The sequence below is a fragment of the Stakelama portus genome, from assembly GCF_003171655.1.
Lineage (GTDB): Bacteria > Pseudomonadota > Alphaproteobacteria > Sphingomonadales > Sphingomonadaceae > Sphingomonas > Sphingomonas portus.
Genome location: NZ_QFZL01000001.1, coordinates 230,687 through 288,357 on the forward strand (window position 1 = coordinate 230,687; position 57,671 = coordinate 288,357).

49 protein-coding genes and 3 tRNA genes (2 of these 52 running past the window's edge) are annotated in these 57,671 nt (G+C 63.8%); 26 read left to right on the forward strand and 26 right to left on the reverse strand.

Annotated features, from left to right (window positions below; genetic code table 11):
* On the reverse strand, positions 1–65 hold the start of the coding sequence (locus tag DKB74_RS00990) for an adenylyl cyclase (protein ID WP_239987319.1). The gene continues 1,738 nt to the left of window position 1, outside the view; 65 of the gene's 1,803 nt are visible here — the first part of the coding sequence; it begins with the start codon at positions 63–65; its stop codon lies beyond the left edge, outside the window.
* Between the two features lie 180 nt (positions 66–245).
* Between DKB74_RS00990 and DKB74_RS00995 the strand changes: the two genes are divergently transcribed.
* The 7 genes from DKB74_RS00995 (at position 246) to nadC (ending at position 7,399) form a co-directional block, all read left to right on the forward strand.
* Complete coding sequence (locus DKB74_RS00995; RefSeq protein ID WP_109806257.1) at positions 246–614, forward strand: BlaI/MecI/CopY family transcriptional regulator; 369 nt, start codon at positions 246–248, stop codon at positions 612–614.
* Positions 611–2,266 (forward strand): M56 family metallopeptidase, encoded by a 1,656-nt coding sequence (locus DKB74_RS01000; RefSeq protein WP_109806258.1) that lies wholly within the window; start codon positions 611–613, stop codon positions 2,264–2,266. Before DKB74_RS00995 ends, DKB74_RS01000 begins: the two co-directional genes overlap by 4 nt.
* Before the next feature lie 161 nt (positions 2,267–2,427).
* Positions 2,428–3,285 carry an MBL fold metallo-hydrolase gene (locus DKB74_RS01005; protein ID WP_109806259.1) on the forward strand — a complete coding sequence of 286 codons (858 nt, stop codon included), beginning with the start codon at positions 2,428–2,430 and terminating at the stop codon, positions 3,283–3,285.
* Positions 3,282–3,971: a DUF4230 domain-containing protein gene (locus DKB74_RS01010; RefSeq protein WP_109806260.1), complete on the forward strand. Its 690-nt coding sequence runs from the start codon at positions 3,282–3,284 to the stop codon at positions 3,969–3,971. Before DKB74_RS01005 ends, DKB74_RS01010 begins: the two co-directional genes overlap by 4 nt.
* An 84-nt stretch (positions 3,972–4,055) precedes the next feature.
* Complete coding sequence (gene nadA, locus DKB74_RS01015; RefSeq protein WP_109806261.1) at positions 4,056–5,087, forward strand: quinolinate synthase NadA; 1,032 nt, start codon at positions 4,056–4,058, stop codon at positions 5,085–5,087.
* A gap of 58 nt (positions 5,088–5,145) precedes the next feature.
* Entirely contained in the window at positions 5,146–6,450 is a 1,305-nt protein-coding gene (locus DKB74_RS01020) for a DUF2254 domain-containing protein (protein ID WP_109806262.1), read from the forward strand.
* A gap of 70 nt (positions 6,451–6,520) precedes the next feature.
* On the forward strand, positions 6,521–7,399 hold the full coding sequence (nadC, locus tag DKB74_RS01025; protein WP_239987320.1) for a carboxylating nicotinate-nucleotide diphosphorylase: 879 nt from the start codon (positions 6,521–6,523) through the stop codon (positions 7,397–7,399).
* Positions 7,400–7,414: 15 nt separating this feature from the next.
* Here nadC and DKB74_RS01030 read toward each other — a convergent pair whose 3' ends face one another.
* Genes DKB74_RS01030 through DKB74_RS01040 form a run of 3 tightly spaced genes read right to left on the reverse strand, consistent with a single transcriptional unit; the run spans position 7,415 to position 10,828 of the window.
* The gene (locus DKB74_RS01030) at positions 7,415–7,846 is read right to left on the reverse strand and encodes a DUF4112 domain-containing protein (RefSeq protein WP_239987321.1); all 432 of its coding nucleotides are present in this window, start codon (positions 7,844–7,846) and stop codon (positions 7,415–7,417) included.
* A gap of 7 nt (positions 7,847–7,853) precedes the next feature.
* Positions 7,854–9,323, reverse strand: a complete 1,470-nt coding sequence (locus tag DKB74_RS01035; protein ID WP_109806264.1) for an ABC transporter substrate-binding protein — start codon at positions 9,321–9,323, stop codon at positions 7,854–7,856.
* Complete coding sequence (locus DKB74_RS01040; RefSeq protein WP_109806265.1) at positions 9,320–10,828, reverse strand: peptide ABC transporter substrate-binding protein; 1,509 nt, start codon at positions 10,826–10,828, stop codon at positions 9,320–9,322. The genes DKB74_RS01035 and DKB74_RS01040 overlap by 4 nt, the downstream gene beginning before the upstream one ends.
* Positions 10,829–10,925: 97 nt before the next feature.
* Here DKB74_RS01040 and DKB74_RS01045 point away from each other — a divergent pair, with 97 nt between their 5' ends.
* Both DKB74_RS01045 and DKB74_RS01050 read left to right on the forward strand, forming a co-directional pair.
* Entirely contained in the window at positions 10,926–11,402 is a 477-nt protein-coding gene (locus tag DKB74_RS01045) for an NUDIX domain-containing protein (protein WP_109806266.1), read from the forward strand.
* A gap of 84 nt (positions 11,403–11,486) precedes the next feature.
* Positions 11,487–11,870: a hypothetical protein gene (locus tag DKB74_RS01050; protein ID WP_109806267.1), complete on the forward strand. Its 384-nt coding sequence runs from the start codon at positions 11,487–11,489 to the stop codon at positions 11,868–11,870.
* Positions 11,871–11,877: 7 nt separating this feature from the next.
* On the opposite strand, the gene DKB74_RS01055 is transcribed toward DKB74_RS01050, so the two are convergent.
* The 6 genes from DKB74_RS01055 to aroA form a co-directional block, all read right to left on the reverse strand.
* Positions 11,878–11,964 (reverse strand) — tRNA-Leu (locus tag DKB74_RS01055).
* A 102-nt stretch (positions 11,965–12,066) separates the two neighbouring features.
* Positions 12,067–12,345: an integration host factor subunit beta gene (locus DKB74_RS01060; RefSeq protein ID WP_109806268.1), complete on the reverse strand. Its 279-nt coding sequence runs from the start codon at positions 12,343–12,345 to the stop codon at positions 12,067–12,069.
* 169 nt (positions 12,346–12,514) lie between these two features.
* Complete coding sequence (rpsA, locus tag DKB74_RS01065) at positions 12,515–14,236, reverse strand: 30S ribosomal protein S1 (RefSeq protein ID WP_109806269.1); 1,722 nt, start codon at positions 14,234–14,236, stop codon at positions 12,515–12,517.
* 294 nt (positions 14,237–14,530) lie between these two features.
* Complete coding sequence (locus DKB74_RS01070) at positions 14,531–15,559, reverse strand: NAD(P)-dependent alcohol dehydrogenase (protein ID WP_109806270.1); 1,029 nt, start codon at positions 15,557–15,559, stop codon at positions 14,531–14,533.
* A gap of 114 nt (positions 15,560–15,673) precedes the next feature.
* Positions 15,674–16,321 carry a (d)CMP kinase gene (gene cmk, locus DKB74_RS01075; protein ID WP_109806271.1) on the reverse strand — a complete coding sequence of 216 codons (648 nt, stop codon included), beginning with the start codon at positions 16,319–16,321 and terminating at the stop codon, positions 15,674–15,676.
* A 15-nt stretch (positions 16,322–16,336) separates the two neighbouring features.
* On the reverse strand, positions 16,337–17,674 hold the full coding sequence (gene aroA / locus DKB74_RS01080; protein WP_109806272.1) for a 3-phosphoshikimate 1-carboxyvinyltransferase: 1,338 nt from the start codon (positions 17,672–17,674) through the stop codon (positions 16,337–16,339).
* Between the two features lie 128 nt (positions 17,675–17,802).
* On the opposite strand from aroA, the gene DKB74_RS01085 reads away from it, so the two are divergent.
* Together DKB74_RS01085 and DKB74_RS01090 are read left to right on the forward strand one after the other, a co-directional pair.
* Positions 17,803–18,120 carry a TIGR02300 family protein gene (locus tag DKB74_RS01085; protein WP_109806273.1) on the forward strand — a complete coding sequence of 106 codons (318 nt, stop codon included), beginning with the start codon at positions 17,803–17,805 and terminating at the stop codon, positions 18,118–18,120.
* Positions 18,121–18,232: 112 nt separating this feature from the next.
* Positions 18,233–18,308 (forward strand) — tRNA-Ala (locus tag DKB74_RS01090).
* Positions 18,309–18,622: 314 nt separating this feature from the next.
* Here DKB74_RS01090 and DKB74_RS01095 read toward each other — a convergent pair.
* The 10 genes from DKB74_RS01095 to DKB74_RS01140 form a co-directional block, all read right to left on the reverse strand.
* Positions 18,623–18,826 carry a hypothetical protein gene (locus DKB74_RS01095; RefSeq protein WP_109806274.1) on the reverse strand — a complete coding sequence of 68 codons (204 nt, stop codon included), beginning with the start codon at positions 18,824–18,826 and terminating at the stop codon, positions 18,623–18,625.
* Positions 18,823–19,989 carry a PepSY-associated TM helix domain-containing protein gene (locus DKB74_RS01100; RefSeq protein WP_109806275.1) on the reverse strand — a complete coding sequence of 389 codons (1,167 nt, stop codon included), beginning with the start codon at positions 19,987–19,989 and terminating at the stop codon, positions 18,823–18,825. Before DKB74_RS01100 ends, DKB74_RS01095 begins: the two co-directional genes overlap by 4 nt.
* Positions 19,986–21,428 (reverse strand): amidase, encoded by a 1,443-nt coding sequence (locus DKB74_RS01105; protein WP_109806276.1) that lies wholly within the window; start codon positions 21,426–21,428, stop codon positions 19,986–19,988. The genes DKB74_RS01100 and DKB74_RS01105 overlap by 4 nt, the downstream gene beginning before the upstream one ends.
* Positions 21,425–22,024, reverse strand: a complete 600-nt coding sequence (locus DKB74_RS01110) for an FMN-binding negative transcriptional regulator (protein ID WP_109806277.1) — start codon at positions 22,022–22,024, stop codon at positions 21,425–21,427. Before DKB74_RS01110 ends, DKB74_RS01105 begins: the two co-directional genes overlap by 4 nt.
* Positions 22,021–25,266: an amidohydrolase family protein gene (locus tag DKB74_RS01115; protein WP_239987322.1), complete on the reverse strand. Its 3,246-nt coding sequence runs from the start codon at positions 25,264–25,266 to the stop codon at positions 22,021–22,023. The genes DKB74_RS01110 and DKB74_RS01115 overlap by 4 nt, the downstream gene beginning before the upstream one ends.
* Before the next feature lie 82 nt (positions 25,267–25,348).
* Entirely contained in the window at positions 25,349–27,577 is a 2,229-nt protein-coding gene (locus DKB74_RS01120) for a TonB-dependent receptor (RefSeq protein ID WP_109806278.1), read from the reverse strand.
* Positions 27,578–27,871: 294 nt separating this feature from the next.
* Entirely contained in the window at positions 27,872–29,341 is a 1,470-nt protein-coding gene (gene pdxR / locus DKB74_RS01125; RefSeq protein ID WP_109807038.1) for a MocR-like pyridoxine biosynthesis transcription factor PdxR, read from the reverse strand.
* 143 nt (positions 29,342–29,484) lie between these two features.
* Complete coding sequence (locus tag DKB74_RS01130; protein ID WP_109806279.1) at positions 29,485–30,780, reverse strand: MFS transporter; 1,296 nt, start codon at positions 30,778–30,780, stop codon at positions 29,485–29,487.
* 85 nt (positions 30,781–30,865) lie between these two features.
* Entirely contained in the window at positions 30,866–31,681 is an 816-nt protein-coding gene (locus DKB74_RS01135; protein WP_109806280.1) for a 2-keto-4-pentenoate hydratase, read from the reverse strand.
* 104 nt (positions 31,682–31,785) lie between these two features.
* On the reverse strand, positions 31,786–33,288 hold the full coding sequence (locus DKB74_RS01140; protein WP_109806281.1) for a UxaA family hydrolase: 1,503 nt from the start codon (positions 33,286–33,288) through the stop codon (positions 31,786–31,788).
* A gap of 60 nt (positions 33,289–33,348) precedes the next feature.
* Between DKB74_RS01140 and DKB74_RS01145 the strand changes: the two genes are divergently transcribed.
* From DKB74_RS01145 to DKB74_RS01165, 5 genes are all read left to right on the forward strand, one after another.
* The gene (locus tag DKB74_RS01145) at positions 33,349–34,392 is read left to right on the forward strand and encodes a LacI family DNA-binding transcriptional regulator (protein ID WP_109806282.1); all 1,044 of its coding nucleotides are present in this window, start codon (positions 33,349–33,351) and stop codon (positions 34,390–34,392) included.
* 109 nt (positions 34,393–34,501) lie between these two features.
* Positions 34,502–35,158 (forward strand): RpiB/LacA/LacB family sugar-phosphate isomerase, encoded by a 657-nt coding sequence (locus DKB74_RS01150; RefSeq protein ID WP_109806283.1) that lies wholly within the window; start codon positions 34,502–34,504, stop codon positions 35,156–35,158.
* Positions 35,159–35,241: 83 nt separating this feature from the next.
* Positions 35,242–36,009: a 2-dehydro-3-deoxy-D-gluconate 5-dehydrogenase KduD gene (gene kduD, locus DKB74_RS01155; protein ID WP_109806284.1), complete on the forward strand. Its 768-nt coding sequence runs from the start codon at positions 35,242–35,244 to the stop codon at positions 36,007–36,009.
* Entirely contained in the window at positions 36,006–37,037 is a 1,032-nt protein-coding gene (locus DKB74_RS01160; protein WP_109806285.1) for a sugar kinase, read from the forward strand. Before kduD ends, DKB74_RS01160 begins: the two co-directional genes overlap by 4 nt.
* Positions 37,024–38,583, forward strand: coding sequence for a carboxylesterase/lipase family protein (locus tag DKB74_RS01165; protein ID WP_109806286.1), 1,560 nt, complete (start codon positions 37,024–37,026; stop codon positions 38,581–38,583). Before DKB74_RS01160 ends, DKB74_RS01165 begins: the two co-directional genes overlap by 14 nt.
* 202 nt (positions 38,584–38,785) lie before the next feature.
* Here DKB74_RS01165 and DKB74_RS01170 read toward each other — a convergent pair whose 3' ends face one another.
* Positions 38,786–40,135: a pectate lyase family protein gene (locus DKB74_RS01170; RefSeq protein ID WP_109806287.1), complete on the reverse strand. Its 1,350-nt coding sequence runs from the start codon at positions 40,133–40,135 to the stop codon at positions 38,786–38,788.
* A gap of 195 nt (positions 40,136–40,330) precedes the next feature.
* Here DKB74_RS01170 and DKB74_RS01175 point away from each other — a divergent pair, with 195 nt between their 5' ends.
* From DKB74_RS01175 to DKB74_RS01195, 5 genes are all read left to right on the forward strand, one after another.
* The gene (locus DKB74_RS01175) at positions 40,331–43,141 is read left to right on the forward strand and encodes a TonB-dependent receptor (RefSeq protein ID WP_109806288.1); all 2,811 of its coding nucleotides are present in this window, start codon (positions 40,331–40,333) and stop codon (positions 43,139–43,141) included.
* A gap of 34 nt (positions 43,142–43,175) precedes the next feature.
* Positions 43,176–44,177, forward strand: a complete 1,002-nt coding sequence (locus tag DKB74_RS01180; RefSeq protein ID WP_239987323.1) for an alpha/beta hydrolase — start codon at positions 43,176–43,178, stop codon at positions 44,175–44,177.
* Positions 44,178–44,413: 236 nt separating this feature from the next.
* On the forward strand, positions 44,414–45,829 hold the full coding sequence (gene uxaC, locus DKB74_RS01185; protein WP_109806290.1) for a glucuronate isomerase: 1,416 nt from the start codon (positions 44,414–44,416) through the stop codon (positions 45,827–45,829).
* Positions 45,826–47,295, forward strand: a complete 1,470-nt coding sequence (locus tag DKB74_RS01190) for a mannitol dehydrogenase family protein (RefSeq protein ID WP_109806291.1) — start codon at positions 45,826–45,828, stop codon at positions 47,293–47,295. The genes uxaC and DKB74_RS01190 overlap by 4 nt, the downstream gene beginning before the upstream one ends.
* 56 nt (positions 47,296–47,351) lie before the next feature.
* Positions 47,352–47,438, forward strand: a tRNA-Leu gene (locus DKB74_RS01195).
* Between the two features lie 35 nt (positions 47,439–47,473).
* On the opposite strand, the gene dmpG is transcribed toward DKB74_RS01195, so the two are convergent.
* The 5 genes from dmpG to DKB74_RS01220 are packed head-to-tail and all read right to left on the reverse strand — an operon-like array spanning position 47,474 to position 52,307.
* Positions 47,474–48,511 (reverse strand): 4-hydroxy-2-oxovalerate aldolase, encoded by a 1,038-nt coding sequence (gene dmpG, locus DKB74_RS01200; protein ID WP_109806292.1) that lies wholly within the window; start codon positions 48,509–48,511, stop codon positions 47,474–47,476.
* Positions 48,512–48,522: 11 nt separating this feature from the next.
* Entirely contained in the window at positions 48,523–49,461 is a 939-nt protein-coding gene (locus DKB74_RS01205) for an acetaldehyde dehydrogenase (acetylating) (protein WP_109807039.1), read from the reverse strand.
* A gap of 11 nt (positions 49,462–49,472) precedes the next feature.
* Complete coding sequence (locus DKB74_RS01210; RefSeq protein WP_109806293.1) at positions 49,473–50,264, reverse strand: fumarylacetoacetate hydrolase family protein; 792 nt, start codon at positions 50,262–50,264, stop codon at positions 49,473–49,475.
* On the reverse strand, positions 50,251–51,081 hold the full coding sequence (locus DKB74_RS01215; protein ID WP_109806294.1) for an alpha/beta fold hydrolase: 831 nt from the start codon (positions 51,079–51,081) through the stop codon (positions 50,251–50,253). Before DKB74_RS01215 ends, DKB74_RS01210 begins: the two co-directional genes overlap by 14 nt.
* A gap of 14 nt (positions 51,082–51,095) precedes the next feature.
* Positions 51,096–52,307, reverse strand: a complete 1,212-nt coding sequence (locus DKB74_RS01220; protein WP_109806295.1) for an acyl-CoA dehydrogenase family protein — start codon at positions 52,305–52,307, stop codon at positions 51,096–51,098.
* 285 nt (positions 52,308–52,592) lie between these two features.
* Here DKB74_RS01220 and DKB74_RS01225 point away from each other — a divergent pair, with 285 nt between their 5' ends.
* The 5 genes from DKB74_RS01225 to DKB74_RS01245 form a co-directional block, all read left to right on the forward strand.
* Positions 52,593–53,516, forward strand: coding sequence for a VOC family protein (locus DKB74_RS01225; protein ID WP_109806296.1), 924 nt, complete (start codon positions 52,593–52,595; stop codon positions 53,514–53,516).
* Positions 53,517–53,685: 169 nt separating this feature from the next.
* Complete coding sequence (locus DKB74_RS01230) at positions 53,686–54,156, forward strand: Lrp/AsnC family transcriptional regulator (protein WP_109806297.1); 471 nt, start codon at positions 53,686–53,688, stop codon at positions 54,154–54,156.
* Between the two features lie 5 nt (positions 54,157–54,161).
* Positions 54,162–54,623 (forward strand): Lrp/AsnC family transcriptional regulator, encoded by a 462-nt coding sequence (locus DKB74_RS01235; protein ID WP_109806298.1) that lies wholly within the window; start codon positions 54,162–54,164, stop codon positions 54,621–54,623.
* 370 nt (positions 54,624–54,993) lie between these two features.
* Positions 54,994–57,273, forward strand: coding sequence for a TonB-dependent receptor (locus DKB74_RS01240; RefSeq protein WP_161956764.1), 2,280 nt, complete (start codon positions 54,994–54,996; stop codon positions 57,271–57,273).
* Between the two features lie 75 nt (positions 57,274–57,348).
* On the forward strand, positions 57,349–57,671 hold the start of the coding sequence (locus DKB74_RS01245; protein WP_205007829.1) for a DUF3604 domain-containing protein. The gene runs 1,597 nt beyond the window's last position; 323 of the gene's 1,920 nt are visible here — the first part of the coding sequence; it begins with the start codon at positions 57,349–57,351; the stop codon falls past the right edge of the window.

Consider the following 57,671-nt stretch of genomic DNA (forward strand, 5'->3'; position numbering starts at 1 on the left):
GCGCCGGCCATTGCGCCGATCATCCTGCGGCGGTCCAGATGGCCGCCAACTGCGTTTTCCGACATCCCCAGCTCCATTTTTGTGAACGTTCTCACAAGAATCACGGAGCGTTTCAAGCGTGACCTTTGCATGCGATCTTGCGAAGCGTCTTGCGGGGTTTCGGACGGGCATTGTTCATGTGGCGTTCAGGGCTATTGACTACAGACGTAATCGTCGTTTACAAACGTAATCGAAAGAGGACAGGCATGACCGAGCGTATCAGCGATGCCGAGCACACCGTGATGGAAGTGCTCTGGGAAGAATCACCGCTAACGGCACAGGAAGTCGCCGAACGCGTGCCGGCCGAACGTGCCTGGAGCGCGAACACGGTCAAGACGCTGCTCGGCCGCCTGCTCGCCAAGAGTGTCATTGCCCATGAAGAAGACGGGCGGCGCTATCGCTATCGCCCGCTGGTGGCGCGCAACGATTATGTCACCGGCGAATCGCGCCGGATGATCGATCGCCTGTTCGGCGGAAAACTAACCCCTCTGGTCGCACATCTTGCCGAACGCGAACAACTCACCGATCAGGACATTGCCGAGATCGAAGCGCTGCTGAAGGATCTCAAGCAATGATCGGCTGGGCGCTCGAAACGCTGATCGCCTCCACGTTGCTGATGCTGCTGGTCCTGGCGATCCGTGCGCCGGTCCGACGCGCGTTCGGACCCGGTGTCGCCTATGCGCTGTGGCTGTTGCCGGCCGTGCGCATGCTGATGCCGCCCTTGCCCGGCAACTGGCAATTGAGTGCGTTGCTCCAACCCTTCGTAAAGGGGGCCGAAAGCTCGCCGGGGTTCACGGTCGGACTGCTCAATGCCGACACCGCGCCGGTGGAGGCCGTGCAGAACGCGACCATGGCGGTGCATGTCGCCGACGCCCAGATGCTGGTGGTGCCGCCGACGGTCGTATCGAGCGGACCCTCGCTGCTCGTCCTGCTGGGGGCGTTCTGGCTGGTCGGCACCTTGTGCTTCCTTGGCTATCACCTCATCGCCCATTCGCTGTTCTGCCGCCGCCTGCTGGCGCGTGCAAAGGCGAACCGCGCGGTTGCCCATGGCAAGGTGCGCGTCATCGAAACCGATGCGACGCATGGGCCGCTCGCCTTTGGCATCTGGCGCAAATATGTCGCCTTTCCGCGCGATTTTTCCGAACGCTATGACGATGTCGAGCAGGATCTCGCGCTTGCCCACGAACTGGGCCACCATGTCCGCGGCGATCTGATCGCCAATTGGGTGGCGCTGATCGTTCTTGCAATTCACTGGTTCAATCCGGTCGCGTGGCGGGCGTTCCGTGCCTTTCGCGCCGATCAGGAAATGGCCTGCGACGCCCTCGTGCTCTCAGGCCGCGCCCAGGCACTGCGCCATGCTTATGGCCGTGCGATCGTCAAGTCCGCGCATGGGGGTGCGGTCTCGGCGGCTTGTCACTTGCACACCATCAACGAAATCAAAGGGAGGCTCCGTATGCTCTCGAAGAATGATCGCAAATCCCCCACCCGCATCGCGTCCGGTATCGCCGGAGTCAGCGCGATCGCGCTCGCCGCGCTCGGCCTGACCGCATCGGGCACGCAGGCAGCCGAAACCATCAAGGCGCAGGTCGAACGCACTGTCGGCGTCAAGCTCGATATGCAGGATGTTCCGCCGGCGGCGCCAAGCGCTCCGGAAGCGCCCGTCGCGCCGACGGCACCTGCGGCACCTGCGGCACCCGAAGCACCCGTTGCTCCGGAAGCGCCGGAAGCACCGACGATCACCCGGACAATCGAAGGCACGTACATGATCCGCAGCGACACTGGCGGCAGTACGCGCGTCGCAATGCGCAGCCAGCATCAGAATGGCCCCTTTGTCGTCGATGTGCAGAGCGCGGACCCCGACAAGGTCGAGGTGCGGGAGCGCAGCTGCGGTACCACTGGTCCTGACTCCGATAAGGTCACGGTGCACCAGACGCGCGGCGATCGTCAGATCATCATCATCTGCACCGATCGCATCGAAGCGATCACCGCCAATGCCGAGCGTCAGGCAGCACAGGCGCGGGCTCAGGCCGCGACCGCCCGGGTTGAGGCGCGCGAATATCGCCGGATCGCGATTGTCAGTGCCCGTGAAGGGCTGGATGCGGCCCGCGCCAGCATCGCCGCCCTGGACAATATTCCCGAAGAGGATCGTGCCGAGGCGCTGCGCGACATCGAAAGTGCTCGCGCTGAACTCGAAGCCGAAGCCGCTTCTGCGGCGAACGACGACTGAGCACAGGGGGAGGGCGGCATTCACCATGCCCCTTGGTGAATGCTGACCTCAAAATCGGGGCCGGTCGCTTTCCTTCGTGCGGCCGGCCCCGCAACCTGTGCGGGACACCGGCGCGGCATCGCCCACTTGTGTTGCAGGGGCGAAACCGCCATCTCGTAGGTATGACGGAAACTCCCACCGGCGTCGCCGAACGGCTCGACACGCTCGTGGTGCGCGTGCTGGCGCCCAATCCGTCGCCCTATACCTATAGCGGAACCCAGACCTATCTGATCGGCACCAGCGATCTGGCAGTGATCGATCCGGGTCCGGCGGACCCCGCGCATCTCGCCGCCCTGACCGAAGCGATTGCCGGGCGCCCGGTGCGCGCGATCCTGTGCACCCATACCCATCGCGATCACAGCCCGGCGGCCGCGCCGCTGAAGGCCGCCACCGGCGCGCCGGTCATCGGTTGCGCGCCGCTGACGATGGACGATGCCGGTCCGCGTGCCGACGCGGCATTCGATGCCGAATATCGGCCCGACCGGGTGTTGACGCATGGCGAAACCATTGCGGGCGAAGGCTGGACGATCGAAGCAGTGGCAACGCCGGGCCATACGTCGAACCATCTCTGTTTTGCGCTGCGCGAAAATGGCGCGCTGTTCACCGGCGATCATGTGATGGGATGGTCGACCAGCGTCGTCGCGCCGCCCGACGGCGACATGACGGCATATCTGGCGAGCCTGGAATTGCTGATGCATCGCGAGGACAAGGTCTATTATCCCGCCCATGGACCGCAGATCGATCGGCCGCAACGGCTGGTGCGCGGCATGATCGGCCATCGCCGCCAGCGCGAGGGCCAGATATTGCGGCTGTTGCGCGAAGGAGTGCATCGCATCCCCGATCTGCGCGCGCGCATGTATGTCGGGCTCGATCCCCGGCTGGAGGGCGCGGCGGAACGATCGGTGCTTGCGCATCTGATCGACCTGATGGGCCGTGGTATCGTCGCCGGTGAAGGCGAGGATTGGAGAATGGCGGCATGAAGCGGGGCTGTTTTTCGGTATTCGGGTTTCTTGCCGCGCTGGCGATCATCGTCGGCGCCATCTTCGTGGTGGGTCGCGACTATATCGAAAAGAAGATCGCCGGCCCCGATCCGGTGACCGTCGCGGCGACGAGCCTGCAGGGCATGCGCGAACAGGCCCGGCTTTCCACCTTCGCTGCGCGTTATGTGACGGTCGTCACTGCGACTCAGCAGCGCATGTGGCTGTCGGCGCACAAGACGCTGATCATGCCCGGAGACGTCCGCTATGAAGTCGACCTGTCCAAGCTTCAGCAAAAGGACATGCGCTGGGACGCGAACACCAACACGCTCAGCATCGTCCTGCCGCCGATCGAAGTCGTCGGCCCCACCGTCGATATGAACGCGATCCGCGAATATAGCGGCGGCGGCATTTTGATGTCGCTGACCGATGCCGAGGATCAGCTCGACGAAGCCAATCGCAAGGCGGCGCAGGAGGACCTGCTGAAACAGGCGCGTGCCGATGTGCCGATGCGGCTTGCCCGCGAAGCGACCCGCCGCGCCGTCGAGCGCAGCTTTGCCATGCCGCTGCGCGCAGCGGGGCTGCAGGCGAATGTCCAGGTGCTGTTTCCCGACGAAGTGAAGCGCGGGAACAACGAAGTATGGGATGTTTCGCCGTCGATCGAGGAAGTGCTCGCCAATCGTCAGTGATTGGCCCCGACAGGCGGGGCCGCTTTCCTCGGTTGATCGTTTCACGGATTGGCCCCATCTGGGCGCCAACGGAGGACCTCTCGAATGAATGCACCAACGGGTAATGGCGAAGATTTGCGCGGGCTGGATCTGCGGGCCGAGATTGAGCGACTGCGCAAGGAGCGCAATGCCGTCATTCTGGCGCATTATTACCAGAAGCCGGAGATTCAGGACATTGCCGATTTCGTCGGCGACAGCCTCGACCTCAGCCGCAAGGCGGCGGCGACCGATGCCGATGTGATTGCGTTCTGTGGCGTGCGCTTCATGGCGGAGACCGCCAAGGTGCTGAGCCCGGAAAAGATCGTCGTGCTGCCCGACATGGATGCCGGCTGTTCGCTGGAGGACAGCTGTCCGCCCGAACAATTCGCCGAATTCCGCCGCCAGCATCCCGATCATATCGCGCTGACCTACATCAACTGTTCGGTCGAAGTGAAAGCGCTGTCCGACGTGATCGTCACCAGTTCGTCGGCGGAAAAGATCCTGACGCAGATCCCGGAAAGCCAGAAGATCATCTTTGGCCCCGACAAGCATCTGGGCGGCTATCTGGCGCGCAAGACCGGACGCGACATGCTGTTGTGGCCGGGCGTGTGCATCGTCCATGAGGCGTTCAGCGAGACCGAGCTGCTCAAGCTCAAGGCACAGCATCCCGACGCGCCCGTCGCCGCGCATCCCGAATGCCCCGCCTATATCATCGATCATGCCGATTATGTCGGATCGACCAGCGGCATCCTGCAATATGCCAAGGATATGACCGGTGACACGCTGATCGTCGCCACCGAACCGCATATCATTCACCAGATGGAAAAGGCGGTTCCGGAGAAGAATTTCATCGGTGCGCCGGGCGCGGACGGCAACTGCAACTGCAACATCTGTCCGTATATGGCGCTCAACACGATGGAGAAGCTCTATCTCGCGCTGCGCGATCTGGAACCCCGGATCGAGATCGAGGAGGAGTTGCGGCTCAAGGCCAAGAAGAGCCTCGACAAGATGCTCGAAATGGCGAGCGCGACGGTCGGGCAGGGCGATCTGGGCCCGGTGCCGGAAAACGATATGGGCCCGGTGATGAAGGGCGACTGATCGGGACGATGCGTCGCGGGCGGGGCAACCGTTTCGCCCGCGGCACGTTCTAGGGCGCATGAATGCCTGGTTGCGCCAAATCACCTCCCGCCTCAACGCGAGCTACTGGTTCCTTCCCACGCTGCTGACGATCGCCGCGATACTATTGTCGCTGGTCACTTATTGGCTTGATCGCACGCTGGGTCAGCACTGGATCGCGGACATGGGCTGGCTTCACGCGTCGAAGCCCGACGGCGCCCGCGCGCTGTTGTCGACCATCGCCGGATCGATGATCTCGGTCGCCGGCACGGTGTTCGCGATCACGATCGCGGCAGTCGTCTATGCCTCGGGCAATTACGGGCCGCGCCTGCTCACCAACTTCATGACCGACCGCGGCAATCAGCTTTCGCTCGGCGTGTTCATCGCGACCTTCGTCTATTGCCTGCTGATATTGCGTACGATCCGCCAGCCCGATGAAACCGGGCCGTTCGGCATGGGTGGCGGCGGCGGATTCGTTCCCGAACTGTCGTTGCTCGTCGCCTTCATGCTCGCGCTGCTTTCGGTCGCGGTGCTCGTTTATTTTCTGCACCATGTGCCCGACAGTATCCGAATCAATCGCGTCGTCGCATCGATCGGCCGACGCGTATTGCACGATATCGAGCATCGCTTTCCCGACCCCGATCAGGGCAAGGAGCCGATACATCGTTCGCGCGCGGGCACGCCGGTTCGCGCGCATCGCGTGGGCTATGTCGAAGTCGTCGATTTCGCGACGCTTGGCCGCGTCTGCGAGGAACAGGGCCTGAAAATCCAGCTTGCGGTACGGCCGGGCGATTTCGTGCATCCCGATGTCCCGCTGCTGCATGTCGAGGGGACGTGCGGCGAGGATGTCCCCGATCGTCTTCGCAACGCCTTTGCGGTCGGGACCAGCCGTACTGCCGATCAGGATCTGGAATATTCGATCGACGAACTGGTCGAAATTGCGTTGCGCGCGCTTTCTCCGGGCATCAACGATCCCTTCACCGCGATCACCTGTATGCACTGGTTGTCGGCGGGAACCGCCAGGATTGCGATGCGCGATCTGCGCCGCGATGCGGATGGGGATTGCAGTAGCGATCATGGTGTCGACGCATTGCCCGACGATTTCGCGCATTTCCTGCGCCGGGGCTTCGGAGCGGTCCGCACCTCGGCGGCGGGCAATCTGCTGGCGGCGCTCAATTTCGTTCAGGGGCTGGAAAGCGCCGCGACGGGGCGACCATCGGACGCGCGCACCGAAATGCTGCGGCACGAAGCGCGTCAGCTGCTGGCGCAGGCGGAGACATTGCTTGCCGGTCCGGCGCTCGATGAACTGCGCGAACGCGTGACGCTGTTCGTCGGCGACGATTGACGTCTGTCGCTTGCCGCAGCGATCTGCCAAGGAAGGCGCGGCGAGAGTTCAGCTATTGAGAGGCGACAGCGTGACCCAGCAGGTACAGGCAGGAATCGATCCGGGCGCATTCGCCTTGCCGGGTTTCGATCTCGACCGCTTCGTGCGCGAAACGCTGGCGGAGGATCTGGGCGTGGCGGGCGATATCACTTCGGCCGCGGTCATTCCGGCCGAAGCGCGCTTCACCGGCGTGATGGACAGCCGCGACGCGATCATCGTCGCGGGGCTGCCGATCGCCGAAGCCTTTTTCCGCGCGCTCGATCCCGATGTCGAAATCGAATGCCTGGTAACGGATGGGGACAGGGTCGCCGCCGGGACCGATCTGATGCGGCTGTCGGGAAAGGCACGCGCGTTGCTGACGGCGGAACGGTCTGCGCTCAACACCGTGCAGCATCTGTCGGGCATTGCCACGATGACGCGGGGCTATGTCGAGCGCATCGCCGGGACGGGCGCGACTCTGCTCGACACGCGCAAGACGATTCCGGGCCTGCGCGTTCTGGAGAAATACGCAACGCGCATGGGCGGCGCCCGCAATCACCGCATGGGCCTGTGGGATGCGGCGATGATCAAGGACAATCACGTCGCCGTTGCCGGGTCGATCGGCGAGGCGGTGCGTCGCGCGGTTTCGGCGCATATCGAGAACATCATCGTCGAAGTCGACCGGATCGATCAGATCGAACCCGCGCTGGCGGCGGGGGCCACGCACCTGCTGCTCGACAATATGTCGGTCGCGCTGCTGCGGGAGGCGGTGGCGCTGGTGAACGGGCGCGTGCCGACAGAGGCATCGGGCGGCGTGCGGCTCGACACAATTCGTGCCATCGCCGAAACCGGCGTGACCTTTGTCAGCGTCGGACGGCTGACTCAGTCGGCGCCCGCCGCCGATATCGGGCTCGACTTTCAGGCGGAATAGCGTTCCGCCGCAACCTTAATGGTTGATCGTGGCGGTGCCGGGATGATGCTTGTCCAGATGGCGCAGGATCATCTTCAGGTTGCGCGTGTTCGACCGGAACATGAAATCGGCCGCGTCGCCGATGAACGGCACCAGCCCGATCAGCCAGTCGAATGCGACATTGCCGACCATCCGCGCCATCTTGGTCTTTGACATGCCGATATTGCGCGCTTCCCACACCATATAAAGGCCCATTGCCGAGGTGATGAAATCGCCCGCGATCGGGATCAGGCCCAGGATCGCATCCAGCCCGAATCGCTGATTGGTGCCGGGAATTTTGAAGCTGCCCTCGAGCAGTTGTTCCATCGCAACGACACGCTTGCGCACATCAGCGGCATGCGTGCCCAGCGGCAGATTCTTGCCTGCTTCGCGAAATGTGCTCGATGCCATACGTCCCAGCCGTGCCATGAGCGCCTCATTTGTTGTCGTTGCGTACCTGATCCAACACATGCCATGCGCGCGGGTTCCCCTGCCACGCATTCAGCCGCGTCGCGACGATAGACCATCTGAGTGGTTTCGCCAGTGGAATGAACGAAACGTCGCGCGTCAACAGCGCGTCGGCCTCGGCGATGCGATGCGACCGTTCGGTAAGGTCCGTCGTATCGCGCGCGGCGTCGAGTGCGGCCTGCGCTTCTTCCGAACAGGGCTGACAGGCCTCTGCCAGATACCAGCGCGCGCTGTCATAGGGTGCGACATCGTCGATCAGCCGTAAATCGGCGTCTTCCCAGGGCGGCACGCGAACCGGGTCGATACCGATATCGATCAGCGCGACGCCGATATGCCCCCATATCAGCGTGGCACCGGGGCCATAGGGCATCGCCACGCGCAGGCGCACCGGCGCGCCGTCATGCGCGCCACGCCATTGGCGCACGCGCGATCGGGCAAGCGCGCGGCGTTGCTCAAGCGAAGTTTCGCGCCATTCCGGAACCGTCGGATCGGCCGCCGAATCGAACCGGGCGGGAAGCAGGGTTTCCTGCGTCGACCAGCCGGCCATTACTGCGTCGGTCAGCGCGGAGCGATCGATCGCCATTGCCAATGCTGCGCGATTTTCCGCCGATTCCAGAAAGCCGGCTCGATCGACGATGGCCAGCCCGAACAGGCCCTCCGCCGGGTCCGTGCGGATATTGGCGGGGGCAACGCCGGCGATGCCGACGAGCGGCCAATCGACGAAGCTGCCGCCCAGCACCAGATCCGACCGGCCTGAAACGAAACGTGCCAGCGCCAGCGACGCGCGTTCGCCGCGCAGCCGCACCTGTTTGGCGGGTTCGGGCTCGCTCGCTTCTTCCGCTTCGGTGTCGGAAGAATCGAACGCGGGCGAGAGCAGCAGCACATCGTCGGTTTCGCCCGCCACGCGGAACGGCCCGCTGCCGTCCAGCTGGCGCGGGCGGAATATCGTCAGCTCGGGCTGCGCGAACAGGTTGAGCATGTCGGGGCGCGGCTGGCGCAGCCGCACTTCGATCACTTCCGGAGTCATCGCGACGATTTCGTCGATCACGGCGAGGAACGGAGCCAGCGCGTTGCGGCTGCGCGGTGCGATGGCGCGGCGCAACGATGTCACCACCTGCGCCGCGGTTACCGGCGTGCCGTCGGGCCAGGTGGCGTCACGCAGCCGGAAGATATAGCTGCGCCCGTCGTCGATGACGATCCATCTCTGGGCAAGGCCGGGGACGATCTGGCCATTGGCATCGAACCGCACCAGCCCCTGCGCGGTCGCGTACATGCGCACCGCCTGTGGCGTATCGATCGGCCCGCGGCTCGGATCGGCCGCTTCGGCAGGGCCGCCGATCGCACTTACTTCGACCGGTATATCGTCCGGTCGCGGCTTGCCGCACCCCGCCGCAGCGAGCGCGAGCGCAAACACCAGCAGCAGAGGCGAGCGGTTCATTGCAGTTCCCGGTGCAGGAGACGGCTGGGGTGTATGTTCATGCCATTGTCCTGCCAACCCCCGATTTCGGGCGCGACCAGCGAGCGGCTGACATAGAAATGGAGGAGCAGGATGGGCGCGGCGCGTTGCAACCGCAACTCGGCGGCCTGTAACGCGTCGGGATCGCCTGTCATCCCTGCGTCGAGCAACTGGTCATATTCGGGGTCGGCATAGCCCGAATAGTTGATCGCCCCGGCATCGCTGCGATGGACCGCAAGGAAATTCTCCGCAGCGGGCAGATCGGCGATCCAGCCCGAACGCGCCAGTTCGAAATCGCCGCTGCGCAGGGCAGCGAAATGGAGCTGTGCCTCGCTGTTGAGCAGCTGTGCCTCGACGCCATAAGGGCGCCACATCGCCGCCAGCGCCACGGCGATCCGGCGATGGTCGCCGCCCGAATTGAAGCGGATGGTGAAGCGCAGCGGCCGGCCGGGCCCGAAGCCGGCCTGGGCGAGCAGCCAGCGGATATGCTCCGGGTCGCTGCCCAGCGGATCGGCATTGGCGCCGCCCAGCGCAGGCGGGACCAGTCCCGTTGCCGGCAATTCCCCGGTGCCGAGCAGCGTATCGGCGATCCAGCGACGGTCGACCGCCATCGACAGCGCCTGACGGACGCGCGCGTCGCTGCACGGCGGGCGGCGTGTGTTGAACGCGAAATAATAGGTTCCGGCATAGGGATGGACATGCACCGCGCCGGGCAAATGTGCGCGCGCCCAGTCGAGCCGCGTCGGCGGCACATCGGAAACCGTGTCGGCCATGTCACCGCGAAACCGGCGCAATGCCGCCAGCTTGTCCTCCGCCGGGCGCCAGTCGATCCGCGAAGTGGCGGGCGCGCCGCCCTGCCATGCCGGATTGGCTTCCAGCGCGATCCGGTCGCCCAGCCGCCAGTCGGTGAGGCGATAGGGACCGGACGTGACCAGCGGCCGCTCCGACGTCCAGCCGTCGCCAGCGGAATCGATCCGGTGCAGCGGCAGCGCCGCCATCGCCGGATGGGCGAGCAGATAGGGGAGATAGGCGATCGGACGCTTCAGCCGGACCGTGACTGCGTCCGGCCCGTCGGGTTCGATTCCGGCAATGGCTTCGAACAGCGAGGCCGTGGGCGAAGCGGTTTCGGGCGCGCAAAGCCTTTGCCAGCCGCGTACGAAATGCTCGGCCCTGATCGGTGCGCCGTCCGAAAAGCGCAGCGCCGGTCGCAGCTGGAATCGCCACGCCAGCGCGGCGCGATGCGTAATTTCCGCCAGTCCCGGCTCGGCTTCTCCGGCTCCGGTATAGCGCATCAGCCCTTCGAACTGGTCGGCGGCGACGCGCAGCGATGTGAGATCCGAGATCTTCTGCGGATCAAGGCCTTTCACTTCATCGTCGGAAAGGCGCACAATGACGCCATCGCGCGGTTGCCGGGAAGGCCCGCGGGAACAGGCGCTCAGCGCCAGCAGCGACAGCGTGCCCAGATGAATGTCGCGGCGGGAAAACATGCGGGTACCAGACTGCGCCTTTGCGGCAAGGCGGGCAAGCCTTGGCGCGGCTGCTGCACCTGCCATAGGGTGGACGAAATTCAGAGGCGAGTCGGCAATGCTGGTGGAGCGACGGGGATTGTCGGCATTGCTGTTTCGCGCGGCGGCCACCGGCGCGCATCATCTGTTGCGGCTGCGCTGGTGGGTGACGCGGCCCAGGACCCAGGGCGTCAGTGCGCTGCCCGTCACGCCCGAGGGCAAGGTGATCCTCGTCCGCCACAGCTATGTTTCGGGCTGGTATATTCCCGGCGGCGGCCGCAGGGCCGATGAGGATCCGCGCGAGGCGGCACTTCGCGAATTGCGCGAGGAGATCGGCATGACGTCGCATGGCCGCGTCCACGCGATCGGCGAATTCGAACATCGGCCCCACCACAAGCGCGACACAATGGCCTTTTTCGTTGTCGAGGATGTCGTCTGTTCGGCGAGACTGTCGATCGAGATCGAAGCGATCGGTGCCTTTTCGCCTGATGCACTGCCCGATGGCGTCAGTCCACGAAGCGTCGCACGCATCAAGCTTTGGCGGGAAGGCGCTTGATCGCTCCGGCTGGATGGAGGGCTGCTGTTTCGGAACGCGCGTCTGGTATAGTGCGGTGCAGCAAAAGCGGCTAAGGCGTGGCCGATGCAGACCATGGCCAACACCTATAACGGGTGGATCGACTGGATCCTCAATACCAGCCAGCTGTCGGACAAGTTCTGGCACGTCCAGGCAGGGCTCGCGATCCTGGTGATCGCGCGGCTGTTGCTCCGCGTTCCGTTGCGCAGCTTTCTGCCCCTGTTCGTGGTGATCGCTGCCGAAGCGGGGAATGAAGTGCTGGATCGCATCTATCTGGGCGCATGGAACTGGGACGATACTGCCAGCGACGTGTTCTATACGCTGCTCTGGCCGACGATCCTTACTTGCGGCGCCTTTGCTACGGCACGGTATCCGGAACTGAGCGAGCCGCCGAAATGGCTTCGTCGATGGGTCATCCGCGACGAAAAGCGGACTGACGAGCAGGAATAAGGCCTGCTGGTGCGGACGGCGGGACTCGAACCCGCACGCCCTTACGGGCAAAAGATTTTAAGTCTCCAGCGTCTACCGGTTCCGCCACGTCCGCACCCGGGGACGAGAAGCCGATGGCGATCCGCGCGTCAAGCGCCGCAGCATATCAATTTGCTGAGAGGGTATCCGGAAAAGACCGAGTTTGCCGTTGGAACGGTTAAACGTTCAGGCGCTCGCGCATTTCCTTGCCGGGTTTGAAATAGGGGACGCGCTTGGCATCCACTTCGACCGATTCGCCCGTGCGCGGATTGCGTCCGACGCGTGCGTCGCGGGCGCGGGTAGAAAAGGCCCCGAAGCCGCGCAGTTCGACACGGCCACCTTCGCTCAGCCGCTGAACGATCTCGTCGAAAAATACCGCGACGATCCTCTCGACCTCCCTTGCGGAAAGATCGGGGTTATCATGTGCCAGCTTCTGAACAAGTTCGGAACGGATCATCCAAGCCCTCCAAGCGGGCGGCCTTCCGTTTTTTCGGTAAGACTACGCCGCGACCACGGCCGCATGGTAGCGCCGATGGGCTATCTGCATCAACCCGAAGATGAACGAAATTTGCAGATTCCCAAAGATATGCGTGCCGGGACGGACGGTCCGCCCCGGCACACCATATTTACTCCTGGTCGCCGCCGGTGCTGCGCGCCTTGAGCGCTTCACCGAGGATGTCGCCGAGCGACGCACCCGAATCGGACGAACCATATTGTGCGACAGCCTGCTTCTCTTCGGCGATCTGCATCGCCTTGACCGAGAAGGTCGGCTTCTTCGACCGGTCGGTGCCGGTGACCATTGCGTCGAACTTCTGGCCGACCTGGAAACGTTCCGGACGCTGTTCGTCGCGGTCGCGGCCCAGATCGGTGCGCTTGATGAAGCCGGTCTGGCCATCTTCGCCCGCCTGAACCTCAAGGCCCGCGTCGCGGACTTCGAGAACGGTGACGGTGACGATCGCGCCCTTGTTCAGGCGGTCGCCCGAAGCGGCAACCGCGCCGGCGGCCGGGGCCCCACGCTCGAGCTGCTTCATGCCCAGGCTGATGCGCTCCTTGTCCGGCTCGACGGCCAGAACGACGGCCTGAACCGTCTCACCCTTGCGGTGCAGGTTGAGCGCGTCTTCACCCGAAATGCCCCAGGCGATGTCCGACATATGGACCATGCCGTCGACATCGTTGTCCAGGCCGACGAACAGGCCGAATTCAGTGGCGTTCTTGACTTCGCCCTCGACAGTCGAACCGACCGGATGCGCTTCGGCGAAGGCTTCCCACGGATTCTGCTGCGCCTGCTTCAGGCCCAGCGAGATACGGCGCTTGTCTTCGTCGACCTCGAGCACCATCACTTCGACTTCCTGCGAAGTCGACACGATCTTGCCCGGATGGACGTTCTTCTTGGTCCAGCTCATTTCGCTGACATGGACCAGGCCTTCGATACCCGGCTCCAGTTCGACGAACGCACCATATTCGGTGATGTTCGTGACGCGGCCGGTGATCTTCGCGCCGACCGGATATTTGGCCGATGCGCCTTCCCACGGATCGCTTTCGAGCTGCTTCATGCCCAGGCTGATGCGCTGCGTGTCGCGGTTGATGCGGATGATCTGCACCTTCACCGTGTCGCCGATGTTGAGCATTTCGCTCGGATGATTGACGCGCTTGTAGCTGAGGTCGGTGACGTGCAGCAGGCCGTCGATGCCGCCCAGGTCAACGAACGCACCATAATCGGTGATGTTCTTGACGACGCCGTCGATCACCTGGCCTTCGGTCAGGCTCTGGATCAGGCCCGAACGCTGTTCGGCGCGAGTTTCCTCAAGCACCGCGCGACGCGACACGACGATGTTGCCGCGCTTGCGGTCCATCTTGAGGATCTGGAAGGGCTGGGGGATGTCCATCAGCGGCGTGACGTCACGCACCGGACGGATATCGACCTGGCTGCCCGGCAGGAACGCCACGGCGCCGTTCAGGTCGACGGTGAAGCCACCCTTCACGCGGCCGAAGATCACGCCTTCGACGCGGCTGTTTTCGGCGAATTCGGATTCGAGCTTATCCCAGGCGGCTTCGCGGCGGGCGCGGTCGCGGCTCAGCATCGCTTCGCCGTTCGCATTCTCGACGCGGTCGATATAGACTTCGACTTCGTCGCCGACCTTCAGCTCGGCCTTCTGGCCCGGAGCGGCGAATTCGCGCAGCGGCACGCGGCCTTCGCTCTTCAGACCCACGTCGATGACGGCGAGGTCGTTTTCGATGCCGGTGACGGTGCCGATGACGACGCGGCCTTCAAAGCTGTCTGCGCCGCCGAGCGTCTGCTCGAGCATTGCCGCGAAATCGTCGCGGCTCGGATTTGCCGTAGTGGCCATGTAAAAGTGGTTCCTGAACTAACGTTTTTCCGGCCAGCCGGTTGTTTCCGGCGGTCTTGTGGCCGAACTGCCGTGCCGGGCGAATCCCGGACGCGGCATCCGGGCGGGCATCGCCCCCGCAAAGGGTTGTTACAGTCGACAAAATGGCAATCGCCAAAATGCGAAATGGCGCGTGAGGAATCTTCCTCCGCGCCGACCCTCCGCGAGTCTCAACTCGCCGGACGGGCGCGCGTTAGCCGAAAACCCCCGCGAAGGCAAGCTGTCGCGGGGGAAGAGGGGGGGCGCGATCGGGGTTCAGGGTACCAGGACGGCGCGTCCGTTCACCTTGCCTTCGCGCAACCGGTCATAGACTTTCGCTGCATCTTCCAGAGGGTGCTTCTCCACCTCTGCACGGATACGGCCATTTTCGGCCAGCGCGATGACTTCCATCAGTTCGGCACGCGTGCCCCAATAGGGAATGGTCACTTGCGTGCCATAGGGCGGGCTGTCAGCCGAATATTTCACTACGCCGCCGGCAAGGCCGACCACCGTCAGCCGACTGTCGCGACCGACAACACTCGCCGCAAGGTCGATCGTCGTCTGCGCGCCGACGAAATCGAGCGCGACGGCGACACCGCGTCCGCCGACCAGATCGCGGATTTCCTCTGCGGCTGTCGTGTGGCCGCTATTGATCGTGATGTCGGCGCCCAGTTTCCTGGCATGATCGAGCTTGCCCGCATCGATATCGGCGGCGATGATCCGTGCGCCGGTGATCGCGCGCAATATCTGTACCGCCATATGGCCCAGTCCACCCACGCCGATCACCAGTACAGTGGCGTCGGGCGTCAGCTGCGGAATCGCCGCCTTGATCGCGTGATAGGGAGTCAGTGCGGCATCGCTGAGCGGCGCGACATCGGCCGGATCGAGCCCCTTCAACGGGACCAATAGCCGGGAATCGGGAACGATCATGTAATCGGCCATGCCGCCATCGCTGCCCAGTCCGCCGCCATAGCTCGGAATGCTGGCATGGCGTTCGCAGTAGTTTTCGGCCGAGATCTGGCAATGATGGCATTGGCCACAGCCCCATGGGCCATAAACGGCAACGGCATCGCCTTCCTGCCAGCCGTCGACGCCCTGACCCAGTGCGGCGACCCAGCCGGCATTTTCATGGCCGAGCGTGAACGGGCCCTTGAACGGCACTTCGCCATCCAGGACGTGCAGATCGGAATGGCAAACACCCGCGCCGCCGATCTTGAGCAATATTTCGCCAGGGCCGGGTTCGGGCTTGGCGATATCGACAATTTCCGGAGGTTTGCCTCCCTCGATAAAGCGGACGGCTTTCATGGTTGCGCTCCTTTTGCGACCTTTTTGGATTCATAATCCAAACGTGTCGGACCCCAGGTACGTTGCATTTTGCCACGAAAAAAACCGCCGGCAGGATGCGGCGGGAAGCGCGCGCTATTCGCTTTCAGAAGCGGCCTTCGCCCTGGACCGCGCTGCTTCCACGATCGCCACCGCCTTCTGCACTGCTGCTTCGATCGACAGGAAACTGGTGTCGAGCAACACCGCGTCCGCCGCCTGACGCATCGGCGCCTCGGCGCGTTTGGCGTCGCGTTCGTCGCGTGCGCGAATGTCGGAAAGCACCTTGTCCAGGCTTTCGAAGATACCGCTCTTGCGCTGTTCGAGCTGGCGGCGCTGGGCGCGGATCATCGGCGTCGCCTTGACGAAGATCTTCACATCCGCCTCCGGCGCGATGACCGTGCCGATGTCGCGCCCGTCGAGCACGGCGCCGCCCGGCTGACCGGCAAATCTCTTCTGCCGCAGCAACAGCGCCTTGCGTACCAGCGGATGCGCCGAAACGACCGATGCGACCTTGCCGACTTCCTCGCTTTTCAGCCGGGGATCCTCGAGCTGAAAATCGTCGAAGCTGCATCCGGCCAGCGCATCGGCTTCATTCGCCGGATCGCGTTCTTCGCGCAGCACTTCGGCGGCGACGGCGCGATAGAGGAGCCCGGTATCGAGATGCGGCAGCCCATAATGCCGCGCGAGTGCGCGGGCGATCGTGCCCTTGCCCGAGGCGGCGGGTCCGTCGACTGCAATAATCATTACCTAGACTTCAGCTTAGCGACGCACCGCGTCAAGGGTTTGGTAGAAATCGGGGTAGCTCGTTCCCACCGGCGCGACGTCGTCGATCGTCAATGGCCGGGTGCAGGCAAGCGCGGCGACCGTCATGCTCATTGCGATGCGATGGTCGAGTTTCGAGGCGATCTGCGCGTCGCCGGGCAGGGGATCGCCATCGGTGCCGTCGATGATCAGGCCGTCGGGAACTTCCTCCACATGCGCGCCCGCCGCGGTCAGCGCCGCCGCCATCGTCGCGATCCGGTCTGATTCCTTGACGCGCAGCTCCTCGGCACCGCGTGCGATCGTGCGGCCCCGCGCCAACGCGGCGGCGACGAACAGGATGGGATATTCATCGATCATGCTCGGCGCGATCTCTGGCGGGACTTCGATTCCGGTCAGCGGCGCGTGGCGGACGATCAGGTCGGCGACCGGCTCGCCGCCCACGGTGCGCGGCTGTGCTTCGGTAATGTCGGCGCCCATCATCCGCAGCGCCTGGATCAGGCCCGCGCGCGTCGGATTGAGGCCGACATTGGCAATCGTCAGTTCCGAACCCGGTACGATCGACGCGGCGACCATCCAGAAAGCGGCGCTGGAAGGATCGCCGGGCACTTCGATCTGCTGCGGGCGCAACTCGGCCTCTCCGGCGATCGCGATGATTCGTCCCTCGGGCGTTTGCTCGACCGACACGTCCGCACCGAATCCGCGCAGCATCCGTTCGCTGTGATCGCGCGTCGGCACCGGTTCGATCACGCGCGTGATACCGGGCGTGTTGAGCCCCGCCAGCAGGACCGCCGATTTCACCTGTGCCGATGCGACGGGCAGGCGATATTCGATCGGCACCGCCGGGCAAATGCCGCGCATGGTGAGCGGCAGGCATTTGCTTCCCTTGGCGCCGGGCGAAGCCGTGAATTCCGCCCCCATTTGCGACAACGGATCGATCACGCGCCCCATCGGCCGACTCGACAGCGACGCATCGCCGGTGAATGTCGCAGTGATCGGATGGCTGGCGATCAGGCCCATCAACAGCCGGGTGGACGTGCCCGAATTGCCCATTTCCAGTGCCGTGCGCGGCTGGAGCAGCCCGCCCACGCCGACGCCATGAACGCGCCACACGCCATCGCCGCCGCGTTCGATATCCGCACCCATTGCGCGCATCGCGGCGGCGGTGGCGAGCACGTCCTCACCCTCCAGCAACCCCGTGATACGGCTTTCGCCGACGGCCAGACCGGCGAACATCAGCGCGCGGTGGCTGATCGATTTGTCGCCGGGCACGCGGACGGTGCCGCGCAACGGTCCGGCGGCGGAAAGCGAAAGCGGGCGGGGGGCTGATGATGTCATAAGGCGCGCGGGCTTTTGACAGCGCGCTTGCGCTATGGCAAGGCGCGCCCCACTTTGCGGGGTACGGGCTTTGTCAGTGGCGGGCTCGATCCCCAAAATCCCAGTTTCGAAAGGCAAGAGGCGCTCACATGGTGAAGCCGGAATGGGGCACGAAGCGTACGTGCCCGAAATGCGCGACGCGATTTTACGATCTTGAGAAAGACGAACCGGTAACCTGCATCGAATGCGGGTATGCCTGGGAACCCGAGCCTGTGCTCAAGTCGAAGCAGCCGCTTCCGTTCGAATCGAACAAGAAGGAAGCGGAAAAGAAGGAAAGCAGCGATTCGGATCTCGGTGACGAGGATCTGGACATCGGTGAAGACGATGATTCGCCCGATGACGAAGTCGATCTGGGCGGCGACGACGATCTGGGCGTCAAGGCTTCCGAAGAAGACGACGAAAACTAAGCACCCGCTCTCGCGCGCTCCGGCCCTGTTTCCGGAGCGGCGCGGCAGCATCAAATCGGGTGCTTGCAATCTCCGCGGCGGCTGACTAAAGGCCGTCGCCTTCCCGGGGTGTGGGGCCGTAGCTCAGCTGGGAGAGCGTCGCAATGGCATTGCGAAGGTCAGGGGTTCGATCCCCCTCGGCTCCACCATTTCCCCTATGCCGTCCTTCGGACGCGATAGAATCGCGAATGGCAGGGGCTTAGGGCGGTTTTAAAGCCCTGATCCAGCGAGCCGGCTTTGACGGCTACCCGGTCTCTTCGATCTTCATGAGGCACGCAGAGTGCGCCGCCGGTGCTGGAAATGCGCGCACAGGGCCCTGTCCAATCCGATCGGCTCCGCCAGATCGCCGGGCACCAGCGCACCACGTTCATCAAGCACGCCCGCCGCTTCTGCTACGAGCGGCGCCAGGCCATGGTGGACGGAGCTAGTGGCTGGAGCGAGGCGGCGGACAGGCTCGGCACGTCTATCGGCGCTGCTTTTCGCGGGTGCGCGCCGAACTGCGGGTTTGAGAGGCCTTCGTCCAGGCGTGCGCGACGGCAAGCAACGGCAGGCTGAGTGCGAAGATGCCCAGAACGTCGCGCCAGCCTTCTCCGGTCAGCGCGACGATCAGACCGAACAGCGATGTCACGGCAAGGATCGCGGGTATGGCGAAGACGCTGCGCATCATGGTGCCGGCTCGGCTGGGACAACAGCCGTCCTCGTATCGCCCGCTGCGGCTGGCGGGCTGCGTCGCTTGCCGTGCCCGAGCCAGAGATACACGCCGGATCCGAGCACTATGATCAGGAAGATATCGAGCGTCGCCCAGAGCAGTTTGAGCGGCAGTCCGCCATAGTCGCCGAAATGCAGCGGGCGACTGAGCTGCAATGCCTTCATCGATACCGGCATCGGGCGGACATCGACCAGCGCGCCGGTCTCCGCGTCGATCAACGCGGGGGTCAGCAATTCCTTGGTCAGCGCCGACTTGCCCTGAAAGAACACGGCATAATGGCGGTCGGTGCTGAAACTGCCGCCCGGAAAGCCGATAAATTGCGGGTTGCTGCCGGGCAGCGCCTTGCGCGCAGACGCCATTGCGCGATCGAGCGAGCCATAGCGTTCGGGCGGGAGCGCGCCTTCGCCACGATGCGCGCCGGTCATGTCGGCAAGCGCGGTGGTGCGCCAATTGTCGGCGATGGGTGTCGCGAAGGCGTTCAGAATGCCGGTGATGCCGACCACGCACATCCATGCCAGCGCGACGATACCGAGCAGATTGTGCCAGTCGAGCCAGATCAGGCGACGGCTGCGCCCCAGCCGCAGCGTTCCGAAATCGAGCTTTCGCATGAACGGCGCGTAGAGAATGGTGCCGGATATCAATGACAGCACGAAGAGCAGGCCCATGGTGCCGAGGAACAACATGCCCGGCAGGCCAAGAAACATGTCGGTATGGAGCTGAAGCAGGAAGTCAGTGATCCCCTTGCGGTCCGGATCGCCGATCGTCGCGCCGGTCGCGCGATCGAACAGCAACAGCGTCATGTCCCGCTCTGCAGCGTCGGGCGTTGGTCCCGTGGTGACGGTCAGCAAGGGGCTGTCATTGGCGAACCCCATGAACAGCGGCACTTCGCCCGGCCTTAGCGCGAGCGCTTTTTCGACCATGGTATCGAGCGGCAAAAGGGCCGGGTCGTCGCTCGACGAGGCCGGGCCCGAAAGCGGTATGTGATCGCCGGTCGCCAGGTCGATTTCGTCATGAAAGATCAGCGGCAGGCCCGTCAGGCAAAGCATCAGCAGGAACAGCGTGCAGATCAGGCTCGTCCATTTGTGGACAAGAAACCAGACGCGGATCGTTTCCCGCTTCACTGCGATCCGGCCTGTTGCGGATGTGCGGCGGGCGGCCAGCGATTCGCCCAGGGGAATGCGGCCTCCAGCTCCTTGCCCAGCGCGAGCAGCATCTCGTCGCTGCCGGGACCGCCGGAGAAGAGCGCGCCCACAGGCAATTGCCCCGGTGCGGTGGCGATCGGCAATGTGATGCTGGGCGTGCCGGCCATATTATGAAGCGGCGTGTAGCTCATATAATCGAACAGCGCGTGCCATAGGTCGTCGAACGCGCGATCCGGTGCGAGCACCCCCAGCTTTGGCGGGACGGTGCGATTGACCGGCGAGAGCACGACATCGAATTCGGCGTGAAATTCGGTCAGCTCCTGCCGGACGCTGCCGATCACACCCAGCGCTGCGGCAAGCTCGTCCGGCGAGATCGTCGCGCGGCGCTCGCCAAGTCCGATGGTCCATGGTTCGAGCAGATCGGAAAGCGGCGTGTCGGGATTGGCCGCTGCATAATGATCGCAAAGATCACCGCCCAGATAGGGCCAGAGCAGGCCCAATGCGTCGAACGCCGCGCCGCGATCATAGCGAACCGGGCGCATTTCGACTTCATGGCCCAGTTGCGCGCACTTGGCTGCAACCGAACGGATCACGTCGGCGACCGCAGCTTCGGCCTCTCCGCCATGCATCGCATCAAGGTCGACCGCGATGCGCAGCCGCCGGTCGGGCGCGGGAAGCGCGCGTGCGTCCGCGGGGCGCAGGAAACGCGCGGCCCAGGCCGTGTCGCGCATCGACCGCGCGAACAGCCCGTCCGAACAAAGCGTGTCGTCGATCCAGTGCTGCGCCCGGGCGCGAACATTGAAGCCACGGCTCGCCTTGAACCCGATGATTCCGCAATTGGAGGCGGGCATGCGGATCGATCCCGCCGCATCGCTGGCATGCGCGAAGGGGACCATGCCCATCGCCACGGCAACCGCTGCGCCGCTGCTCGACCCGCCTGCCGAACGGTCGGCATCCCATGGGTTGCGGGTGGGGCCGTACAGCAGCGCTTCACCGGTCGCGAGCAGGCCGAATTCGGGCATGGTCGACATACCCACCGGCACCAGTCCCGCTGCATCGAAACGGTCGGCAATCGGCCAGCCGCGCGTCGCGACGACGTCGCGCTTGGCACGCGAACCCGAAACGGTGGGAAAGCCGGGATATTCGAGCGAAGCCTTGAGCAGATAGGGGACGCGCGCGCGCGGTGCGTCGGCGGGAATGCCGGTCAATGCGGCGCGGGCATGGGCGAAGGCGCGGTGGCTGACGGCGTTGACGGGGCCGTCCAGCGCCGCGATCCGCGCGATCGCCGCCTCGACCGGCGCTTGCGGCGCGATTTCGCCCGACCGCACCAGTTCTGCCTGACCGCAGCCGTCATGCTGTGCGATTTCCCACGCCTGATCCGCAGCCATGTTCGTTGCCATCGATACCGTGTCGGTCATTTCGTCTTTCGCATCCAGTCGGTCAGCGTCGCATCGGGGTGATTGGCCAGAATGTCATCGAACACCGATTGGCGCTCGTCCTGGCCCAGTTTGAATCGCGCTTTGGGCTCGCCCACCGTCGCGCGGAACGCGACGATGTGACGGATAAGCTGGTCATAGCGCTCGCCGAGTTGTTCGACCCGCCATGGGGTATCGGCGCCTGCCTCCATCGCCGCAGTCAGCTGCCGTACCGATGCCTCGGTTTCATCGGGAACGAAGGTTACATCGCCTTCGAATTTGACGACGGCATAGTTCCAGGTCGGCCCCCATTGGGGCTGCGACACCAATCGTGACGAGACATAGGCTTGCGGCCCCTGAAACAGGAATGTCGCGCGCGGGCGGCGTTCGAGGGCCCGGACCTGCGGATTGCGCAGCGCGAAATGCCCGAACAGAGAGACGATGCGACCGTCGGCATCGGTTTCCGCGAGCAGGGGCAGGGGAGTCGATTCATGGCCTGCGTCGCCGTCAGACACGATCCATGCCAGCGGATAGGCGGCGATCAGATCGACGATGTCGCTCTGGCGACGCGGCGCGAAGCGGTCCGGCTGTGCTGTCATTGTGCGCCTTCCGACGCGCTGAGCGCCGGAACGACCGGCATGTCCTGCGTGAACCACAAGGGCGGTAGCGGGCGTTGGCGCGGATAGATTTCGTTCAGCGTATCGGCATCGTAGACGCGGCCGTTCTTCATCACCTGAACGAGCGAATCGAGATTCGAAATATCGGTCAGCGGATCAGCGTCGAGGATCAGGATGTCGGCGAGCTTGCCCGGTTCGATGCTGCCGATGTCGCTGGCGCGGCCAATGATCCGCGCGCCGTCGATCGTCGCGGCCTGAAGCACTTCGCGCGGTGCGGCTCCGCCCGATGCGAGCGCCAGCATCTCCCAATGATAGCCAAGGCCCGGCAATTCGCCATGCGCGCCGATGCCGACCAGCCCGCCCGCGCGTTGAATCTCCAGCGCCGCCCGCGCAAAGCGCGGATAGGCACGGTCGAAATCGGGCGTGGCGCGATGGCCGCGCGCCTTTGCCTCCAGCACCGATTGCGGGATGAAGCGACGCAGCTTTGCGTCGCCGAGCATGTCGTGGCGACCCATCTGCTCATGCTCCATTTCGGGGCCGCCATAGAGCACGATCAGCGTCGGATTATAGGCGGTGCCGCTGCGCGCGAACAGCTGGATCACATCGTCATGGATCGGCGCGACGGGAAGGGCATGTTCGTTGCCGGCAAAGCCGTCGATCGCATGGGTGAGGTTGAGCGTCAGGTCGCTGGCGCCTTCGGTGGTCGGCATCATGCCCAGTTCCGCCGATGCGGCGACCATCATCTGTCGCTGCGCACGACCGCCGACCAGATAGGATTTGATGTTGCGGGTGCGATAATAATCGCGGTTGCGCGTCATCACGTCGCGGGCATGCGCCACGCTGGTAATGTCGCTGTTGATGAAGATGCCCGGCCCGGTCGAAAAGGCGCGGGGCCCGACCATCAGCCCGGCATCGATCATGTCCTGATAGGCGAAGATATCGGTGGTGAAGGTCTGGGGGTCGAGCCCGGATGTCACGCCATAGGCGAGCGTGGCGAGGAAATCCCAGTCGTTACGCTCCAATATGCCGCGCCGGATATCGAACCAGTGGTCGTGCACGTCGATGAAGCCGGGCAGCAGATATTTGCCGCGCACATCGCGTATCGCAGCGCCTTCGGGAATGGCGACGCGTCCGCGCCGCCCGACCGCGACGATACGGTTGCCGGTAATCACGACATCAGCGTCGGCGATCACCTGATCCCCGTGCATCGTGATTGCGGTGCCGCCGCGCAGCACAACGCTGCCTTCGGGAATGTCGCGCGGCAGTTCGACTTGTGCGGCGAAGCGCTCGGCATCGCCTTCGGCACGGCGCGTGCCGCTGCGGTCGACACGATCGAGCGCGATCCGGCGAAAGGTCGCGCCCAGCGACCATGTGATGGTCGCGCCATTGTCGGCCCAGCCAAAATCGTCCGCGCCGATATCGGTCAGCAGCACGAAATCGGTTCCCGGTTCGTCGAGATCGATCGGCTTTGCCGCTTGCGAAGCGGGCGGCACCGGTACGAGGTAAAGCTGCGACGCATCGCTTGCCAGCGCCCAGCGCCCGTCGGGGCTGATCCGGATGCCGTCGACGGGCGTATGCACGCCGATATAGCGATTGGGCGACACCGCGACGATGTTGATCAGCGGTTCGGGTGCTGCGTCACCGGTTATAGCGACCGATTTGATGCCGTCCGCGGCGCGAAAGCGTATGTGCGCGCCATCGGGATCGAATTGCGGATCGCGGATGCCCGACTGCGAGAAAATGTGCCGGGCCTCCCCGGTATCGACCGAAATCAGCAGCAGATCGGTGGGAAGCGTTCCCCAGATTTCGTTCTGTGCGTTCAGGCGGTCGGTCTGGCTGGCGCGCATGACGGCGATATGGCTTCCGTCAGGGGAATAGACGGGGTTGGAATAATAGGCCGGGAGCTGCGTCACTTGACGGGGCGTGCCGCCCGAGACGGGAATTTCCCACAGCTGCCCGCCATCGATCGCGGTCCAGCTGACATAGGCGATCGACGTGCCGTCTGGGGACCAGCTCGGTTGATAGACCGGAAGGTCGCCGGTCTCGATTCGCTCGGGCGTCGCGCCGGGCGTCAGCGCCATGCGATATAGGCTGCCGAGCGCGGAAAACACGATGCTGCTGCCGTCGGGCGACTGGCGCGGGGTCTGAATCACCCGCACGCGCACCGGCCCGGTTTCGACACGCTGATCGACACGGGTCTGGGGACCAAGCCCGAGTTCGACATCGACCGAAAAGGGAATGTCGGTGACGGTCTCGTCGGTCAGTTCGAGCCGCTTGAGATGCCCGCCCACCGGCACCAGCAGCGCCCGATCATCGGGTAGAAAACTGAATCGCGGCGTCAGATCGGCATAATAGCCGCCATGCTGACCGTCGGGATCGATCGGGAAGGCGATCCATTTGTCCTCGCCGGTTTCCAGATTGCGCAGCCTCAGACCGGTTTCGGCACCACGGCGGCTGGCATAGGCGAGCAGGCGCCCGTCATGGCTGAGCGCGGGGTGCATCGCGCCGCCCGGCGCCGTGACGACCGGCTCTTCGACGCCGGTGTCGAGGTTGCGGCGAACGATCTGCCAATGCGGCAGCGGCTTGTCGCTCCAGGTCGTTCCGGCCTTGCTGGAATAATAGACATAATGTCCGTCCGGCGACGCGACGGCACCCAGCGCATTATGGCGATCGTCCCAGCTTTCGCCGTTCGGTTGGGCCTGGGTAACGCGCTCGGGTTCGCCGGTGCCCGACGCATCATAGCGATACAGCTCGAACGCCAGCACAGGATGAACCATGCGCGAGGCAAAGACATGGCGGCCATCGGTCGACCATGATGGCGAACTGAATATCGTCGCGCCATCGTCGTGCGACAGCTGTCTGAGGTCGCTGCCATCGGCATTGGCGACCCAGAGATTGTTGCTGCCCGAACGATCGCTGATGAAGGCGAAGCGTGTCCCGTCGGGCGAAAACACCGGCTGAAATTCGAACGCCATGCCGGTGAGCACCGGCCGCGCCGACCCGCCTCCGGGGGCAAGTGCGTAGATATCGCCGAGCAGGTCGAAGAGAATGACCTCGCCGTTCGGCGCCATGTCGGGCGCCATCCATGTCGCTTCGTCGGTCGTGAAGCGAATCGTCCGCGTCGGTTCGAGCGGCAGGCCGTCCGAACCGCCGAGATCCTGCGCAGCTGCGCCGGCACTGTGAAAGACCAGCGCGAGCAGGAGAGGGAACAGGGGCTTCGACACGGCAGCGGCCTCCGTCAACTAGCGGGCGTCCGCCGGCCCCGTTTACGCGGGAGCCGGCGGTTCGGTCAGGCAATCGCGCCGCTCAGAGCGACCAGTCGAAGCGCAGACCCACCGTGCGCGGACGCACGATCGAACCCGATGGCGTGAACGAGTCCGCGAACGGCGCGTTCAGGATGCCATATTCGTCGAACAGATTGTTCGCGAATGCCATGATGCTCAGCTTGTCGAACACGGCAAAGGTCGCGCGTACGTCGACGATGTTAAAATCGCCGCGGCCATAGGCCATGTTGAACGCAGTCGGTGCTTCGGAAAGATAACGGTGCGAAAATTCGAGCGACGGCGCGGTTTCGCTGTCGCCCAGATTGAAATGCACCGTGTTCGAAATCGACCATTCCGACGATCCCGGCAGGCGCGTGCCCGAAGGATAGCCGCCACCCGCGGCGAAGGTATCCGGCAGGAAGTCGGTCAGCTTCGCATCGGTGTAGGAGATGCTGGTCGACAGCGACACGTAGTGGATCGGCTGGAACGTCGCGGCGAATTCGACGCCCGCCACATTCGCGCTGCCGGCATTGGTGACATAGGAATAATAGGTCGGCGCCGGGCCGAACAGACGTGCCTGAATGCCCGTCCAGTCGAGCGAATAGACCGTCGCGTCGACGAACAGCTTGTTGTCGAACAGCGACATTTTCACGCCGGCTTCGTAATTGTCGACGGTGTCGCTGTCATAGGAAGCCGGGATCGTTGCCAGCAGCCCCGCATTGGGATTGATGCCGCCGATACGATAGCCGCGCGAATAGGTCATATAGGCCATGAAATTGTCGTTCGGGCGCATCGACAATGTCACCTTGGGCGTGAAGCCGTCTTCGCTTTCGCTTACGGTCGCACCGGTATCGGTGGTGTTGCCGCTGACGGCGCCTGCCTGATTGACGATCGTGGTTTCATAGCTGTTCGCATAATAGCGGCCGCCGACGGTGAGCGTCAGCCCGTCCATCAGTTCGACACCGATTTCGCCGAACACGCCGAAATCCTTGGTCTCCGAATCCGAGATATAGCCATAGATGCGGTCGCCCGGTGCCAGGACGGAACCCGCGACGCCGCCATAGCTGCCCGGATTTGCGTCGATATAGGCTTCGGCGCCGTTCTGGAAAATCTGGTCGTAGCTATATTTGGTCGAATACATATAGCTGGTGCCGATCAGCCAGCTGACCGGGCCATCGCCGTTCGATGCCAGCCGCGCTTCGCCATATTTGATATTGGCTTCGGCCTGACCCAGCGAATAGGCCGCATCGTCCCCGGTCGTCACGCCGGTGACATAGGCATAGGGATAGGAAAATACAGTTGTATTGTCTTTGTCGACGATCGATCCGAATGCGGTCAGCGAAGCAAAGCCCAGATCCTGTTCGAACTTCAGTGAATTGAGCCAGAAGCCGGTGGATTGCGGCTCGGTGCGCGGCAGGTTGCGGACATAGGGATTGGTGACGTCGAGATAGGTCTGATCGTCGAGCATCGTGTCCTGATAGGCGGACAGATAGGTGACGGTCGTGGACGCAGACGGCGTGAAGACCACCGAGCCGCGCAGCGCGCGCGTGCGCAGATCGTTCGATCCTTCGACGCCCGACTGGAAATTGTCGAGATAGCCTGCATCATAGCGCTGGCTGGCGACTCCGCGGATCGCCAGCGTGTCGGCGATGATCGGCACGTTGAGCATCACCTTGCCGGCATAGTTGAGGTCGCCATGCGTATTGCGGGTCTCGCCGATCAGGCCCGACGCTGCGGCATCGAATCTGGTCGGATCGGCGGTGTTGACGACATAATTGACCGCACCGCCGAGCGAGGAGGAGCCGAAAAGCGTGCCCTGCGGACCGCGCAATACTTCGACGCGGGCAAGGTCGAACGTGTCGACGTCGGGAATGCCGATCGGAAAGCCCGGTTCGGACATCGGCGTTTCGTTGAGATAATAGCCGGTCGTGGTCTGACCCTGTTCGTGATAGGTCGTCGCGGAGACGCCGCGGATTACGACTTCGGAAATGCCCGGCTGATAATCATTGAAGACGACGCCGGGCAGGCGGACGATATAGTCGGACAGGCTCTGGGCGTTCATCGCCTGCAGATCCTCGCCGGTCACGACGCTGACCGCGAGCGGAACATCGCTCAGCGTTTCATTGCGCTTGGTGGCGGTAACGACGATTTCGCTGGCCTGCTGCGCGCTGGTTTCGCTCGTCGCGTCCTGCGCATGGGCCATGGTGGCCGGAAGGAGAAGGGCGGCGGCGAGGGCGCTGCCCTGCATCAGGGTGGTGCGGATACTGGTCATGTGCTTCCCTTTATGCTCTCGCGCGGTGCCTTTCGAACCGCCGCGCTATTGCTTTTTAGCCCCTCCCCGGAGCCGCATCGGGCCGTTTTCGGCCTCTGATCCTTCAATCTGGTCCTGCGACCTGCCGCTTCGCCGTCGATTTGGCGGTGGCACGGAGGGCCGCCCTGGCCGACGCGCGAGTCGCTTCGGTCATTGCCGGAGCTTCCCGCAGGCTTTGGCTTCCCAAAACATCCAATAACGACCCTTCGGACGGGTCCAGTGACGGTTTTGTGACGTGATCGTGGCGCGGTGGCGTCAGCGGCCGATGGCGTTGCGCATCCGGCGAAGGCTTTCCACCGCTTCGCCTTCGGTCAGGCTCGCAAAGCCGATGCGCAGCCCGCGGGGCGCCGCCGGATCGGCCATGAAGGAACGCGACGAGGCAAATCGCAGGCCATGCGCTTCGCCATTCTGCTCAAGCCGGTCGAGATCGCTGGCGTCGCGGAAACGCAACCAGAAGGCGAGCCCGCCGTCGGGGATCGCATAGTCGACAATGTCACCCATCGTCGTCGCCAATGCCTGTGCGAAAGCGTCGCGCCGGGCGCCATAGACGCGCGTCACCTTGCGCGTGTGCCGGCGCACATCGCCCGACAGGATCAGGTCCGCCGCCGCATCCTCGGTCAGCGTATTGCCCATGCCGTCGGTCAACGACACCTGATAGGCGATCGAATCGATCACTTCGGGCGGCGCGACGACATAGCCGACGCGCAGTGCCGGCAGCAGCAGCTTCGACAGCGATCCGACATAGATGACCTGACCGGGAGCATAGCTTGCCATCGGCAGCAACGGTCGCGCGCCGAACTGGAATTCATGGTCATAATCGTCCTCGACCACGGCGAATCCGAACTGGCGCGCGAGATCGAGGGTGCGCAGCCGGCTTTCGGGCGGGAGCGACACGGTCGTCGGAAACTGATGGTGCGGCGTGAGGAATATGGCGCGCACCTTGTGCCGGCGGCAGGCGCGCTCGATCGCGTCGATATCCGCGCCGGATCGATCGAGCCCGATGGTGACGATATGGGCGCCGCACGCCCGGAATGCCGCAACTGCGGGTTCATAGGTCAGCGCTTCGACCAGCACGGTGTCGCCCGGGCGGACCAGTACCCGCGCGGCGAGCGAAATTCCCATCTGGCTGCCGCGTGTCACGCAGATATTGTCGGCGGTGACCATCAGGCCGCGCTGGCTTTTCAGCATCGCCGCGATGCTTTCGCGCAGCAGCGGCGACCCGCGCGGATCGCGATATTGCAGGCGATTTTCCTCAGAAGCGTTGCGGATCGCCAGGCGATAGGCGCGGATCAGCAGATCGGGGGGAAATTGCCGTCCATCGGGGGACCCTTCGTCCAGCTTGATCCAGTCCCCGGTCGGAATCGCGATCGGCGGACCCGATGGCGGGAGGAAGGGATATTCGGCGCGCGCCGTCGTGTCGCCCGCGCGCGGCATGGTGGCGCCTGCCTGCGCAGCGGGACCGGGCAGGGACGGGGACACCGCGGTTCCGCGCGTGCCGTGCGAGACAAGCCAGCCCTGGGCGACCAGCTCTTCATAGGCGAGCACCACGGTCTTGCGATTGACGCCGAGCGATTGCGCGGCATCGCGTGTGCTGGGCAAATAGCTGCCCGGCGTCAGCCGCCCGCGCTCGACCTCATGAATGATCGCGCGTGCGATCTGCATATAGATCGGCATTTCGCGCGAGGGATCGATGCGATCGGCGGGGATGAAGGAAAGCGGGCGCATCGGCGGGTCGGCGGCGGTCCATGGCGTTGCGCGACGGGCATGCCGTCGCGCGCGCATCATAGCCGCAGAGAACCGGTTCCCGCCAGCGGGCCGAAGGGGGCCTGAGCGTTCCGGACCCGCCAGAACGCCCAGGCAGGGAGAGCTCAGGCGGGGATTTCGACTGGCTTGAGCTTCGGCGTAAGCAGGTGGACGACCAGCAGCGCGAGGACATAGGCGCTGGCACAGATCGCGAAGAGCAGTTCGTAACTGCCCGTGGTATCGAGCAGATATCCGGTGAACAGCGCCATTCCCATGCCGCCCAGCGCGCCGACGGTGCCGCCGATGCCGATCACCGAACCCACCGCGCCGCGCGGGAACAGATCCGACGGCAATGTGTAGAGATTGGCCGAAAATGCCTGATGCGCGGCCGTGGCAAGACCGATGACGAGCACGGCGACCCAGACGCTGTCGATGCTTTGTGCGAACCAGATCGGCAGGACGCAGGCGGCCCAGAATGCCATCGTCGCCTTGCGCGCGAAGTTGGGCGACCGGCCCGACTTGATCATCCGCGACGACATCCATCCGCCGGCGACGCTGCCGAAATCCGAAATCAGATAGATTGCGGCGAGCGGCAGGCCGAACGTCTTGAGGTCCATGTCATAGCGTTCGAACAGATAGCCCGGCAGCCAGAAGAGGAAGAACCACCAGATCGGGTCGATCAGGAACTTGCCGAGCGCATAGGCCCAGGTTTCGCGCATGCCGAGCAGGCGCGTCCAGGCGATCTTGGTCTGCGGATCGGCGGGATCCTGTTCGATCCAGGCGAGTTCCGCCTTGCCGACGCGGCGGTGTTCGCGCGGGTGACGATAGATCAGCCACCATGCGATCAGCCATATGATGCCGAAAATGCCGGTGAGGAAAAAAGCGGCGCGCCAGCCCAGCCAGAGGACCAGGAACGGAACCAGCAACGGCGTGATGATCGCGCCGACATTGGCGCCCGCGTTGAAGATGCCGATGCCGAGCGCGCGTTCGCGCTGGGGCATCCAGTCGGTGACCGCGCGGATTCCGGCGGGGAAATTGCCCGATTCACCGATGCCCAGGCCAAAGCGGGCGGCGGCGAAGCTGGTGACGCCGCTGGCAAGACCATGCGCCATGTGGCTGATCGTCCAGATGACGATGGCGATCGTATAGCCCAGACGCGCGCCGAGCCGGTCGACGATCCCGCCGAAGCTGACATAGCCGATGGCATAGGCGAGCTGGAACCAGAAGACGATGTGCGCAAAGTCGCTTTCGGTCCAGGCGAATTCGGCCTGCAGCGTCGGCTTGAGCACGCCGATCATCTGGCGATCGACATAGTTGATCGCGGTCGCGGCAAAGAGCAGGCCGATGATGACCCAGCGATAGCGCCCTACGCGTGCAGTCGCGCCTCCGATCGGATCCGTGGCACTCGCGGCTTCGGCCATAAACTCGCCCTCCTGTTTCCAATGCGTCCGTCGTTACGGATCGCGGGTATCTGTTGCGGTCCCGGCGCGCGGCCGGGACAAAGCTCTAGTCGTCCGAACCGGCGACCGCGATGGTGCAGGTCAGCTCGCCGCAACCGGCGAAGCGCGCGACAACCCGCTGACCCGGCGTCGCAGGATGGACACCGGTTACCGCGCCGCTTGAAACCCACCAGCCCGATTGCGGCGAAATGCCCCGTTCGATGAGGTTGCGCAGGAGGAAGCGTACCGCGCCCAGCGGCCCGTCGAGCATCGTCGCGGTATTGGCGCTGCCGACGACCTGGCCGTCGATTTCGGTTTCGACCTGGATCGAATTCAGGTCGCGCGTCCGCCAATCGGCGATGCCTGCGCCCAGAACGAGGCCGGCATTATTGCCATGATCGGAAACGGTCACGCACGGTCCGTCGTCATTGATCCCCGGATAGGGTGAACTGGCGATTTCAATGCCGATCCGCACATCGTCGATCCAGTCGAGCGTTTCCGCATCATTGCCCGGAAGCGGCGCGGTTGCGGGGATTTTCAGCCGCAGCATGAACTCCGCTTCCGCTGCCGCGAACCCGTCGGCGAATACCGGCATTGCAGGCGTGTGGCCCGCGTCCATGCGCTGCAGATCGACCACGCTGTCGGCATAGATCGGTCCGGCAAGGCGATCCGAACCGAGCCGGCCATCATCGGGCGCGTTGATCCGCCCGACCTTCCAGCCGGCGATCGTCCGCCCGGCGAGCGCGATGGCGCGATCCTGAATCGCATAGGCTGCGGACAGGGTCAGCGGCCGGGTCCCCGGATAGTCGGGAAGCGCGCTTGCGGTTCGGCGCGCATCAACAAATGCCTGCGCCACATCATTATCGACCTTGTTCAGATCCATCCCATCCCACCCAACTCTTATGGAATCGCTGTTATTGGAAACCGGTGTCATTGGCAAGTGTGCGCACGAATCGGCATGTCTTTTTCCAGCGTTCGAGAGTCGGTTCAAAGAGTCGCGCCGCGTTTCCAGATGGCGATGGCGCGCTGGCCACTGCGTTCTGCGGCAGTCGCCTGACCACTGGCGATTCGCAGCAATTCCGTGTGAAAATCGGCGTCGACCGCGTCTGCTGGCTCGCGCAATACCCGGCTCGCGTCGAAATCGATCCAGTGATTTTTGCGTGTCGCGAGATCGGTATTGGACGCGACCTTTATGGTCGGAACCGGGAAGCCGAGCGGCGTGCCGCGACCCGTGGTGAACAGGATCATCGTCGCGCCCGCCGCCGCCAGCGCCGTGGAAGAGACTGCGTCATTGCCCGGCGCTTCGAGCAGGGTGAGGCCGGGCTGGGACGCCTGCATGCCATAGTCGATGACATCGACCAGCGGCGCATGCCCGGCCTTTTGCACGGCGCCGAGCGATTTTTCCTCAAGCGTGGTAATCCCGCCGGCGATGTTGCCGGGGGAGGGGTTTTCCGAAACCGGCAGGCCGAGATCGAGGAAATAGCGTTTGAACCGGTTGAGCAGGCCGGTCGCGCGATCGAACACATTGCGCGAAACGCTGCGGTTCAAAAGTGCGGTTTCCGCCCCGAAAATCTCGGGAATTTCGGTCAGGATCAGCCGCCCGCCCGCCGCCGACAGCCAGTCGCTCAACCGGCCGAGCAAGGGATTGGCGGTCAGCCCGGAAAAGGCGTCGGAACCGCCGCATTTAAGCCCCACCGCCAGCGCGGAAGCGGGCAGGGCGACGCGACACCTGTCGCCATATTCTGCGACCATCGCGTCGATCATGCGTGCGGCGGCGTCGATTTCATCCTCCGCGTCCTGCGCGCGCAGCGTGCGGATCTTGGCGCGGCTGCGTTCGGGCACAGCGGCGAGCAGCGCGTCGAGCTGGTTCGATTCGCAGCCAAGTCCCAGCAGCAGCACGCCCGCGGCATTGGGATTGTCGCACAGGCCGGCAAGGATCGCGCGGGTGCCCGCCAGATCGTCGCCAAGCTGCGAGCAGCCGTGCGGATGGGCAAAACCAACCACGGCGTCGATGCGCCCCTTATGCCGTATATCGGCATCGCGCGCGACGCTTTCGGCGAGCATCGCGACACAGCCGACTGTGGGGATGACCCAGATTTCGTTGCGTGTCGCGGCGCGACCGTCTTCGCGCAGATAGCCTGTCCAGCGGCTTTTGGCGGGCGAGGCGGGGAAGGGGGCGTGGGCCGCGCCCGCTTCGTCATAGGCAAGTTCGCCCGAAAGCGCGGTCGCCAGATTATGGCTGTGCACCGGATCGCCGGGCGCGATCGGAGCAGTCGCCCGACCGATCGCCTGGCCATATTTGCACACGCTATCGCCGGGTGCATGCGCGACCAGTGCGATCTTGTGCCCGGCAGGCACATCGGCGGTCGCCACCAGCCCGGTCCCAAGCGATTCTCCGCAGGCGACTGCGCGTAGCGCAACGGCAACGCTGTCCGCCGGATCGATGCGGATCAGCGCTTCGTCCAGCCCGCTTTCGGCAACCGGTGTCATCTTTTTGTCTTGCCGTGGTGCGCGCCGGTCTGCAATCGACAATGCAGGAGGATCATATCGATGGCATTATCCGGCGGTCGCGAAAGTGGCCGGAAGCGCGATCCGCAGCCGACGATCAACGATGTCGCACGCGTGGCAGGCGTTTCGAAAAAGACGGTCAGCCGGGTCATCAACCGCTCGCCGCTGCTCAACGAAGAAACGCGCAAGAAGGTCGAGTCGGTCATCGCGGAACTGGGCTATGTCCCCAATCCGCAGGCGCGCGCGCTGGCGTTGCGCCGCAATTTCCTGATCGGACTGCTGCACGACAACCCGAACGCGCAGATGGTGCTCAATTTTCAGGAAGGCGTGCTCGAGGCGATTCGCGATACCGAATTCGCGCTGGTCGTCCGCCCGGTCGATCGCCATTCGCCCGACATGCTGGAGGATGTGCGCAAATTCCTGGAGCAGCAGCGGCTGTTCGGGGTGCTGCTGCTGCCGCCGATTTCGGAAAATGACGCGCTCGCCGAACTCTGCCGCGAACTGGGCTGTGGCTATGTGCGGATGGGGTCGGCGCAGCTCGACGATGATTCGCATATCGTCGCATCGAACGATCGCGACGCCGTGCGCGCTGCCACCGAATATCTGATCGAACTCGGCCATCGCCGGATCGGGCTGGTCGCGGGGCCGGACGGATTCCGGTCCGCCCGCGAACGCCAGGAAGGGTTTCTGGAAGCGATGGCGAAACACGGCCTGGCATGCGGGCCGGAACTGATCGCGCGCGGCAGCTATACGTTCGAAACCGGGCGGGCGGCGGCCGAGCGGCTGTTCGAAGCCAATCCGCGCCCCACGGCGATTTTCGCGAGCAACGACGAAATGGCCGCCGGCGTGTTGCAGGCGGCCCGCCAGCGCGAAATATCGGTGCCGGAGGAATTGTCGCTGATCGGATTCGACGACACGCCGATCGCTGCGCATATCTGGCCGCCGATGACGACGGTTCGCTGGCCGATCGTGTCGATGGCGCGCGCGGCGGCGCTCAAGCTGATCCACCCGCTCGATGCCGATAAACAGCCGGCGCATTTCCTGTCGGATCTCGTCCGCCGCGCCTCGGTCGCACCGCCACCCTAACGGGGTTGCCAGAAGCAGGCGGGAAACGTTATACCACGGCTGACACCGGTTACCATGCCGGATAGCAATATGACGCAAAGACGCCCGTTACGGGCGGAGAGAGGCACCCATGAAAATCGCCCTGATCATCGAGAACAGCCAGGCTGCAAAGAGCAGCGTCGTCCATGAAGCGCTGACATCGGTCGCCGAGCCGCTGGGCCATGAAGTCCATCATTACGGCATGTATGGCGCGGACGATGAAAGCTCGCTCACTTATGTGATGAACGGCCTGCTTGCCGGCATATTGCTCAATTCGGGCGCAGCCGATTTCGTGGTGACGGGCTGCGGCACCGGCATGGGATCGATGCTCGCCTGCAATTCGATGCCGGGCGTGTTCTGCGGTCTGGTGATCGATCCGACCGACGCGTTCCTGTTCAGCCAGATCAATGACGGCAATGCGATTTCGATGCCCTATGCCAAGGGTTTTGGCTGGGCCGCCGAACTCAATTTGCAGGATTGCTATACCAAGCTGTTTAGCGGTGAACCCGGTGCGGGCTATCCGCGCGAACGGGCGGAAATCATGCGCACCAATCGCGGCATCCTGAAGGATCTCAAGGCTGCCAGCTGCCGCGACATGCTCGATGTGCTCAAGCGCGTCGATCCCGCGCTGCTCAAGAGCGCGATTGCGGGTCCCAAATTCGCCGAATTGTTCGAGGCCAATGCCAAGGATGAAGGCATCAAGGCCTGTCTGCGCGAAGTTGCGGGTGCGCAAGCTGCGCTTTCCTGAGCCGGAAACTCTGAATAACGCTATCCCGATTGCACAGCCCCGCCGATCGAGCAGGGCGGCAATTGGCGGAGGAAGTGTCTGAAATGAAGTTGTTTGACCTCACCGGCCGCGTCGCGGTGGTGACCGGTGCCAATACCGGCATCGGTCAGGGTATTGCCGTGGCGCTGGCAAAGGCCGGCGCCGATGTCGCTGCCGTGGGCCGTTCCCCTGCTGACGAAACGGCGGAGCTGATCCGCGGTCTTGGCCGCAAATGCGAGATCATCCGCGCCGACCTGTCGTCGATCGAACCGGTCAATGATGTGGTCGCCGAAACGGTCGAGAAGCTGGGCGGGCTCGATATCCTGATCAACAATGCCGGCATTATCCGGCGTGCCGATGCGCTGGAATTCAGCGAGGAAGATTGGGACGCGGTGATGGACACCAACCTCAAATCGGTGTTCTTCCTCTGTCAGGCGGCGGCGAAGCGGATGGTGCAGGGCGTCGAAGCCGGGCGCGGGCGCGGCAAGATCGTCAATATCGCTTCGATGCTCAGCTTTCAGGGCGGTATCCGCGTACCGAGCTATACCGCGTCGAAAAGCGGTGTGGCGGGGCTGACCAAGCTGCTCGCCAACGAATGGGCGCCCAAACACATCAACGTGAATGCGATCGCGCCGGGATATATCGCCACCAACAACACCGCCGCATTGCAGGCGGACGAAACGCGCAATCGCCAGATCATGGAGCGCATTCCCGAAGGCCGCTGGGGCGCCCCCGAGGATATCGGCGGGGCGGCGGTATTCCTGTCGAGCCGTGCTGCCGATTATGTGCAGGGGCATATCCTGGCAGTCGATGGCGGCTGGCTGGCGCGATGAGCAGCGCTGCGCGCCCGGGCAGCGGCCCGGTCGTCTGTTTCGGCGAGATGCTGCTGCGCCTCTCGCCGCCGGCAGCCATACCGTTGGCACAGACCCGGACGCTCGACGTCAATGTCGGCGGTGCCGAGGCCAATGTCGCCGCCGCACTGGCAAGCCTGGGCACGCCGTCGCGCATGCTGAGCGTGCTGCCCGACAATGATCTGGGTGTCACGGCGCGCCGGGCGATGGCTGCTGCGGGCGTCGATGCCGGCGCGCTGGTAACCCGCGCCGGACGGATGGGGCTGTACTTCTATGAGCCTGCAGCGGGACCGCGACCCGGCCGTGTCACCTATGACCGTGCCGGCAGCGCCTTTGCCGAAGCCGATGCGGCGGATCTGGGTTTTGCCGACGCGCTGAAGGGTGCTCGGCTGCTGCACATGTCGGGCATCACGCCCGCGCTGGGGCCGCGCGGATGCGATCTGGCGCGTGCGGCGGTTGCGGCGGCGCGCGAGTCCGGCGTGCCGATCGCGTTCGACGGCAATTATCGCGGCAATCTCTGGTCGGCATGGGACAGCGATCCGCGCGGCGTGCTGACCGAACTGATCGGCGAGGCGACGATCCTGTTCGGCAATCACCGCGATGTCGGGCTGTTGCTGGGATCGGAATTCAGCGGCGACGGCGAGGATCGCCGACGCGAGGCTGCGGAGGCTGCATTCGAGCTGTTTCCCCGGCTGCAGCTGATGGCATCGACTGCGCGCAACGTAATCGATGCCCAGCATCACAAGCTGGCGGCGCGGATCGATGTTCGCGATGGCGGCTGGCAGACCGATGAGATCGACATCACCGGGATCGTCGACCGGATCGGCACCGGCGATGCCTTTGCCGCCGGGGTGCTGCACCGCTATCTGGGTGGGGCAGGCGTCCGCGAAATGGCGGAAGCGGGCCTGGCGCTGGCGACCTTGATGCACGGAGTGCCCGGTGACATGATCCTGGCGAGCGAACGGGATCTGACGGAATTTCATCCGGGAGGGGGCGATGTCCGGCGATGAGAAACTGGGACGTCGCGCCTTTCTGGCAGCTTCGGCAGCGAGTGGCGCCGCTGCATTGACGGCATCGCCCGTTCGGGCATTTGCACGCGAGCCTGTGGCCGGGCCGTATCGCGGCATCCGCGATGGCGATGCGCTGGCGTTTCTGGGCATTCGCTATGCCCGGGCGGAACGTTTCGCCCGCCCGGTGCGCGAACCCTGGCCCGGCCAGCCCGTGCATGCGACGGCGTTCGGGCCGCTCGCGCCGCAGCTGGGGCTGCGCGATCAGCCGATGGACGAGGATTGCCTGTTCCTCAACATCTGGACGCCGGATGCCGACCCGCGCGCGAAACGTCCGGTGATGGTCTATTTCCATGGTGGCGGATATCTGGCGGGCAGCGTCACCGATCCGCTGACGCGCGGTCCGCATCTCGCCACGGACGGCGATGTCGTAGTCGTCACGGTCAACCAGCGGCTCAATTTGTTCGGCTATGGCTGGCTGAAACCCTTTGGCTCGCGGTTCGCCGACAGCGGCAATCTGGGGCAACTCGATCTGATCGTGGCGCTGCAATGGGTGCGCGATCATGTCGCGGCGTTCGGCGGCGACCCCGAAAGGGTGATGGTGTTCGGCCAGTCGGGCGGGGGCGCGAAGATCGCGACGCTGATGGCGATGCCCGCCGCCGATGGCCTGTTCCACAGCGCGGCGACGATGAGCGGGCAGCAGGTAACTGCCAGCGGCCCGGGCAATGCCTGGGCGCGGACGCAGGCAATAATGGCGAGTCTGGGCCTGGACGGCAGGTCCGCCGATCCGTTGCTCGCGATGCCGTGGCAGCGGATAGCCGACGCGCTGGATGCCACCGATCCGATATTGGGCGGGCGCGTCTATTTCGGCCCCGTGCTCGACATGACCAATTTGCCGCGCCATCCCTTCTGGCCGGACGCCGCGTCGCAATCGCTCGGCATTCCGATGATCCTGGGCAATATGCGCGATGAAACGCGCGCTTTCATCGATCCGCGCGGGCCGAAGCTGGCGGGGATCGACTGGAGCAACCTTGCCGAGCGGATCAGCCGCGAAATCAAGATCGACCTCGATCCGGCATGGGTGATCGCGCAATATCGCGCGCAATATCCCGACTGGAGCGTCGAGCGCGTCTTTTATGCCGTGACGACGGCGGGGCGCAGCTGGCCGGGGCAGGTGATCGAAGCCGATGCGCGTGCCGCGGCGGGCGCGGAACGGACCTGGGTCTATCAGTTCGATCGCCAGTCGCCGGTCGATCCGCTGCGCGGCGCGGCGCATACCGACGATATTCCCTATATCTTCGGGACGCTCGACGCGCCGGGCAGCTATTCGGGGACGGGCGCCGAATCGCGTGCGATCCGCGACGCGATGATGCCCGCATTTGCCGGAATGGCGCGCAACGGCCGGCCGGGGTTCGATCGCTGGACGCCCTATCGCCTGCCCGAACGCGCGACGTTGGTGATCGACGATCGGCTGGCGATGGTGAACGATCCGCGCCGCTGGCAGCGCGAGCTGTGGGCGACGGCGCCCTATATCCAGCCGGGGAGTTGAGCGCACCTATTCGGCAGCATGCGGCACCGGACAGGCGATGATCGGCGACAGCGGTTCAGCGCCGCTCTGCCAATGCGGCGGCGGTTCGCGGCGGACTGTGTCTGCCTGATCGATCGCCACCCTTGTGCCGGTACGGGTTGCGGGGCCGAAGCGTCCTGCTCCGGCCCCGCCAGTGCCATTCCGAGGAACAGCGGGACCAGCATTATTGCTGGCCGCTACGCATTTCGCGATCGCGCGGCGAGAGATGCTCCTGCGCGCCCGGCTTCTGCCCCGGATAGAGGCCCGATTTGGGAGTCATCGTGTCGAGATTCCAATCCGCCTCGACAAAGGGTGCGTGCGTCTCCGCGATCTGCGGATAGCCGCCGACTTCCTTTTCATCGTCGAGGATCTCGCCGCGACCCTCCGCGATGAAATAGAGCACGCGCAGTTCCTCAGGGCCGCGATCCCAGGGCCGCGCACCCGCCGTCGCGAGCAACGTGGTTTCGACTTCGGCAGCGGGCAGGATGTCATAGCCATCGAGGCTGGCGAGCGGCGCATCGGATTCGAGGATCTTCGCCTTGGTCACGCCATAGCGACCGAACATCGGCCCCGGATTGCCCCAGCGATCGACCGCGATATTGTCGCGGCCATAATATTTCAGGTCGCCGACCCCGCCGATGGTGAGGAAGGGGAGGCCTTCATCGGTATCATATCCCGCGCGCATGACATTGCCGACTGCGGTGATCTCGCCGGTCACGGGTTCATGGCCCGCCCATTCGAGGTCCATCAGATTGTAATGCACCGCGCGATGGCCGGGGTCAAAGATCAGGTTGTTGATCATCAGCACCTGCGCCCCGCCCTTTACCAGCGGCGAACGCTCGACATTATGCGCCCAGATATTGCGGTCGAAGACGATGTTGGTGGTGTTGTCATGGACCAGAGATCCCTTGCTGTGCTCGCCCTTGGGGTGGCTGGCATTGGCGAGACCTTCGGCAGCAAGGTTGCGGCGGAACAGAATGTCGTGGCTGGTATTGGCGCGCCAGTCCTCGACCGTGTTGCCGCCGCCGAAGCGCGGGCCGGACGCTGACATATTCTCGTCCACCGCCCACAGAAAGGTGCAGTTTTCGACGACGACATTATGCGCCGCGACGGTGGAAAAGGCGTCGGCTTCCCAGTCGCTGAGATGCGGTGCGCCATCGGCGCCGGTGAAGACGCGGATATTGCTGATCTTCACATCATGCGTGCGCACATCGATGCCGCCGCGAATGATGGTGATGCCGGGAGAGGGCGCGGTCTGGCCGGCGATGGTGACATAGGGGTTTTCGATGTCGAACGTCGAACGCGCCATGTCGATCGTGCCGGCGACTTCGAAAACGATGATCCGGGGGCCCTGTTCGGCAAGCGCCGCGGCGAGGCTGCCGGGACCGTCCTTGGCCAGTGTGGTGACGCGGATAATGCGTCCGCCCTGGCCGCCCTGAGTCGGATCGCGTTGCGCGGCCATGGCTGGCGTCGCAAGGCCAAAGGCGAGCAGGGACAAGGCGCCGATCATGGCGCGAATGGCTGATTTTCGCATGGTTTTGCTCCTCTCTCGCGCGTTTCTTGACAGAAGGTGCCCGGCTGGGCAATAACTAATGACACCGGTTACCAATAAGACCGGATTAGGGTTGAGGTGATCCTGGAGAGCGCAAGCGACAGGCAAAGATCGCGTCGCCTGCAATGTTCGTGGACACCGGTGTCACTCTATCAAGAGGCAGAACGGGGAGGTTCCATGAAACGCAGATTTTCCCAAATATCGCTCAAATCGGCGCTGCTGGTAGGCAGCGCGCTGATGGTGCCGCAAATCGCTTGGGCGCAGGACAGCGCGCCGCAGCCCGGCACGTCCGGGCAGGACGTGGTCGAAGGCGCCGAGATCATCGTCACCGGCTATCGCGAATCGCTCAATGCCGCAGTCGCGGCCAAGCGCGACGCGACGTCGCAGGTCGATGTGATCCTGGCCGAGGATATCGCCAAATTCCCCGATCAGAATCTGGCCGAATCGCTGCAGCGTATCCCCGGCATTTCGATTCAGCGCGATGCGGGCGAAGGCCGCGCGATTACCGTTCGCGGCCTGGGCGCGCAGTTCACGCGCGTCCGCGTCAACGGCATGGAAACGATCGCCACATCGACCGATGGTGCATCGGCCAACCGCGACCGCGCATTCGATTTCAATGTGTTCGCTTCCGAACTGTTCAATTCGATCGTCGTGCACAAGACCGCCGAAGCGTCGCTGGATGAAGGTTCGCTGGGCGCGGTTGTCGATCTCAACACCGGCAATCCGCTTGCCTATGATCCCGGCTTCACGTTCGTCGCTTCGGCGCAGGCGCGGTATAATGATCTGGGCAACGACATTGCGCCGCGGCTTGCCGGGCTGATCGGCTGGACCAATGCGGACCAGACATTCGGCGTTTCGGCATCGGTGGCGTGGAGCAAATATACGACGCTGGAGCTGGGCAACAACACGGTCCGCTGGCAACAGGCGTCGTTCGGATCGGTCAACGGCACCCCCTGCTATGCGGGCGGCGCCTATGTCTCCAGCGCCGATTGCGATGCAGCGGCGCTTGCCTTTCACCCGCGCATTCCGCGCTATGGCGAGGTGAGCCACGATCGCGAACGCCTTGGCGCGACTGCGTCGATTCAGTGGGCGCCGAGCGATCGGACGCATATTTCGATCGACGGCCTCTATTCGGACTTCAAGGAAGACCGAGACGAACATTGGGCCGAAGTGCTGTTCCGGTCGAACGAGAAGTCGATTTCGCTGACCAGCTATACGCTCGATTCGGCGGGCAACATGGTCGCGGGCACGGTCGACAATGCATGGGTTCGCACCGAGCGCTATCATCGCGAAAGCGAAACCGAATTCTATCAGATTTCGGGCAAGATCGATCAGGAGTTCAGCGATTCCTTCCGCGCCACGCTGCGCGGCGGCTTTTCGCGGTCGGACGCCGATATCCCGGTCGAAACCACGCTGATCTTCGATGATCGCGACGCGACCGATTACAGTTTCGATTATTCGGACATGTACAAGCCGGTGCTTTCGTTCGGCGCAGGGATCGACGATCCCACCGCGTTCCAGCTGGCCGAATTTCGTGACCGTCCTTCGTCGCTGACCAACAAGTTCCAGACCTTCGGACTGGACCTTGCCTATGACGTGGTCGAAGGCTTCACGTTCAAGGCGGGCGGCATCTATCGCAAATATACGTTCGATACGGTCGGCTATCGCCGCGACAGCACCTATTGCGCGGCGTTCGCTTGTGCCCCGGGACAATATGGCATGCCGGTGACCGGCAGCATCGCCAATATCTTCAACCTGGGCGATGCAGGGCAGCCGTCGGGAACGACCACCAGCTGGGTCGAGCCGGATCTGGATGCCGCCGCCGATGCAGTGGGCCTGTATGCGCGCACGCCCGGCCTGCAACAGGGCGAGCAGCGCTACGTCAGCGAAAAGGTGACGGGCGGCTATGGCCAGGTCGATTTCGAAACCTGGCTGCTGGGCATGCGGATCACCGGCAATGCGGGCGTGCGCTATGTGCACACCGAGCAGCTGTCGAGCGGTTTCAACAGCGGCAGCTATGTCACGGTCGAGCGCAGCTATGACGATGTGCTGCCCTCGTTCAACCTCAACCTGCATCTGCGCGACGACCTGATCCTGCGCGGAGCGATTGCCAAGGTGATCACGCGTCCGTCGTTGGGCAGCCTGACGCCGGGCGGCTCGGTCGACCAGTTCAACTATTCGATCAGCTCGGGCAATCCGTATCTCGATCCCTATCGGGCGACGACGTTCGATGCCGCGCTCGAATGGTATTTCGCACCTGGCGCGATCGTGTCGGTGGCGCTGTTCGCCAAGCAGATCGAAAGCTTCCCCATCTCCAGCACCTTCACCGGAACCTATGCGTCGAGCGGTCTGCCGACGTCGCTGCTGACAGTGGGTACCCCGGCCTATAACGCAGTCGTCGATACGACGAGCGGCAGCTATAACCCGAATATTCCGTTCACATTCAAGACGAGCGTCAACGGACCGGGTGCCGATCTTAAGGGCGTCGAATTCGCCTTCCAGCTGCCCTTCTCGGTCTTCAGCGAATCGCTCGGCGATTTCGGCGTGCTCGGCAACGTCACGCTGGTCGACAGCAATGTCGATTATACCATGTCGCTGCCCGGGACGAGCGTGAACCCGTCGGGTTCGATCAGCTCCGGCGGAACGGCGATCTATTCGCGGCCGCTGCTCGATCTTGCGAAAACCGCTGCGAACGGGACCATCTATTACGACAATGGCCGCCTCTCGATCCGCGCTTCGGTCGCCTATCGCGGCGAATATGCCGACGGCACCAGCGGCAATTTCAATATCTTCGAAGGCTATGGCGACACGACCAATGTCGATGCCTCGATCCGCTACAAGCTGACCGAGCAGATCGAATTGTCGATCGACGGGACCAATTTGCTCGACACCTATCGCAAGCGCTGGGTGAACGAGCCGTCGAAGCGCAATTACGAATATAACCATTTCGGGCGCGTGTTCATGGCCGGCGTCCGGGTGCAGATATAGTCTGGTCGACAGGAAAAATGGGGGAAGCCCGCACGTGAACCGGGATCGCAGATCGTTGCTCGGTGCGGGCTTTCTTGTCGCCATGACTGGCGGCGGCGGCGTCCTTGCCCAGACGGTGCCGCCGCATGCCGATGGCGGGGATCCGCCGGGGCTTCCCCAACCGACCGAGACGATCGACCTGTGGCCGGGCGGCGCGCCGGGAATGCCCGCCAACCCGCCCCGGGAAGTGACGACCGAACGATCGACCGACGAACTCGTCACCGATCGGGCGGTACTGGGCATCACCAATCCGCGCATGGCGGTATTCCGTCCCGATCGCCCCAATGGCGCCGCGGTGCTGCTGTTTCCCGGCGGCGGCTATCGCCATGTCGTCGTGGACAAGGAAGGCTATGAAATGGCGCGCTGGCTGGCCGCGCGCGGTTTCACGGCCTTTGTGCTTTTCTATCGCTTGCCGGGCGATGGATGGGCGGCGGGCCCCGATGTCGCGCTGTCGGACGCGCAGCGCGCGATCCGCCTGATCCGCCATCGGTGCCGGACCTATGCCATCGATCCCGAGCGCGTTGCGATCATGGGTTTTTCCGCCGGCGGGCATCTGTGCGCCGATCTGAGCACGCGTTTCGCCACGGCGACCTATCAGCCGGTCGATGACGCCGACACGCTTTCGGCCAAACCGATCTGCGCGGCGCCCATCTATCCGGTCGTGTCGATGGACGCCGCCGTTGCGCATGCCGGATCGCGCGCGCTGTTGCTGGGACCCAACCCTGGCCCCGCACTCGAAGCCGCGCATTCGCCGGACCGCAACGTGCCGGCGGATGCGCCGCCGCATTTCCTGCTCCATGCCGAGGATGATGATGTCGTGCCGGTTGCCAATACGCTGCTGCTCCACGCGGCGCTGAAGGCGAAGGGTATCCGCGTCGAAGCGCATCTGTTCGAACATGGCGGCCACGGCTTTGGCCTGCGCAAGGCGATCGGCAAGCCGGTCGAGGCATGGACCGATCTGTGGCGCGCCTGGGCACGCAATACCGGACTGGGCTGAACATGATCGCGTGCAGACAGGCAATTTTCGGGGCTAGGGAGCTTGCCGTTCGCGCTGGTCGTTGCGGCGGAGAGGGAAGGGGCGGGCTCCACCCTCGACGCCGGTTCCGGCCTGCTGATCTGGCAGTCGCGCAGACCGGGCCTTATGCCGCCGGACATGATGAAGCGATATTCGGCGATTTCCGTTTCGAAACGCTTGCCTGAACTAGCGTGCCCAGTGTCGACAGGACCCGATCGATGACCCAGCTCATGCTCCATCCCGACCGGCTGTTTCCCGCCGGGGAAAATGTCCGTGCGATTGCGCGCCGCCTCTATGCGCAGGTGAAGGACCTGCCGATCGTCAGCCCGCATGGGCATACCGATCCGTCCTGGTTTTCGGAAAACGCTGCGTTCGGCGATCCGGCGCAATTGTTGATCGTGCCCGACCATTATGTGTTCCGGATGCTCTATAGCCAGGGTGTCCGCCTTGAGGATCTGGGCGTGCCGCGCCGCGATGGCGGGCGGATCGAAACGGACTCGCGCGCGATCTGGCGGCGCTTTGCCGCGCATTATCCGCTGTTTCGCGGGACGCCGTCGCGCATGTGGCTCGACTGGGTGTTCGCTGAAGTGTTCGGGCTGGACGAAGTGCTGAGCGCCGCCAATGCGGATCACTATTTCGACACGATCGACGCGGCGCTGCGCACCGATGATTTCCGTCCGCGTGCGTTGTTCGAACGGTTCAATATCGAGCTGCTCGCGACCACCGAAGGGCCACTCGACTCGCTCGACCATCACCGCGCGATTGCGGCGAGCGGATGGGGCGGGCGCGTCATCACCACTTATCGCCCCGACCCGGTGGTGGACCCGGAGTTCGAGGGGTTCGCCGACAAGCTGGCGCAATTCGGCGCGATCACCGGTGAGGATGTGTCTAGCTGGCAGGGCTATCTCGCCGCGCATGAAAATCGCCGCGCCTATTTTCGCGATATTGGTGGCGCGACCGCGACCGATCACGGCCATCCCAGCGCCGCTACGGCGGACCTGTCGGCGGACGATGCCGCGGCGCTCTATGCCCGCATCCGCTCGGGCAGCTTCACGCCGCAAGAGGCCGAGCTGTTCCGCGCGCAGATGCTCACCGAAATGGCGGGGATGAGCCTGAAGGACGGGATGACGATGCAGATCCATCCCGGCGCATTCCGCAACCATAATGATGCGGTGATGGCGCGGTTCGGGCGCGACAAGGGTGCCGATGTGCCGAGCGGCACCGAATATGTCCGCGCGCTGCGCCCGCTGCTCAATCGCTATGGCAATGAAGCGGCGCTGACGATCATTCTCTTCACACTCGACGAAGACAGCTATTCGCGCGAACTCGCGCCGCTGGCGGGTCATTATCCCGCGCTGCGCATCGGGCCTCCCTGGTGGTTCCATGACAGTCCGGAGGGGATGCGCCGCTTCCGCGAGGCGACCACCGAAACCGCCGGTTTCTACAACACGGTCGGGTTTAACGACGACACTCGCGCTTTCCTGTCGATCCCGGCGCGGCACGATGTCGCGCGGCGGATGGATTGCGGCTTTCTGGCGCGGCTGGTCGCCGAACATCGCCTGCCCGAGGATGAGGCGCATGAAGTCGCGCATGCGCTGACCTATGACCTGGTGAAGAAGGCGTACCGGATTTGAGGCTTTCGCAAGCGACGCTGGGCGATTTGCCCGACGCGATATTGCGCCCCGGCTATGACCGTTGCGCCGTGCGCAGCGGTGTCGTGCACCTGGGCATCGGCGCGTTTCATCGCGCGCATCAGGCGGCGGTGTTCGAAGCCGCGCTCGAATCGGGCGACCCGCGATGGGGCATTACCGGCGTCTCGCTGCGTTCGGCGGGCGTGCGCGACCAGCTGGCGCCGCAGGACGGGTTCTATACCCTGGTGACGCGCGAAGGCGACAGCGAGCAGGCCTGCATCATCGGCGCAGTCGGCACGCTCATAGTCGCGCCGGAGGACCCTGCCGCCGTGGTTGCCGCGCTGGCATTGCCCGACACGCATATCGTGACGCTGACCGTGACCGAAAAAGGCTATCATCTCGATCCCGCCACCGGCGCGTTGCGCACCGGGGATGTCGATGTCGCGGCGGATATGTCATGCCTCTCGGCGCCGCGCACCGCGCCGGGTTTTCTGGTCGCGGGGCTGGCGCGGCGTCGCGCGGCGGGGCTTGCGCCCTTCACTGCGATCTCCTGCGACAATGTGCCGCACAATGGCGAGCGACTGCGCGCTGCGGTGCTCGCCATTGCCGAAGCGCATGATCGCGACCTTGCCCGATGGATCGCTACGCAGGGGGCGTTTCCGCAGACGATGGTCGATCGGATCGTGCCGGCGACGACGCCCGACGATGTCGCGCGGCTGGCGACGCTGCTGGGTGTCGAGGATCGCGGCATGGTGAAGACCGAACCGTTCCTGCAATGGGTGATCGAGGATCATTTCGCGGGACCGCGCCCCGACTTCACGGCGCTGGGCGTGCAGCTTACGCCGCGTGTCGAACCCTGGGAGACGGCGAAGCTGCGCATGCTCAACGGAGCGCATTCGGGAATCGCCTATCTGGGCGGGCTGGCAGGGATCGAGACCGTCGATCGCTTTGTTGCGCTTCCCGCCGGCCGCCGGTTCGTTAAAGCCTTATGGGATGAAGCCGAAACGACACTTATTGTGCCACCCGGGCTCGACATCGCCGCCTATCGCGAAGAGCTGATGGCGCGTTTCGCCAATGCCGCGCTTGCCCATCGCACGCGGCAGATCGCGATCGACGGATCGCAGAAATTGCCGCAGCGGCTGCTCGCCACCATCGCCGCACGGCGCGCGGCGGGGCAGGGTTTCGACCGGCTCGCGCTTGCCGTGGCGGCGTGGATGCGCTGGCAATCGGGCGTGGATGAAAGCGGCGCGGCATTTGTGGTGGACGATCCGCTGGCGCAGCGCACCGCTGCGGCGCTGGCGGGCGCAAGCGACGCTGCGGCGCGGGTTCGGCGGTTGCTGGCGATCACAGAGATATTCCCGCCTGAAATGGCCGGTGATCCTGTCGTGGCCAATGCCCTTACGCGTCAGCTTACGGGCCTTGAAAGCCATGGGCGCGGCTGGTGGGATATTGTAGCGGAAACCGCCTGAATGGGGCGTTTCCGGTTGCGAGCCGTGCGGGAGCCGCTATAGGCTTGCCTCCCCGCGCGGGCGTGGCGGAATTGGTAGACGCAGCGGATTCAAAATCCGCCGTTGGCAACAACTTGTCGGTTCGAGTCCGACCGCCCGTACCATCTCTCAAATCGCCGGAAATGATACGGGCATAGCCTCAGGCTTTTTGCGCCGCGAGCATATCGAGAGCGACATCGGTGATCATGTCTTCCTGGCCGCCGACCATTTTGCGTTTGCCGAGTTCGACAAGGATGTCGCGGGTGTCGATGCCATAGGTTTCGGAGGCTTTTTCGGCGTGGCGCAGGAACGACGAGTAGACGCCTGCATAGCCGAGGCTGAGCGTTTCGCGGTCGACGCGGACCGGCCGGTCCTGGAGCGGGCGGACCAGGTCTTCGGCCGCGTCCATCAGCGCCATGACGTCGCAGCCATGGTTCCAGCCCTTGCGGTCCGCCGCGGCGATGAACACTTCGAGCGGCGCATTGCCTGCACCCGCGCCCATGCCGGCAAGGCTGGCGTCGATCCGTACCGCGCCCATTTGCGCCGCGACGATCGAGTTGGCGACGCCGAGCGAGAGATTGTGATGCGCGTGGATGCCGCGCTGCGTTTCGGGCTTCAGCACCCGGTCATAGGCGGCGAGCCGGTCGCGCACGCCGTCCATGTCGAGCGCGCCGCCTGAGTCAGTGACGTAGACGCATTGCGCGCCATAGCTTTCCATCAGCAACGCCTGGCTCGCCAGCGTATCGGCGTCGATCATGTGGCTCATCATCAGGAACCCCGACACGTCCATGCCCAGATCGCGCGCGATGCCGATATGCTGTTTGCTGACATCGGCTTCGGTGCAATGGGTCGCAACGCGCACCGATCGCACGCCGATGTCATAGGCGCGCCGCAGTTCCTCGGCAGTGCCCACCCCGGGCAGGATCAGCGTGGTGAGCACGGCGTTTTCGAGCACATCTGCAACCGCCTCGAGCCATTCCCAGTCGGTATGCGCCCCGAACCCATAGTTGAAGCTCATGCCGTTCAGCCCGTCGCCATGCGCGACCTCGATCGCATCGACTCCGGCCTTGTCGAGCGCGGCCGCAATGGCGCGGACATGATCGATCCCGTAATTGTGGCGGATCGCATGCATCCCGTCGCGCAGCGTCACGTCCTGGATATAGAGCTTGTCGCCCGAAGCGACGTCGAACCTGGCCATGTTCTCGTTCCTTACGCTGCTGTCGCTGCCATGCGCCGCTGCGCGAGCAGTTCGCCGGTTGCCTTGGCCGCCGCGGTCATGATGTCGAGATTGCCCGAATAGCTGGGCAGATAATCGCCCGCGCCTTCGACCTCGAGGAAGATCGATGTCTTCACTCCGGTAAAGTCGCCGCGTCCGGGGATGTGCAGCTTGTTATTGTCGCCATAGCGTTCGAACTGCACTGCCTGTTTCAGGCGATAGCCGGGGACATATTCCTGCACCTTCCTGACCATCGCTTCGACCGAGGCACGGATCGCGTCCTCATCGGCGCCTTCGGACAAGGTGAACACCGTGTCGCGCATGATCATCGGCGGTTCGGCGGGGTTGAGGATGATGATCGCCTTGCCCTTTGCCGCGCCGCCGACCTTTTCGATCGCATTGGCGGTGGTACGGGTGAACTCATCGATATTGGCGCGCGTGCCGGGTCCGGCCGAACGCGACGATACCGACGCCACGATCTCGGCATAATGGACCGTCGCGACCTGACTGACCGCCGCGACCATCGGGATGGTCGCCTGTCCGCCACAGGTGACCATGTTGACATTGGGCTGATCGAGATTGGCGTGCATGTTGACCGGCGGCACCGTGAACGGCCCGATCGCGGCGGGGGTCAGGTCGACCACCTGGATCCCGTCGGCGCGCAGCGCTTCGTCATGCAGCTTGTGCGCATAGGCACTGGTCGCATCGAACGCGATGCCGATCTCCTTGTAGCAAGGCAACTGCTTGAGCCCCTCTATCCCCTCATGGGTGGTGGCGATGCCATGTTCGCGCGCCATTGCCAGCCCTTCGGAAGCCGGATCGATGCCGACCACCGCGACCAGTTCCATATTCTGCGGATAGCGGATCATTTTCATCATCAGATCGGTGCCGATATTGCCCGAGCCGATGATCGCGGCCTTCACCCGTTCCATGCCCTGTTCCTTCAGATAAATTGCGCGGTGCACGATCCGATCACTGCGCCCTGTGCATCGGAAAGCACCATGTCGAACCGGTCGCCCGCCACTGCCGGAGCAAGCGGGACCAGCGATCCCGACAGGATCACGTCGCCCGCATCAAGGCTGACGCCATATTCGCCCAGCGTGTTCGCCAGCCATGCCACCGCCATCGCCGGATCGCCCTGCACCGCATGGCCATAGCCTTCGGACAGCGGCTCGCCGTTCTTGCGGACCGCGACATGCAGGTTGGGCAGGTCGAGCCCCGCCGGATCGATCCGCTCGGCACCCAGCACGAACACTCCGCACGATGCATTGTCGGCCACCGTGTCTACGATCCCGATCTTCCAGTCGGCGATGCGGCTGTCGACGATCTCGAAACACGGGGCGACTGCCTGGGTCGCGGCAACGACATCGGCAGGGGTCACCCCCGGACCCTTCAGCCCGTCGCGAAGGATAAACGCGATCTCCGCTTCGGCACGCGGCTGGATCAGCCGGTGTGCCCCCACATCGATCGCGCCTTCCACCCACATCGCATCGGTCAGAAACCCGAAATCGGGCTGATGCACCCCCAGCATCTCCTGAACCGCCGCCGAGGTAACTCCGATCTTCTTCCCCACCACATGCTCGCCATCGACAACACGGCGCTCCAAGACACCCAGGCTCACCCCATAGGCGTCATCAATGGTCAGGGAGTCGTCGGTCTCGCTCAGCGGCGGCAGTGTCCGACCTTCGCGCAGCGCCGCGTACAGGGCCGACGCATGCGAATCAGCCGAGCCCATTAAGGAACGCGACCGCATAGGCGTTGAACTCATCGCGACGCTCGACCTGGCACCAATGGCCGACCTTGGCAAAGCGTATTGCGCGGACATTGCAGCCGGCGGTGAAGAAATGCTCGACGCCGCTCGACGGACAGAATTTGTCCTCTTCGCCCCACATCACGAAAATGGGCTGCTCGATTTCGCCAAGACGCGGCCCGAGGTTCAGCGTCCGCATGCGCATCAGCACATCCTTGGGCTGTTTCCTGGCGACTGCGAACCGCTCGGCGATCAGTTCGTCGCTGATCTGATCGCGGAAATCGGGATGGACCAGCGCCGTCACCACCGCACGCTGGCTTTCGATCGTGAATTCCTCCGATATGAAGGCCTGACCCATCAGCGCGATACCCGGCATCTGGAAATATACCGGCAGTTCTTCGATAGAGCCCGGTGCCATCAGAATAAGGCCCCGGACGAATTCGGGGTGATCGAGCGTCAACTGTATTGCGATGGCGCCGCCCAGCGAATTGCCCACCAGCACGATGTTGTCGACACCCTGGGCAGCCAGCATTTCGTAGATCGTATCGGTGAAAAGCTGGAGCGTATAGTCGATCCCCTCGGGCTTTTCGGATTCGCCATATCCGACCAGGTCGGGCAGGAAGACGCGATAGCCCGCGGCCACGAACGCGGCATAGTTTCCGCGGAAGTTCGACAAACCGGATGCACCCGGCCCGCTGCCATGGAGGAAAACGCAGACAGGGCCGGTTTCCGGTCCCGCTACTGCGAAGCTGATTTCATAGCCGCTTGAGCCGGTATGGCTGCGACGTACCAGATCGGTCATCTTTATCTCTCCCCTTACAGAAACGCGAACGCGGGCGGCTGGCCGACAAGAACGCCGACCAGATCGGGGGAACGATTGTACGGATCGTTCGCGACATGCGCGCGCGCCGCCTGGAGATCGAGCCAGGGCTGAATGATCTCGCTCGACAAATAGATGGCGCGCCCGCCAAGCCGCTCGACCATGGCGTCCACCAGCTGCGCAAGGCGCTTGGCGACGGTCGAGGACTGATAGACGTACAAGGCCCGCTGTTCGAGCGTCATCCGTTCGCCGCGATTCATCATGTCCATGATTTCATCGAACTGGCGTTCCAGCGCGATTTCCATTTCGATCGTCTGCGCCTGCGCGGCGGCGATCGCACCCTGCAGCACCTGATCGTCCTTCGACGCCTTTTTGGTGTTGGTCGATACGCGGCTCTGCATGATGTCGATGGCGGCATCGATCGCCGCGCGCGCGCCGCCGAATGCCGACGAGCTTACCGAGCGGACGAACAACTGTGCCCAGGGCATCTGATAGAGCGCGCCGTCATTGACCGCATAGCCTGGGTTGTTGCCGAAGAAGGACGCTGCCGCGCTGTGCGTGCGATGTTCGGGAACGAAGACGCGATCGACGATGATGTGGTGGCTGCCGGTGCCCTGAAGCCCGAAAGTATGCCATTGGTCCTCGTCGATCACATAGTCTTTGCGCGGAAGCAGGAAGGTGCGCATGTCGACCGTGCCGCCTTCTTCCTCGGGCGGGACGAACGCGCCGAGCAGCACCCAGCCGCAATGCACGGAACCGCTCGAAAAGCCCCAGGTGCCGGAAAGATAGAAGCCGCCTTCGGTCCGTTCGACCTTGCCGACCGGCTGATATGTCGATGAGACGAGCATGTCGGGATCGTCACCCCACACTTCCTGCTGCGCCTTGTCGTCGAACAGCGCGAGCTGGAAGGGGTGGCATCCGACGACGCCATAGACCCAGCCGGTAGACATGCAGCCCTCGGCGAGATTCTTTTGAATCTCGAAAAACACATTGGGGTGCATTTCATAGCCGCCATAGCGTTTCGGCTGGAGCACCCGGAAAAAGCCCGCATCGACCATTTCCGCAATCGATTCGCGGGGGACGTTGCGTTCGGTGACGCATTTTCTCGCCCGTGCCTTGAGCGTGGGAATCATCGCTTTCGAGCGCGCAATCAGCGTTTCCGCGGAAGGCGCCTCGGCAGGCGCAGACGCCTCTGCCAGGGTTACCATTCAGACCTCCTCAATTCACGGCTGTGCCGCGTCGATATTATCCATACGCGAAGTTTGAATAGATATAAACTACGCAAATCGTCAATTGAAAATGCATATCGCTGAACATATACGTTATTGCGGACGCGATTCTTGTGCATATCGCGGTCTGGACGGGTGAGGGGCGGCCGCAAGGAGCTCGGGCGCAGACCATGTTGCTGCGACGGCGCCGCTCGGGCCCGGCAATGGAGAGAAACCGGAAGCGGCTCCGGCACTGCGGAGCGCGCCGACGTGAGGATCGAGAAAATGGCAATTGAATGTCTGGGCTATGTGATCGTGCAAACCGACAAGCGCGAAGAATGGGAAACCTATCTCTGCAAGGTAGTGGGCGCGATGAAGGGCGATGCTCCGGATGCAGGGGCGGATCATTATCGCATCGATCAACGCCCGTTCCGCTTTCGCATCGTCGATGCGGGCGGCGACGGGGAGCTGCTGATTGCGGCGGCATACCGAATCGATTCGCGCGACTCGCTCGACGCGCTCGCGGGCCGGCTTGAGGCGGCGGGTCATGCGGTGCGCTGGGGCGGCGCGGAAGAAGCGAAGATTCGCGGCGTCGATGCCTTTTTCTCGGTCGCGGACCCGGCCGGCAACGGGCTGGAATTCTATGCCGGCGATTCGGTGAGCGACGAACCCTTTGTCTCACCGATCGGCGTGGCGGGATTCGTGACCGGCGAACTGGGTATGGGCCATGCCGTGTTCGCGGCGCCCGAATTCGACAAATCGTACAAATTCTTCAACGAAATTGTCGGCTTCCATCCGACCGACCTGCCGCGCTTCCACTTTCTGGGCACGCCGGACGATCCGGGTATTCCGTTCGCGTTCATGCATGCCGATAACGGGCGGCATCATTCGATCGCGTTCGGGCAATTGCCGCCGATGCCGGGCGGTTGCGTCCATCTGATGCTGGAAATGACGACGCTTGAGGATGTGAAGGCCTGTTATGCGCGCATGTCGGAATTCGGCGTCGCGGAATCGGCATCGATCGGCAAGCACACCAACGACAAGGTCACGAGCTTCTATATGAAGACGCCGTCGGGGTTCGATATGGAGGTCGGCCATGACGGGCTGGTGATCGATCCGGCCAATTGGGAAACGACCAGCCATGACACGCCCAGCGAATGGGGGCATGAATGGGCGTGGATGAAGATGATGGTCGGCGCCGGCGCCTGACGCGATCGCTTGGGGGCGGCGCCATGTCGCCCCCTAACGTTTCGCGCCGTCACGCTACGCGATCCGCGCCAGCAGTGGTGCGATTCCAGGTTTTTTCGAAAATTCATTGACCTCTCAGCCCGAAAGGGTCGAGAGAGGACGCTTCAAATCAAGTGAGGCAGCCTGACACTTGTCGGACAGGTACGACAATAAACTCGACGCAACCGATCGCGCGATTATCGAGAAGCTCAGGGGGAACGGCCGCGCCACCAATCGCGAAATTGCCGAGGAATTGGGGCTGACCGCCAACACCGTATCCTCGCGCATTCGCCAGATGGAATCGGCAGGGCAATTGCGCGTGATCGCGGTGTCGGATTTCGCGGCGCACGGCCATAATGTGCTGATCCAGCTGGCGATTCAGCTCGATAATCGACCGGCGGCCGAAGCCGCGGTCGAACTGGCCGGGTTTCCCGAGGTTTTCGCGGCGCATATCGTCAACGGCAATTACGATATCGACCTGCTGATCGCGGTCGAGGATTTCGACGCGCTGAAGCGCTTCATGCTCGAACGCCTTTCGGGCGTGCGCGGCATTCGTTCGATGACGCCGTCCATCGCGGTGGACATCGTCAAGTACAGCTTCGACCACGCGATTTCCGACTAGCCGCTATGACCAATCCGAATCTCGACGCGCTCGACAAGAAACTGATCGAACTGCTTGCCGAAGATGCGCGCATTTCGAACCGCAAGATCGCGGCCGATCTGGACGTCACCGAAGGCACGGTGCGCAGCCGTATCAAGCGGCTGGAGCGCGATAATCTGATCCGTTTCACGGCGATCACCACGCTTGCCCCCGGCGAACGGTTTCGTCTCGCATTCATTCGCGTGCAGGCCGAACTCGAAAAGATTCCGGATATCTGCAAGGTACTGGAACGCGATCCCAAGATCGGGGCACTGATCATCACGATGGGGCGCTTCAATCTGCTGGCGGCTACGATCTTCAACGATCTCGACGCATTGCACGCGATGGCGTCGGACAGGATCCTGTCGCTGCCCGGGGTGCATCACGTCGAAACTGTGATCGCCATTTCCACTATAAAATACGACCTTCGCGTCGCCCGCATCCTCTAAATTCGCGCGCTGAACAGAAGCGACGCGGCCGGGCCCTGTATCTTGCCCGGTCGAATGGTGGCGGCTGCGCGGGATTTTTTTGCGCATCGGATCGAGGGGACTGCACGCTTGTTGCGGCAAATGCGTCCCGATCTGACCGCGCATGCGTCGTGAATCGTCAAATAAATTACGAAAAACGCAAAGGTAGCGAACGCGGGCGATTGACCTGAAGCAAACGTAAAAATAGAGTGCCCACGCTACGAATCGTGCAGCGATGCATAAAGACATGATCATATAAGCGTAGCGAAGAGCCTTGAGAGGTCACGACATTGCAAGTCGGACCCCGGCCAATGGGAGGGATGGAATGGCAAATTCACGAATGATTCGATTCATGGCGATTCCGCTCGGTGCAATGCTGCTCGAGCCGGGAATTGCCTTTGCTCAGGACAGCACGGCACCGCAGGATCGTGCGAGCAGTGGGCAGGAAACTCCGGCGGGGGTGCGTCCCTCCGACGAAATCGTCGTCACTGCGCGCCGTCGCGAAGAGACGCTGCAGGACGTGCCGATCGCGATTTCCGTCGTGTCGCAGGAAGAGCTGACGCGCCGCAACCTGGAATCGGTCACCGATCTTCAGGCGTCGACACCGTCGCTCAGTGCGACTGGTCCGTATCGCAACACGCCGATCATCAGCATTCGCGGTCAGGGCGGTTTCACCCCCGGCGGCATCCCGGCGGTGATCATGTACATGAACGAAGTGCCGCTGCCGACCAGCGCGCAGGCGGGGTCGCCGGGCGGCGCGCTGGGCGCCAACGGGCTGTTCTTCGACCTGGAAAATGTGCAGGTGGTAAAGGGGCCGCAGGGCACCTTGTTCGGCCGCAACACGACCGGCGGCGCGATTCTGATTCAGAGCCGTCGTCCGACGATGGACTTTGGCGGGCATGTCACTGCGACCGCAGGCAATTATGGCGATCGCGAAATCGATGCGGCGATCAACATTCCGCTTGTTGCCGACCGCCTTGCGCTCCGCGTCGCGACCAATGCGCAAAAGCGTGACGGCTTCACCATTGCCCAGAGCACGCCGTCGCATCCCAACGGCCTCGACCTTGACGACAGCAATCATTTTTCGGTTCGTGGCTCGCTGCTCGCGCAGTTTGGCGGCGTCGAGAATCTGCTGGTCGCCGATTATGTGAAGGTCGATCACAACGGGGTTTCGTCGATCCTGAAATCGGTCAACCCTTCGCCGGCGCATCCGGTCAACCTGTTCTTCCCGGGAATGGCTGCGCAGTTGGCGGCCCAGGATGCCCTCGGCATCCGGCGTCAGGTGCCGCTGAGCGCCGACATGGGGGGCTTTATGCGTCGCTGGTCGGTCACCAATACGACGAGTATCGACCTCAGCGATACGATCACGCTGCGCAACATCTTTGCCTATAGCCGCTCGAAATATGCGCAGACGATCGACGGCGACGGCACCATCTATCCCGTGTTCGACCCGATCCAGTCGCAGTCGATCCCCTATGTCACGCGCCAGATCAGCAACGAGATCCAGCTCCAGGGGAACAGCTTCGGTGGCAATCTCGACTGGGTTGCCGGCTTCTTCTACCTGAACCAGCCCGAAGAGGATAATTTCACGCTTCACCGCAACGTCACGTTGGGGCGTCCGCGCGACGTGGGGTTCAAACAGTTCGAATCGTCCCGGGCTGTCTTTGCCCAGGGTGATTTCGACATCACCAACACGCTCAGCCTGACTGCCGGCGCCCGCTACACATGGGAAACGATCGGTCGCAAAAACAGGGAAACCCTGCTGAACGGCGCGTGCTTCTCACCTTTTGCGGGCGCTGATTGCACGCTGGCAAATTCGGGCGACTTCAAGGCGCCGACCTGGACGATCGGACTCAATTTCGCGCCGAACCGCGATACGCTGCTCTATGTCGTGTCGCGCCGGGGCTTTCGTTCGGGCGGGTTCAACCTTGCCGGTGACGTGCCGGTCGCCGATCAGGTGTTCGGCAAGGAAACGGTCACCGACATCGAACTGGGCGCGAAGCTGAGTTTCGGTTCGGGCGATTTCCGCTTCACCACCAATATCGCCGCCTATCGTCAATGGTATCGCGATATCCAGCTTCAGGAAACGACGATTTCGCCGGTCACGATGGGGCCGGTCACCGTCGTCACCAATGCCGGCGAGGCACAGATTGACGGTATCGAAATCGAAGGGACCGCCTATATCGGCGACCTGACGCTGAACGGCCAGTTCGCCTATACCGATTTCGATTATACCAAATTCTCGCCGGGCGTGATCCTTCCGGTCTATCCGACGGTCCCGCCGTACAAGTTCGGCGTGGGGGCGCAATATCGCCTGCCGCTGCCCAGCAGCATCGGCGATATTTCGATCTCGGCCAATTTCGACTGGCAGGACAAGACGCGGGTCGTGCCCTATGATGACCCCTTCTCGCTGAAGGACGCATATGGGCTGCTGACGCTGGGCGCCAGCTGGCGCAATGTCGGCGGCGAGCCGTTCGACCTGTCCTTCTTCATGACCAACGCCACCAACAAGGACTATGTGCTTGGCGGCCTGCCGCTCAGCAATACGCTCGGCGTTTCGACGCTGACCTATGGGGCGCCGCGCATGTATGGTTTCCGTCTCGGCTATCGCTTCGGCAACGAAGCCCGCTGAGTTCGGACAAGGACCCCGGCAGGGGGGTGAGGAAGACAATAAGCGGGCCGTTCGGCCCGTACGGGAGAGCAACCGGTGCAACAGAAGCGTAAATGGCTCCTTGTGGCTCCGGTTTGTCTCACCCCCCTGCTGCTGACATCCCAATTGCAGGGCACGGAGCCGGAAAAGCCGGCCCGGGCGCAGGTTCAGGAAGCTCCGGCGCCTGCGCCCACGCCTTCGCCGCGCATCTATCCGCCCCATCGCGCCGATCAGACCAGGACCAATCTCTATTGGGGCGACACGCACCTGCACACCAACTATTCGCCGGACGCCTATATCAACGGCAATACGGTGATGTCGCCGGACGAGGCATATCGCTTCGCGCGTGGCGAGGAAGTGCAGACCGGGTCGGGGCTGAA

Bases quoted from the DNA above. Each gene is read 5' to 3' on its own strand.
- DKB74_RS01135 (WP_109806280.1), bottom strand. From the start codon at position 31,681: ATGGATCTGAACAAGGTCGATAATGATGTGGCGCAGGCATTTGTTGAT.
- DKB74_RS01130 (WP_109806279.1), bottom strand. From the start codon at position 30,780: ATGGCCGAAGCCGCGAGTGCCACGGATCCGATCGGAGGCGCGACTGCA.
- DKB74_RS01225 (WP_109806296.1), top strand. From the start codon at position 52,593: ATGGCAATTGAATGTCTGGGCTATGTGATCGTGCAAACCGACAAGCGC.
- DKB74_RS01165 (WP_109806286.1), top strand. From the start codon at position 37,024: ATGTCCGGCGATGAGAAACTGGGACGTCGCGCCTTTCTGGCAGCTTCG.
- DKB74_RS01005 (WP_109806259.1), top strand. From the start codon at position 2,428: ATGACGGAAACTCCCACCGGCGTCGCCGAACGGCTCGACACGCTCGTG.
- kduD (WP_109806284.1), top strand. From the start codon at position 35,242: ATGAAGTTGTTTGACCTCACCGGCCGCGTCGCGGTGGTGACCGGTGCC.
- DKB74_RS01145 (WP_109806282.1), top strand. From the start codon at position 33,349: ATGGCATTATCCGGCGGTCGCGAAAGTGGCCGGAAGCGCGATCCGCAG.
- DKB74_RS01140 (WP_109806281.1), bottom strand. From the start codon at position 33,288: ATGACACCGGTTGCCGAAAGCGGGCTGGACGAAGCGCTGATCCGCATC.
- DKB74_RS01175 (WP_109806288.1), top strand. From the start codon at position 40,331: ATGAAACGCAGATTTTCCCAAATATCGCTCAAATCGGCGCTGCTGGTA.
- DKB74_RS01150 (WP_109806283.1), top strand. From the start codon at position 34,502: ATGAAAATCGCCCTGATCATCGAGAACAGCCAGGCTGCAAAGAGCAGC.
- rpsA (WP_109806269.1), bottom strand. From the start codon at position 14,236: ATGGCCACTACGGCAAATCCGAGCCGCGACGATTTCGCGGCAATGCTC.
- aroA (WP_109806272.1), bottom strand. From the start codon at position 17,674: ATGACATCATCAGCCCCCCGCCCGCTTTCGCTTTCCGCCGCCGGACCG.
- DKB74_RS00995 (WP_109806257.1), top strand. From the start codon at position 246: ATGACCGAGCGTATCAGCGATGCCGAGCACACCGTGATGGAAGTGCTC.
- DKB74_RS01035 (WP_109806264.1), bottom strand. From the start codon at position 9,323: ATGAACCGCTCGCCTCTGCTGCTGGTGTTTGCGCTCGCGCTCGCTGCG.
- dmpG (WP_109806292.1), bottom strand. From the start codon at position 48,511: ATGGCCAGGTTCGACGTCGCTTCGGGCGACAAGCTCTATATCCAGGAC.
- DKB74_RS01205 (WP_109807039.1), bottom strand. From the start codon at position 49,461: ATGGAACGGGTGAAGGCCGCGATCATCGGCTCGGGCAATATCGGCACC.
- DKB74_RS01210 (WP_109806293.1), bottom strand. From the start codon at position 50,264: ATGGGCTCGGCTGATTCGCATGCGTCGGCCCTGTACGCGGCGCTGCGC.
- DKB74_RS01110 (WP_109806277.1), bottom strand. From the start codon at position 22,024: ATGACAGCACAGCCGGACCGCTTCGCGCCGCGTCGCCAGAGCGACATC.
- DKB74_RS01040 (WP_109806265.1), bottom strand. From the start codon at position 10,828: ATGTTTTCCCGCCGCGACATTCATCTGGGCACGCTGTCGCTGCTGGCG.
- nadA (WP_109806261.1), top strand. From the start codon at position 4,056: ATGAATGCACCAACGGGTAATGGCGAAGATTTGCGCGGGCTGGATCTG.
- DKB74_RS01030 (WP_239987321.1), bottom strand. From the start codon at position 7,846: ATGGCACGGCTGGGACGTATGGCATCGAGCACATTTCGCGAAGCAGGC.
- DKB74_RS01045 (WP_109806266.1), top strand. From the start codon at position 10,926: ATGCTGGTGGAGCGACGGGGATTGTCGGCATTGCTGTTTCGCGCGGCG.
- uxaC (WP_109806290.1), top strand. From the start codon at position 44,414: ATGACCCAGCTCATGCTCCATCCCGACCGGCTGTTTCCCGCCGGGGAA.
- DKB74_RS01050 (WP_109806267.1), top strand. From the start codon at position 11,487: ATGCAGACCATGGCCAACACCTATAACGGGTGGATCGACTGGATCCTC.
- DKB74_RS01160 (WP_109806285.1), top strand. From the start codon at position 36,006: ATGAGCAGCGCTGCGCGCCCGGGCAGCGGCCCGGTCGTCTGTTTCGGC.
- cmk (WP_109806271.1), bottom strand. From the start codon at position 16,321: ATGATTATTGCAGTCGACGGACCCGCCGCCTCGGGCAAGGGCACGATC.
- DKB74_RS01060 (WP_109806268.1), bottom strand. From the start codon at position 12,345: ATGATCCGTTCCGAACTTGTTCAGAAGCTGGCACATGATAACCCCGAT.
- DKB74_RS01020 (WP_109806262.1), top strand. From the start codon at position 5,146: ATGAATGCCTGGTTGCGCCAAATCACCTCCCGCCTCAACGCGAGCTAC.
- DKB74_RS01220 (WP_109806295.1), bottom strand. From the start codon at position 52,307: ATGGTAACCCTGGCAGAGGCGTCTGCGCCTGCCGAGGCGCCTTCCGCG.
- DKB74_RS01240 (WP_161956764.1), top strand. From the start codon at position 54,994: ATGGCGATTCCGCTCGGTGCAATGCTGCTCGAGCCGGGAATTGCCTTT.
- DKB74_RS01000 (WP_109806258.1), top strand. From the start codon at position 611: ATGATCGGCTGGGCGCTCGAAACGCTGATCGCCTCCACGTTGCTGATG.
- DKB74_RS01215 (WP_109806294.1), bottom strand. From the start codon at position 51,081: ATGACCGATCTGGTACGTCGCAGCCATACCGGCTCAAGCGGCTATGAA.
- DKB74_RS01070 (WP_109806270.1), bottom strand. From the start codon at position 15,559: ATGAAAGCCGTCCGCTTTATCGAGGGAGGCAAACCTCCGGAAATTGTC.
- DKB74_RS01105 (WP_109806276.1), bottom strand. From the start codon at position 21,428: ATGACCGACACGGTATCGATGGCAACGAACATGGCTGCGGATCAGGCG.
- DKB74_RS01010 (WP_109806260.1), top strand. From the start codon at position 3,282: ATGAAGCGGGGCTGTTTTTCGGTATTCGGGTTTCTTGCCGCGCTGGCG.
- DKB74_RS01235 (WP_109806298.1), top strand. From the start codon at position 54,162: ATGACCAATCCGAATCTCGACGCGCTCGACAAGAAACTGATCGAACTG.
- DKB74_RS01120 (WP_109806278.1), bottom strand. From the start codon at position 27,577: ATGACCAGTATCCGCACCACCCTGATGCAGGGCAGCGCCCTCGCCGCC.
- pdxR (WP_109807038.1), bottom strand. From the start codon at position 29,341: ATGCGCCCGCTTTCCTTCATCCCCGCCGATCGCATCGATCCCTCGCGC.
- DKB74_RS01170 (WP_109806287.1), bottom strand. From the start codon at position 40,135: ATGCGAAAATCAGCCATTCGCGCCATGATCGGCGCCTTGTCCCTGCTC.
- DKB74_RS01085 (WP_109806273.1), top strand. From the start codon at position 17,803: ATGGTGAAGCCGGAATGGGGCACGAAGCGTACGTGCCCGAAATGCGCG.
- DKB74_RS01095 (WP_109806274.1), bottom strand. From the start codon at position 18,826: ATGATGCGCAGCGTCTTCGCCATACCCGCGATCCTTGCCGTGACATCG.